The sequence below is a fragment of the Nocardia sp. NPDC058176 genome (assembly GCF_042883805.1).
Lineage (GTDB): Bacteria > Actinomycetota > Actinomycetes > Mycobacteriales > Mycobacteriaceae > Nocardia.
Genome location: NZ_JBHVVA010000001.1, coordinates 2649594 through 2694586, shown reverse-complemented (window position 1 = coordinate 2694586; position 44993 = coordinate 2649594). Strand labels below are relative to the sequence as shown.

Sequence of the window (44993 nt, the reverse complement as noted above, 5' to 3'; positions counted from 1 at the left end):
ATCGCTCCCGTGGCGGTTCGGATCGCGGCGGCTTCCGGCGTAGCGACAGCGATGATCGTTCGCGGGGTAGCTCGGATCGCGGTGGGTTCCGCCGTGACGAGGGTGGCGACCGTTCGCGTGGCGGGTCGGACCGTGGTGGTGATCGTGGCGGTTACCAGCGTCGCGATGACGCGGGCCGCGGTGGTTCCGGTGATCGTGGTGGATTCCGGCGCGATGACCGAGATGACCGCTCGCGCGGCAGCTCCGATCGCGGCGGTTTCCGGCGCAATGAGGGCGATGATCGCTCCCGTGGCGGTTCGGATCGCGGCGGCTTCCGGCGTAGCGACAGCGATGATCGTTCGCGGGGTAGCTCGGATCGCGGTGGGTTCCGCCGTAACGAGGGTGATGATCGTTCGCGGGGTAGCTCGGATCGCGGTGGGTTCCGCCGTAACGAGGGTGATGATCGCTCGCGTGGCGGTTCGGATCGTGGCGGGTTCGGCGGTGGGGAGACCTCCGATCGTGGCGGCTATCAGCGGCGTGACGACAAGGACCGCGGCGGGTTCCGGCGCGAGGATGATCGCGGGCGTGGTGGATTCAAGCGCGGTGGCGACTCCGGTGGCGGCCGCAAGTTCGTCGGCGAGGACGGTAAGCCGCTCGACGGCACCTACCGGGAGAAGCGCCGTGAACGGGACAGCGACGTGCTCGGCGTGGTCTCCGCGGCCGACGCTTCGACTGTCGAGCCTTCGGCCGACGAGTCCGCTGCCGTCGAGTCGGTGGAGAGCGGCTCCTCGGCATCGGCCGATGCCGCAGCGTCCACTGAGCAGTCCGACACCGCGTCCACAACAGAACGTGAGTCGGCGGACGACCTGGTAGCGGGTGCCTCGGCGCCGGCCGCCGAGGCAACGGACGACCGCACGACCTCTGACGAGGCATCGGAACGTGCCGAAGCGGACACGGATGACGACCGCCCACGTGGCTCGGACCGTGACGACCATTCTTCCGACGGCGCGGCCCGCCCACGTGGCGGCGCAGGCCGTGACGACAGTTCCGGCGATGCCGCTGATCGTGGTGACCGTTCCGGTGGCGCCGCCGATCGTGACGATCGCTCTGGCGATGCCGCTGATCGTGACGATCGCTCCGGTGGCGCCGGCGACGGCGACGACAGCTCCGGCGATGCCGCTGATCGTGGTGACCGTTCCGGTGGTGCCGCTGATCGTGCCTACGGTCGTTCCGATCGTGATGACCGCGCCGGCAGCGGTTCCGATCGTGGCTTCCGCTCGCGCGGTGGCTCGGATCGGGACGAGGACTCCAGCGGCGCGCGTTCGGGCAGCTACGACCGTGGTGACGATCGTCGTCGCGGCGGTGAAGGTGCCCGGGCGACCGGTGGGCGGACGAGTGATCGTCGTTCGGACCGGCCGGAGGAGCCGGATCTGCCCGAGGACGTGCAGGCCTCCGATCTGGATCCGGCCGTGCGCCGTGATCTGCTGAGCCTGGACAAGAACAATGCCGAGACCGTGGCACGGCACATGGTGATGGCCGTCGAGTTGCTCGACGACGATCCGCGCCTCGCCCTCGCCCACGCCAGGGCGGCCCGGCAGCGCGCCGGCCGTATCGCGGTGGTGCGTGAGACCGCCGGTGTGGTGGCTTACCACGCCGAGGAATGGGCCGAGGCGCTCTCGGAGCTGCGGACCGCGCGTCGCATGTCGGGTGGCTCCGGGCTGCTCGCCGTGATGGCGGACTGCGAGCGTGGCCTCGGCAGGCCGGAACGGGCCATCGAGCTCGGTCGCAGCGAGGAGGCCCAGCGGCTCTCCGGTGACGAGGCCACCGAACTGCGGATCGTGGTCGCCGGCGCCCGGATGGACCTGGGCCAGTTCGACCAGGCCGTGGTGACGTTGCAGACTTCGGATCTGGACCCGGCGCGCACCGGTTCGGCCGCCGCCCGCCTGTTCTACGCCTACGCCGACGCCCTGGTGGCCGCGGGCCGCACCGACGAGGGCCTGCAGTGGTTCCTCAATGCCGCGGCCGCCGACCTCGACGGCGAGACCGACGCCGAGGACCGCGCCACCGAGCTCACCGGCGACGCGCAGTAACGACCCTCGGACAGACAGCACAACGGCCGCCGGTCGGGACCCCGTACTGGGTTCCGGCCGGCGGCCGTTGTGGTTGTCGGGTCAGAAGGCGCCGAACAGCGGTCCGGTGAGGCCGAGCGCGACCTGCTGGGTGGTGTTCACCAGGTAGAACAGGATCAGCGCGCCGCCGATGATGGCGAGGTTCTTGTTGAAGCTGATCAGCTCGGTCTGCTTGACCTGCGGATCGGTCTCCTTCCAGAACGCGTGCATGAGCACGCTCACGGGTACCAGGAACACGACCAGCAGCAGCGCGCCGAGGTCGATCCAGACACCGAGGACGAGCGAGAGCGCGGCGAGCACCGCGATCACGCCGCTGGCGAGCACACCCGCCTTCGCGGCCGGGACTCCCTTGGCCGCCGCGTACTGGGCCATACCGTCGGCCTGGGTGAAGTGGCCGAGCGCGGAGAACGCGAAGATCGCCGCGAGCAGGATGCGGCCGAGAAGAAAGACGATGTCCACAGCAGGACCCTTCCGTTCGAGTGGGGACGACCGCATGGGTGCGGCGTTCACCCGAATAACCGGACTGTGGTCCGTTTGCTTCCCGACGGGGGTGTGCTGCGTGTCACACGGTGGTGCGACGCTGGAGCTCGTCGATCGTGTCGATGGCCTCGCGGCACCATTCGACCCAGCTGCGTTCCATGCCGATGCCGCTCTTGAGCACCAGGTGGCGCAGGACGTCGGCATCGGTGTCGACGGTGGCGAAGTCGCGCTCCTCGATGGCCTTGTATTCGGCGTAGGCGCGCTCGTGGATCTGCAGGTGGTGTCCGACGGCTTCACGCAGGCCGTCGAGATCGCCCACCGTGGCCGCCGCGCGCACGCGCACGATCAGCGGTTCGCGCAGTTTCGCGGGGTCGTCGATCTCGCGCACCCAGTTGCGCAGGGCCGTCGTGCCCGCCGTAGTGATGGCGAAGCGTTTGGGCTGACCGCGTTCGGCGCGGGGCGGTTGGGGGGCCTCGGCGATGAGCTCGGCCGTGCTGAGGCGGTCGAGTTCGCGGTAGATCTGCTGGTGGGACGCGGCCCAGAAGTAGCCGAACACGCGGTCGAAACGTTTGGCCAGTTCGAAGCCGCTCGCCTCCCGTTCGGCGAGCGAGGTCAGGATCGCGAACCGTAATGCCATGGACTGCATGGTATGGCAGGGGCCGCGTCGCGCCGGTTGGTCGCGAACCGCGGCCCCTGCGTGGTGCTACCTGACCGGCTGGGCGATCCGGTCGCCGAGCTTGCGGGCGAGTTCCTCGCGTGCCTGGTCGTACTCGGCGGTGAGGTTCGCGACGAGCTGGGCCACCGGCAGGCTCTGCTTGATCGCGCCGATGCCCTGCCCGGAACCCCAGATGTCCTTCCACGCCTTGGCATCCGCGCCGCTGCCGGACCCGAAGTTCATGGCCGAGGGATCGGATTCGGGCAGATTGTCGGGGTCGAGGCCCGCGGCGGTGATGCTGCCGCGCAGGTAGTTGCCGTGCACGCCGGTGAACAGGTTGCTGTAGACGATGTCCCTGGCGGCCGAGTCCACGATCATCTGCTTGTAGCCCTCGACCGTGTTGGCCTCGGCGGTGGACAGGAACGCCGACCCGATGTAGGCGAAGTCCGCGCCGGCGGCCTGGGCGGCCAGGATCGACCGGCCGTGCGCGATGGCGCCCGAGAGCAGCACCGGCCCGTCGAACCACTGCCGGATCTCCTGGACCAGGGCGAACGGCGACTGGGTGCCCGCGTGCCCGCCCGCGCCCGCCGCGACGGCGATGAGTCCGTCGGCACCCTTCTCGATCGCCTTGTGCGCGTACTCGTTGTTGATCACGTCGTGCAGGACGATGCCGCCGTAGGAGTGGACGGCGTCGTTGATCTCGGGGCGCGCGCCGAGGGAGGTGATCACGATCGGCGCGCGATGCTCGACGATGGTCGCCATGTCCTGTTCGAGGCGGTCGTTGGAGCGGTGCACGATCTGGTTCACCGCGAACGGCGCGACGACGGCGTCGGGGTTGGCGGCGGCGAAGGCGGCGTTCTCCTCGACGATGCGGTCGAGCCAGTCGGTGAGTAGCGCGGCGGGGCGGGCGTTGAGCGCGGGGAACGATCCGACCACGCCGGCCTGACACTGGGCGATGACCAGTTCGGGCCCGGACGCGATGAACAACGGCGAGCCGATCACCGGCAGCGAGAGGCGCTCGGACAGCCACGTGGTTACTGACATGTTGGATCCTTCGTCGAGGGGCAGAACAGCAGAGTAGATCGGCCCGTCGGGGTTCTGCAACTAGTTGCATAAAACGTGTGCGTGCTCACAGGGTGCGCCGTCGTGGCACGTCAGGGCCCGACTCGCCGGGCCGGGGACCGGGAAAACGGGCCGCCCGCTCCGAGCGGAACCCGGATGCCCGATCATGAACGGTGAGAGCGCCATCCGGCCGGTGACGAGGTGAACCTGTCGGTGGCCTCGCCTAGGGTCGCGGAAGTGACCGGCTCGGCAGTGACGACGGAGTGAGGGTGTGTGAACCGGCTACGCGATCGATACGAGGCATTGCTGCTCGATCTGGACGGGACGCTGTACCGCGGTCCCGCGGTGATCGACGGTGGACCGAAAGCACTGGCGCCCGAGGGTGATTCGGCACAGCGGCTGGTGTACGTGACCAACAACGCGGCGCGTGGGCCCGGTGCGGTCGCCGGGCATCTGGCGGAGCTGGGCTATCCGGCCACCGCGGCGGACGTGGTCACCAGCGCGCAGGCCGCCGCGAGGATGTTGGCGCTGCGGTTGGCGCCCGGTGACCGGGTGCTCGTCGTGGGGACCGAGGATCTCGTCGCCGAGGTCGCGGCCGTCGGTCTCGAGCCGATCCGGCGGTTCGGCGACACGCCGCCCGCGGCGGTCGTGCAGGGGCACTCGCCGACGACGGCATGGCCCGATCTCGCCGAGGCCGCCTATGCGTTGCGGACCGGCGCGTTGTGGATCGCCGCCAACACCGACCGCACCCTGCCGAACGAGCGGGGGCTGGCCCCGGGCAACGGGTCGATGGTCGCCGCGCTGCGCACGGCCTCGGATCGTGAGCCGCTGGTGGCGGGCAAGCCGTACGCGCCGCTGATGGAGGACGCGATCGAGCGGGCGCGCACACGCAACGCCCTGGTGGTCGGGGACCGGCTCGACACCGATATCGAGGGCGCCAACGGGCTCGGTCTCGACTCGCTGCTCGTGCTCACCGGAGTCAGCACGCTCGACGAGGTGATCACCGCGCCGGCCGCGCAGGTGCCGACCTACATCGCCACCTCGCTGGACGCGCTCAACGCCGACGTCGTACCAGGGCCCGCCACGCCCGCGGCGGTCGCGGAGCTGTTGCGGCAGTACCCCGGCCGGGCGGTACGGGTGCGCGCGGCCGATTCGGAAATCCGATAGCGTTGTCGGCACGATGAGTACTCCGAGTTCACCGCCGACCGGCGGGTCACAGCCACCCCGGCCCGCGATGCCCGTGCCCGGCAGTCACCTGCCCGGCGCCGCGGCGCGCCAGGAACCGGCCGACCCGAACCGGATCAGAGCCGAGGTGGCCGGACTGCTCGCCGAACTCGGTCCGCCGACGGCCGGGTCCTCTCCGGCGGAGAACACCGAGACCGGCGCCGACATCACCCGCCGCGCGCGCATCCTCGAACAGGCGCACGACGTACTCGTCGACGCACTGGCGACAGTGGACAAGATCTGAGGTGGCCAGGCGAGCGCGAGTGGACGCCGAACTGGTCCGGCGCGGATTGGCCCGATCGCGAGAACACGCGGTCGAGCTGATCGGCGCGGGCCGCGTCCTGATTGCCGGAACCGTCGCGGTGAAACCGGCGACGGCCGTGGAGACGGGCACCCCGCTGATCGTGCGGGAGGAACCCGATGAGGTGTCGTGGGCTTCGCGCGGTGCGCACAAGCTGCTCGGCGCGCTCGAGGCGTTCGAGCCGCAGGGGCTGACGGTCGAGGGGAAGCGGTGCCTCGACGCCGGTGCCTCGACCGGCGGGTTCACCGATGTGCTGCTCACCAGGGGCGCGCGCGAGGTGGTCGCGGTCGACGTCGGGTACGGCCAGCTGATCTGGCGGCTGCAGAACGACGACCGGGTGCGGGTGTTAGATCGCACCAACGTGCGCGGCATCACCCCCGAAATCATCGGCGGCACAGTGGAATTGGTCGTCGGTGACCTCTCGTTCATCTCACTGGGACTGGTGCTGCCCGCGCTGGCCGCCTGCACGAGTGCCGGTGCCGAGCTGCTGCCGATGGTGAAGCCGCAGTTCGAGGTCGGCAAGGAACGGGTCGGCGCCGGTGGCGTGGTGCGTGATCCGGCCCTGCGGGCCGAGGTGGTGCGCGAGGTCGCCGCCGCGGCGGGCGCGCTGGGTCTGCGCACCCTCGGTGTGGTCGCGAGTCCGCTGCCGGGGCCGTCGGGCAACGTGGAGTACTTCCTGTGGCTGCGCAAGGTCGGCCCGTTCGACTACGACGCCGAGCAGGTCGCGGAGCTGGTCGCCCGCGCGGTCGAGGAGGGTCCGCAGTGAGCACGCACGAGGGCAGGGAGATCCTGCTCGTCGCCCATCCCGGTCGCGCGGAGATCATCGAGACCGCGCACCGGGTGGCGAAGATCTTCGCCGAGGCGGGCATCTGCCTGCGGGTGCTGGCCGACGAGGCCGACAGCACCCGGTTCGACGGCGAACCGGCCGGTTTCCCGGTGCGGGTGGTGCCGCACAGCCCGTCCGCGGCGCAGGGCTGCGAGATGGTGCTCGCCCTCGGCGGTGACGGCACCTTCCTGCGGGCGGCCGAACTCGGGCGGCCCTCCGGTGTGCCGGTGCTCGGAATCAACCTGGGCCGCATCGGTTTTCTCACCGAGGCCGAGGCCGAGCATCTCGACGAAGCGCTGGCCCAGGTGGTCGACCGGGACTACCAGGTCGAGAACCGGATGACCATCGACGTCACCGTCCGCGTCGACGACGTGATCGTCGAACGCGGCTGGGCGCTGAACGAGGCCAGCCTCGAGAACGCCCAGCGGATGGGCGTGCTGGAAGTGGTGCTCGAGGTGGACGGGCGGCCGGTGTCGTCGTTCGGCTGCGACGGCATCCTCATCTCCACCCCCACCGGATCGACCGCGTACGCGTTCTCGGCGGGCGGACCCGTCGTCTGGCCCGAGCTCGAGGCGATGCTGGTGATCCCGAGCAACGCCCACGCGCTGTTCGCGCGGCCGCTGGTGACCAGCCCGGAATCGCGGATCGCGGTGGAGACGGTGGCGCTCGGCCACGACGCGATCGTGTTCCTCGACGGCAGGCGCACCCTGGCCCTGCCTCGTGGCGGGCGCGCCGAAGTGGTGCGCGGCGAGCGGCCGGTGCGCTGGGTGCGGCTGGATTCGGCGCCCTTCGCCGACCGGATGGTGCGCAAGTTCCAGCTGCCGGTTACCGGCTGGCGGGGCAGACGTCGAACGGATGACCCGGCATGAGTGGTCGGCGCCCGCTCGTGCCAAGACGACTCCGCACGGGCGGCTCGCCGCTTGTGCCGGAAGGACACCGATGCTGACAGAGATCAGGATTGACGGACTCGGCGTCATCTCGACGGCCACCGCCCAGTTCCATGCGGGACTGACCGTGCTCACCGGTGAGACCGGTGCGGGCAAGACCATGGTGGTCACCAGCCTGCACCTGCTCAGTGGCGCGCGCGCCGATGCGGGCCGGGTGCGGCTCGGTGCGGCGAAAGCCGTGGTCGAGGGGCGGTTCGTCGTCGACGATGTCAACGAGGCGGCGCGCGCGGCGGTCGGTGAGGTGCTCGAGTCCTCGGGCGCGGAGGCCGATGAGGACGGCAGTGTGATCGCGGTCCGCACCGTCAACAGTGATGGGCGTTCGCGGGCGCATCTGGGCGGACGCGGGGTGCCTGCGGCGGTGCTCGGTGAGTTCACCTCCCGGCTGCTGACCGTGCACGGCCAGAACGATCAGCTGCGGTTGCAACGTCCCGAACAGCAGCTCGCGGCCCTCGACCAGTTCGCCGGTGACAGTGTCGCCGCGCTGCTGCGCAAGTACCAGGTGCATCGCCGCACCTGGCTCGACGCGCGCTCCGAGTTGCTCGAACGCACCGCGCGCAGCAGGGAATTGGCGCTCGAGGCGGACCGGCTCAAGCATTCGCTCACCGAAATCGACGGCATCGCACCGGAACCGGGTGAGGACACTCGCCTCGTCGCCGAGATCCGCCGGCTCAGCGATCTCGATTCGCTGCGTGAGGCCGCCGTCGGCGCGCACGACGCGCTGTCGGGACCGGGTGACGCGGCCGTCGATGGTGGCGGTGTCCTCGATCTGCTCGGTGGGGCACGGGCCCGGCTCGATTCGGCCGACGACCCGGCGCTGGCCGCGCTCGCGCCGCGCCTCGGCGAGGCGATCGCGGTGGTGGTCGATGTGACCACCGAACTCAGCGGCTATCTGTCCGAACTGCCGTCGGACCCCAGTGCGCTGGACACGATGCTGAACCGGCAGGCCGAACTGAAATCGCTCACCCGCAAGTACGCGCCCGATATCGACGGTGTCATCGCTTGGGCCGACGAGTCGCGGGCGCGGCTCGACTCCCTCGACGTGTCCGAGGACGCGCTGGCCAAACTGGCGGGCGAGGTCGAGATCGCCGCGGGCAAGGTGCGCGAGGCCGCGCGCAAGCTCAGCGCCGCCCGCACCAAGGTGGCGGGCAAGCTGGCCACGGCGGTGAGCACCGAGCTCGGCGGCCTGGCCATGGGCAAGGCCCGGCTCGAGGTGCAGGTGCGCTCGATCCCGGCGAGCGCGCAGGACTCCGCCCCGCTCGAGGTCGACGGGGTGCAGCTGCACGCGGGATCCACCGGCGTCGACGAGGTCGAATTCCGCCTCTCGGCGCATTCGGGCGCGCAGTCGCTGCCGCTGAGCAAGAGCGCCTCCGGTGGTGAACTCTCCCGGGTGATGCTGGCGCTGGAAGTGGTGCTGGCCGGCTCCGATCACGGCGCGACCATGGTGTTCGACGAGGTCGACGCGGGCGTCGGCGGTCGCGCGGCGGTCGAGATCGGCAAACGCCTTGCCCGCCTTGCCCGCACCCATCAGGTCATCGTCGTGACCCACCTGCCCCAGGTCGCGGCCTTCGCCGACACCCACCTGGTGGTGAACAAGTCCGACGATGGAAAAGGCAAGGTGGACAGCGGAGTTCGCACGCTGACCGACGAGGAACGCGTGGTGGAACTGGCCCGCATGCTCGCCGGCCTCGACGACACCGAGACCGGTCGCGCCCACGCGGAAGAACTCCTGGAAACCGCTCGCGCCGAGCGGTTGCCTGCCTGAACGCAGCGAAGTCGCCCACCAGAGTTGGTGGGCGACTTCGTATCGTGGGGCGCCTACTGCGCTTCCGACTCCGCGCTCCGGGAACTACTTGAGCGCTTTGCGGACCCCGCTGATGAGCTGGTTGGTCAGCTGGCGCAGGCCGAATTCGAGGACCGGCGCGGGCAGGGGCAGCGAAGGCTCGGAATCCATCGTGTAGACCACGCGGGTGCCGCCCTCGCTGGTGTCGGCGAAGGTGATGGTGCCGACGTGGCGCTTGACCGGGGCGCCCTTGACGATCTTGTATTCCATCCGCTCGCCGGGGACCAGGGCGATGATCTCCTCGGTGACGCCGACCTTCCCGAGGCCGAGCAGATGCTGGGCGCCGACGCCGGTGGCCGGATCGCCCTGCTTGATCAGCTTGACGTTGATCGGCAGGTGGGGGCTGACGCTCTCACGCTCGGTGAAGAGGCGGTAGACGATGTCGCGAGGGGCGTCGAAAACCGTCTCGACGGTGCTGCTGGGCATGGATGACTCCTGTCCGAGATGTCTGTGACCCGCAGCATACGGGTAAACCTCAGTGGCGTTCCGATCTGGCCGCCATGGTGTCGAAGAACCAGAGGGCTAGCCGCCCAGTGTGAAGAACATGGTCAGTGGGGCGTTGATCAGTCCGTGTACGGCGATGACCAGCCAGGGATTGCGGTGGCGGGCCCACAGGTAGCCGAGGAAGAGTCCGGTGACGCCCTGATTGGCGATGACGGCGGCGAAGTCGAGCGGGAAGCCGAGGCCGCCCTGGATGGCGGTGTGCCAGCTCGCCCACAGCAGTGAGCTCAGCGCGATGGCGGGCCACATGCCGTAGCGGGCCTCGAGCCGGGTCTGCAGCCAGAAGCGGTAGAAGACCTCCTCGATCACGGCATTGAGTACGAAGACGATCGCGATGGTGATCGGATCGAGCGCGGTACCGGACGAGGAGGGCTGCAGCCAGGTGGCCACCGCGACGAACGCGAGGACGGCGGGTAGCGGGCGCAGCCAGCGGCCCCTGGTATCGATGCGCGCCCACTCTCGCAGGGTGGCCCATCCGGCGATCAGCGGAATCGTCAGCAGCGCCAGCTTCAGCAGCACGAACCAGCCGTCGCCCGGCAGCAGGTGTACCGCGACGGCGAAGGCGACGGCCAGGGCCGCCAGTAGCCAGGCCTGCCGGGTGACGCGGGACCGGGGGACGGCGGCGAACGGATCGGCGGGCGGCCTGCCCGGGCGAATCGCCCACGCGAGCGCGATGCCTGCCGCCGCGGGCAGCCACACGGTCAGCAGTGACCGGGTGTCGTGGTGGTCGGCGCTGTAGCGCAGTGCGGTGTTCCCGGTGAGGACCAGCGCGACGATCGCGGCGGCGTATATCGCAGCGCAGCCCAGGCCGAGCAGTAGTCCACGATCCCGCGAAATCTCCATCACCCCAACATAATCGAGCCAGGCGACGGGCCGGCTCACCCGGCAGTTGCCACCTGAGTGTCCGATCGCGAGCCAGCACTGAACAGTTCTCATCGGTGATAGATCACTGTGACGAATGTGATCGGCGATTCGGCGCGCCTCCACCAAAGGTTGAGGGTTTGGCGAGATCATCGGCCCCATGAGGATGCCGGGGTTGTTGTCGAGGAACACGGAAACGCTGCCCGGTGTCGCCGGGATCGCCCGGGTGGATCGCAACACCCGGCGCCTGCTGGGACGGGTCGGGCCGGGGGACATCGTCGTCCTCGACGAGACCGATCTGGACCGCCACACCGCCGACCGGTTGGTCGAGGCCGGTGTCGTCGCGGTGATCAACACCTCGCCATCGATCTCGGGACGCTACCCCAATCTGGGCCCGGAAGTGCTGGTGGCCAATGGGATCGTGCTGATGGACACGGTGTCCTCCGACGCGTTCGGCAAGATCAAGGACGGCAGCAAGATCCGTATCGACGAGGGCATCGTCTACGCGGACAAGCTGACCAAGAAGGAACCCGAGGTCCTGGTCGAGGGCATCGAGTTCGACGAGTCCGCCATCGCCGACCGGATGATCGAGGCGCGCAACGGCCTCGCCGATCACCTGGACGCGTTCGCGGGCAACACCACCGAGTTCGTGCGCACCGAGAGCGCGCTGCTGATCGACGGCATCGGCGTGCCCGAGATCGAGCTGGAACTGCGCAACCGGCACGTGGTCGTCGTCGCCGACGGGTCGGGCCATCTCGAGGAACTGCAGCGGCTCAAGCCGTTCATCAAGGAGTACGCGCCGATCCTGATCGGGGTGGGTCGCGGCGCCGATACCCTGCGCAAGCTCAAGTACACGCCCGACCTGATCGTCGGCGATCCGGACGAGATCAGCACCGAGGCACTGCGATCCGGCGCGGAGATGATCCTGCCCGCCGACACCGACGGCCACGCCAAGGGCCTGGAACGCATCCAGGACCTCGGCATCGGCGCCACCACCTTCCCGTCCTCGGGCTCGCCCGCCGATCTGGCACTCATGCTGGCCGATCATCACGGGGCCTCGCTGATCGTGCTCGCCGGCGCGCCCGCCTCACTGGAGGACTTCTTCGATCGCGGCCGCCGCGACAGCAATCCGGCCACCTTCCTGACCCGGCTCAAGGTCGGGGCCAAGCTGGTCGACGCGAACGCGGTGTCGACGCTGTACCGGCACCGGTCCTCGGGTGCGGCGCTGGCGCTGGTCGTGCTGGCGGCGCTGATCGCGGTCGTCGTGGTGATCCTGGCCTCGCACAACGGCCCCGAGGTGCTGGACTGGGCCATCGACTACTGGAACCGCTTCGTGCTGTGGGTGCGTGGTCTGCTGTGATCTCACTGCGTCAACACGGACATAGCCTGTGACCTGCGCATTGGTGATCATCCCAGCTCAATAGCATGAATATGGCACAGATTCAGCCGTGTAGTGCGTCGGTGAAGTCGGCTATGACGATGTCCTTGCCGGTGTAGTGGTCCCTGGTCACACGAGAGCCCTTACGGTGCCCTCCTGCGGCTTGTGCAGCCTCTTCGCCATGCTTCTCGGTAATCCGCTTGAACGCTGTCTTGCGGAGCGCCTTCGGCGTAGACCAGTCGAGTTCTGAGCCTTCAACGATCTTGTTCCATGTCTTGTTGAAGTCCTCCGGCGTGACCGGCGTCCCGTTGCGGGTGGTGAAGAGCAACGCCTGTTCGGCAGGCAGGGCGTTGATACGACGGGTGAGCATCTCCAAGGTTGCGGCACTCACCTTGACGAACCGGATCGACTCGTCTGTTTTCGGCATCTCTTGCCGGTACGCCTTGCAGCGTCCCCCGGTGGCGTCGTAGACCACGATCGTGCCCGTGACGGACACAACTCCCGTCTTTCGGTCTACGTCCTCTCTGCGGACAGCCAGGGCCTCCCCCGGCCTGCCGACGATGTCCAACATCAGGGCCCTGATATCGCAGTACCGTTCCCGGCTAGCGTTCCGACGCTTGCCGAAGTAGGCGGTTTCCAGCTCTAGATACCGCGTGTACTGCTCTGGGGTGAACGGACGCGGCTCCGGCCGGACAATCTTCACCACGTCGGACTCGTTCACCGGGTTGTACTCGCGGAGCCCGCTCTTCACCAGCAACCGGAACGTCTCGCGGAGCGCGATCCGGTGCTGTCTCGCCGTGGCGGGAGTGTGCCGCACAAGGTCTAGGTGTGCCTCAATGTGCCCGGTCAGCACATTAACGGCCTTCATCTTGCCGAGCACCGATCCTTCGATCTTCACAACGCCCGGTTTCGGCCGCTGTGTGGCCTTGTAGATGACGCGTTTGTAGTACCCGATGGATTGACCACGGTTGCCGGAGTGCTTCTCGTGACGCTGAATCCAGAGGTCTGCCAGCTCGAAAACGGTGATGTTCGGATCAAGCGTGCCGTTGGTCGGCTTCCAGTTCTTAAGGTTGTCGTCTGCCTTGTCGGCAGCGTCCCGCTTCGCCTTGGGTGCCGACTCCCGATACACCTGCGCGTTCTTCGGGTCCGGCATACCGGCACCGCGCCACGGGCACACGCCACGGAAGTAGTCCTTTTTGCCCTCCGCCTTGCGCGCCTTGTCCTCGTAGGCTTTGGGCTCTCCGCGCTTGCCTTCGGCGAGTTTGATCCTGCTCATGTCCGGGCTCCCTGGTCAGTGGTTGGTGCTAAGCGGCGTCGTCCGCGCGCTGGAAAGTGTTGGCGTCCTCGTAGGCGTAGATGTCCGCCCAGCGGTAGCGGACTGTGCGCCCGTACTTGATGAACCGGGGCCCGATGCCCTGGTATCGCTCTTTGGCTAGCCGCTGCGTAGTGGTCTGCCTGTACTCGGCGTACTGCTCACAGGTGACGAGTTTCTCTATGGTCTTGCTGCTCAGGGTGTTTCTCCGTTCGTAGTGCTGCCTTGAACCCCGCTTGAGGGAGGGCAGCGAGGGAAGTGCGGGGTACCCCCAGTACCGCTAGGTCTGGATGCACCCCTAGCGCGACAATGACGTTCCGCCGTCAGTCGGTTGCTTCGGTCGTTTGGTGATGCACGCCCCGCCGGGAATTGATCGGCAAGGGGCCAGGGCCGGGATGTTGCACGAAGCTAGGAACCCGCGAGGGAACCTCGCTATCCATGCCAGCAACCACGCTGGGACCGTCCGGGCCTGCCTTGATCGGTCAGCTTCGTGTCATCGGAATAGGTTGCAATTGGCCCTCTGACGGCCGACATCGCCGCCTGGTGGATGCGGCACACCCGTGGGTCACTACGGGCGCAGAGCGGCAAGCGGGGGAAGGTGGCTGAATAGCCGAATGCGGTAGGCTCACGGCCTACGGCGTCGGACTGCTGACTCAGTTCCTCGCCCAGGGCCCCGAAGCTGCGTCAACAGCTGCGGGGCCTGACTTGTAGAAGCGACCGTACAGGCAGGACGGCACCTAAGCAACAACACCCGCCGATCCTGTTGGATCGGACGACCCCGGCCCGGTCCGGAAACCGGGCCAGAGACACCCCCTAGCGGCGCATGTAAGTACGAGACATGTTCCGTTGGTGGTCGCCATACTTGCGTAGGCCCTGGTTGATGTTCTCGGACTGGATAGTCACGTTCGGTTGGCGTGCGGCATGTTCCAGCCGCTCGATGGTGTCGTTCATCTTGTCGAACGCATCCGACGAGTACATCCCCGTAGGTGCCTGCAAACCGAACCCACCCGCGAACTGGGCCAACTGAGCCGGTGAGTTGAAGATGGGTTCAGGCTTGCTGGACAAGTTGATACCCATCTCCCCCGGCTCAAGCCATCCGCCGGAGTCGAACACCTTCACCTCCGGCTTCGGCTTGGGCTTCGCCCAATCCGGCACGTCGCCGTTGTACCCGAGTTGTTTCATGATGTCGGCGTTCTCGAACGAAGGCACCGACGCCACCAGGGCGTCTACATCGGTTTCACTCGCGGCCGACACGGCTTCGTCGGCCACGTCCCACCAGTGCGAATCAGCAACAGTGTCCGGAAGGAAGATTTCCTTCGCGGAGTCGAACAAGATTCCGGCAGCGCTCGAAGCGAAGTTCTCGAAGACACCCTTCACGGTGGTAGCCGTCGACTTCGCGGAGTTCGAAACCGAGTTGGCTTCCTCCTGAGCCTTCGCCAGCGCTTGATCCGCTTTCGCCTTCTCAAGCTCAGTAGCGGACGGGTCGTCGTAGACCTCGTTCCGCCGGGCGTTGGCGTCTTCCACAGCTTGCAGCGCGTCGATACGCGCGGCCTTCTCGGCGTTGTACGCCTCGGTGAGCGCGGGTGCCTGCGGGGCCACACGGTCGCCGCCCTCTAGCGTTCCCTGCTTGTCTTTCTGGCCTTGCTGCTTGATCACCTTGGCTTCCGCGTCGGCAACGTCAAGGTCAGCTAGGCGGCGTTCGGAGTCCGAAGAATCCGCGGTGCCGTAGACCTCATCCCGGCGTTCCTTGGCTTGTGCGACCGCGATCCGGGCGCGCTCTAGGTCACGCTCGTCTTCGTCGGTCCACTCGACAAGCTTCCCACCGCGAGTCAGTGACCCGTAGTTCTTGATCAGTTCGTTCGGAAGGTGGAACTTGTACGGGAACTGTCCGTCAGTCGCTTTGGCTCGATTCCCACCGATGCCAGAGGTACCGAACGCACCGCCGGACTCAACCGGCATACCCGCCAAGGTGCCTGCCATGTGATCTTGGCTGACACCGACTTGGAACCACGTTCCTGCGGGCCCTAGGCCGCTTTCGAGACCAGCGGTAGCACCACCTAGCAGAGAGTGAGTCGTGTAAAGCCGCTTCGCGGAACCTTCCAGCCCCATCAGAATCTGTTGGAGCCAACCAACGAACCCGGAGCAGTCGAACCGGGTCGGCCCGGTTCCACCCCACGCATAGGCGTTTCCTTCGACCCCACGGGCCGCAGAAACAGCCTTCGAGACGAAGTCCGGCGTACCACCCTCCGCGAACGCCAGACCACCAGCGCGCGCCATAGCGCGGAGGTTGTAGACGCCTTGGTGGCCGCCCATGTTGGCGACTTCTTGGGCGGTGAGCACGTGTTCACCAGCGGACAAGAACGCCGGGATACTGTCCGACGTAGGTCCGCCAGCACCGAAGATCGGACCACCTGCGGCCCTCTGCTGTGGCAGGCGCATAGGCGCACGCCACGTACCGTCTGCGGTTGCCTCCTGATACGTGACCTTGACCGTCTTGTTCGACGGTAGATCATTGATCTTCTTTAGAAGGTCTTCGATCACCTTCATTACGCCGGGGACACTCGGAGCGTCCACCTTGAATTCGTAATCAGAGCCGGTTACCTGAGTAACCACGCCTCCGGCATCCTGAATCTGTTTGATCACGTCGGCTGAACCGGTGAGACGAGTATCGATCGTCACGCCGTCAGAGTTCTTGGCTAGCAACGTTTGCAGGACCGTTAGATCCTGCTTCGCTTTGTCCGCGCCCTTGGCCGCGATCAGTAGCTCAATTTCCTTGGGCAGGTACGAAACCGAAGTCGCAAGCGATTTGATCTGCTCCACAGTCAACCCGGTAGCCCGAGCAAGGTCGGCAAGGACTTGTTCGTTCCTCTCCCACACAGGTGCCATGTCGCCACCGGCGGCGGCAACACGCGCCGACTCGTCGCGTAGGTCGATCAGGACCGTACGGAGTTTGTCTCCGTTCGCGGTGGTCGTGTCGATACCACCAGCGGAGTTGATCAACGCCTCACCGAAGCCGTCAGACGCATTCCAAGCCTGCTCAGTGGACTTCACCACGTCACGGATGCTCTTGTTATACGAAGCCATCGCGTCGTCTAGTTGAACCGGCTTGTCCGCCAACCCATCTAGCGCGCGCTTCAACGCGTTAAAGCGGTCGTCAGCGGTAGCGGTTTCATCCGCCAGCGTCTTGATCGCCTGCGTCAACGAACCGAAACCCTGGGTCGAGTTCTGGGCCGCTTGTTGCGTTTCAAGATACGTACCGCGAAGGAAATTAAGGTGTTTGAGGGCGAACTCACTACCGTCACCAGTAGCGCGAAGCTTCTTTTCCAGCTCCGCGAAACCTTGGTTAGTAGACAACGCTTTCGTCAGGGCCGAATGCGACATGTTCAGTTCGTTTAGCGCATCTTGCGCTGCCTGATACTGGTCCGCAATGTTGTTCTCGCGCTTGATCGAGTCGTTCCAAGGCGCTTGCGTGAGTGCACGCCACTCGCTCCAGGCAGTCCTGTTAGCCGCGCCCGCTGCAAGTGCTGCGTCTAGCTCTCGCACCTGCTGACTCAGATTCGCCAGAGCATCGCCGGTCAACTCGCCATCGGTGGCGAGTAGCGCGGCGGCCATATCGCCCTGCGTCTTCGCTAGCTGTTGCCACGAATTCGTGACACCTTCAAGGCGCGCTTTGTGCGCGTCAAGGTCGCTGTTGATCTTCCACACCGCAATACCGGCGGCCAAGACTGCCGCCATCCACGGACCACCGAGCATGGAAACCATGCCGCTAGCGGCGTTGCGGACACCCGCAATCGCAGTTGCACCAACGGCCTGCACACGGGCACCGAACGCAGTCGCGGCAGCGGTCCCACGGAGTAGTGCTCCGGTGAGCCCTGTAGTACTCGCTGCCGCAGTAGCGGTAAGCGCCGAATACCGGCCTAGGGCCGATGTCGCCAGATTCGTAGAGTAGGTCTGAGCCGTCCAAGCTCGGACCGACTGATACCGCGAAGCGATGGCACCTTGGGTTGCTGCCACTTCGTGGCCGACAGAGGCGAGATACGTCCGCATGACTGCCGAGTGAGCAGTGATCGCCCGGACCATCGCCCACTGCGAAGCGATCTGAGCCGGGAGCATGATCGACTGCGCGACACGCGATGCTTCGTATGCGACATGAATGACCTTCGCGGCCAACAACGATGCCGCGTACGCGGTCAGAGCCGCTGTCACAAGCCAAGTGTTCTCAGCAAGAAGCGCCATGCCACGCGCGAAGTGTTCGATGATGACGGAGCCGACAACGCCGGTATCGCCAATGATCGAACCTAGGGACTTACCAACGGTTTTCGCTGCGTCGCCTAGTTTGGTGAACGTCTCAGCAAGCGTCTTACCGATACCGTTGACCTTGGTGTACGCGCCGCCGTCGACTTGTCCGCCGCGTAGCGAGTTGAAAAAGTCTTTGACCCCGTCAAGATCCTTGGACTTGACCGAATCCACAAGCTTCGAGATGGCTTCGCGGAAACGAAGCACCCAGTCAACAATCTTGGAATCTTCTTCGATTCCGAACGTCATAGACGCGCCTAGGTACTGCCCGTCTTTCAACAGGGCATAAATACCCTTGAGCCCGTCAGCGGCGAAACGCGCCTTAGAGCCGAATTTCTCCCAGTTGGAGGCCGGACCCTCGATAGAGTCTCCGTGCGTCCTGAATGCGGCGGTCATCTCAGTAATGCCCGTCGCAAGATACTGCGCCGCTCGCTGAACGTGAGGCTTTACCCGGTCTGCCCACTCGGTAATTCCACCGAGTGAACTTTTCATCATTGGCAGGAATGGTGACAGCGCAGCTTCGCCGATGCGGCCTAGAGCCGCCTGCATATTCTTCCAGCCGCCGCGCAAAGTCTCGCCCGACTTGAGGGCAGCACCACCGATGTTCTTCTCAATGACACCCCGGAAGGTCTCAGCATCAACCTTGCCCTTCTTGACCATGTCGGAAAGAGCTTCGGAGCTAACTCCGTATTCGTCCTGCAACCACTGGAAAATCGGGATACCACGGTCGGCAAGTTGGTTCAGGGTGTCTGTGTAGGCTTTGCCGCTGGTTTGTACCTTGCCGAAAATAGAGCCCATCGAAGCAAGATCAGTGCCCGCGATAGTCGCGGTATCGCCGACAAGCTTTAGGTACTTGGTGAGGTCTTCACCTTGTTTGATTCCTGCCGCTACGGCCGAAGCGGCAGCCGTCGCAGCCTCACCCATTCCGAAAGCGGTACCTTTGACCGACTCATTGGCAGACGCCATGATGGCGGCAATGCCTTCGGTCTGGTGACCAAGGCCCGCGAGTTTTCCTTTCGCGTCATCGATGGTGACCATGCGATTGAAGCCTTTGGTAAAGGCTGTGCCGATGGCGGCACCCGCGACCAAGCCGAGACCGGCACCGGCAACCTTGAAGGTTGACCCGATGCCGCTAGCGAGCTTCGAGCCAATGCCCTTACCGGCCTTGTCGGCTTGCGCCTCAACACCATTCAGCGATGCTGATACTTGCTTTGCTACTTGAGAAGACTCGACTACCAGCGAGACATACGCGGTTGCGAGTTCGGTTCCAGGGCTAGTCACTCAGTGCTCCGTGTTGCCTTAGTCGCTCTTCGTCCGAAACAACCCGCAGCGGTCGGGAGAACCGCTTAGAAGCGGCGAGTTCGCCCAGCTCGCGAGCTGTGGCAGGCGCGGAGGTATTCTCCGGCGCGGTGTACAGCAGGCCGAAGCGCTTCGCCGCATCGCGTTCGCCTTTCTGGCGCGCGGTGAGGGGAACCACGTTTTCGTCAGTCATTTGTTTCTCTTTCTGGGCAGGCCGCACCGGTGGCACCGTGAGATGTCCACCGGAGCGGAAGGTTTCTTATTCGGCCGTGGTTGATCAAAAAAGCTGATCATGATGAAGTTCCGGTCAGGCCGGATAATGTCACTGTGACGCCTAGCCGGGGGTCCGCTGTCCTCAGGTAAGGACGGACCCGCCGGATACACAGGACAAAGACACCGGCCGGGAGCGTTAGATTCCGGCTCGGATTTCATAGCTCAGCCGTAGCGAAACCTCTGGGTGGAATTCGCCCGCGTCCGAGCGCTCTCGGTATTCGCGAATGTTGCGCTTGTAGAGGTCCCGAGCCGCCTTGTGCTCAGCATCGAAGAACTCGCGCCGTTCGACCAGCATCGCGGATAGTTCGCGCTCAGTCGGCAACCAGAGGTCGCCGCCACGCTTGAGGATTTCAACCAGGAAGTAGGTCACGTCATGCGACCACGGGGAGAAATCGTCCGGGTGCACGTAACCGAACTTCGGGAACACTTCGTCAAGATTCTTGACGATGGCGTACGACGAGAACGGAATATCCCGGCCACCGGCCTTGCCCTTCTTCGCCCGCTGCCAAGACTCTGCCCACCGGCCACCAACAGAGTTGTGCACGGTCGCCTGTGCAAGGCGCAGGCGCTGATACTCCGGCACAAGATCAATGATCTTCTTCCACGCGTCTGCGGTGCCTAGCTCGATAGCCTCCGCCGGGGTATTGGCCGCGCCCAGTTCGGTCACCGCCTCACGCAGCTTGCCGACAACGGCGGCCATACGTTCGCCCAGAACGCTTAGAATCTCGTCGCCGGATTCAGTGACGATGTTCTGCACCGCCCCATGTGCGGCACCTCGTAGGGACGTGACAGCCGCGAGCTGTAGCCGCACGGCTTCCCGGTCGACCGCCCTGGCGGCGATTGAATCAAGCCACGACGGCGGAATCTGTCCGACTTCAAGGATCGTTTCTACGGTAAAGCCGTCCGCTAGTTCAGCCTGCTTCTGCTCTAGAGCCTCAAGCATCGCGGTAGCTTCATCCGCGATTGCTACCGCATTGGTGAACCCAGGAACAGTTTCGAGCGTTGCCCAAATCTCAGCATTACGCGCGTACGAACGCAGCTGACCACTAGCCCGGGCGGGAATATTGTTCGTTACCATTTTGTTATACTTCCTTTTTGCAGGCGAAGGTAAACGCCTGAATAGTTGATTAGGTTTCAGCTCTCGCTCAGAGCTGCATAGAATTCAGAGGGCTATTAATGCCCTCTAGCTGGCCCTGTAGGCCGCTTTTAGCCGGTCTGTGGGGTATTCCTACCCCCCATCCCCCTACCGTGTGCGTGATAGACCTCTATGACAGAGAACCAGACGTGCAAGGCATGGGGGAGGGGTAACCCCCAGGGGCAAGGGCACCGCGGATTCAATACCCGCCGGTGCATTCCGGCTCAGTAGCCGGACATTGTTTCTGACTCCGCGTCAGTGACGAAGAACCCCGTGTGTAGCAGTCGAGCGATGCTCGCTGCGTCGTGTGCCGACTCCGCATAGTCGGCCGTGTCTTCTAGGTCCACTCGGCCCCCTCGTGTTCGTGCCGGGACCGGCACCAACCGGCCCGGAATGCGTTGGTGGTAGGTCCGGGCCTCGAAGCCCGAACTAAGCGAAAAACGTGGCCTGTAGACGGACTAGATTCCCCAGCCCTACCCCGATACCCCGAATGCCGGGTTCCGCCCGGCTACGGGCCACACAGGCGGCTCTACACCTTCTGTTAGAGAAGGTGGGTTACAGCGCCGACGTTGCGCCAGCGTCGGCAGTACAAGGCGTAAGCCTCTTCCCTGCTAGGCACATGCCCGCCGTCCTCGGCTCGGACACGGCGGTAATTCACCTTTGAGGGGTGGTCGTACCACGCATCGAACCGGGAGCGCTTCTCCGCCTCGGTCGGTTGCTCCCGCATCACACGTCCAGGAACGCGATGTGCCGCAACGCCGTACGTGCGGCAGCGTCAAGGCCATTGTTCGCTGGCAGCTCCGCAGGATGGATGAACCCCGCAAGCAACAGCGTTGCTGTTGCGGTCGGTGCAGGCTGCCCGCTGTGGGCAGGGTGCGGACCAAAGTAGGCACCGCTCAACAGGAACCCTTTAGCCACCTCGCGGCCGTCCTCGGCCTCGGGATCGTAGGGACCGTATCGCCCCGTGGCGGTGACCCTCCCGAGCACTACGCCCCCCGGCACGTTGTCACCCGGGTAGTGCAGTGGCTTTGAGAACGTCGACCGCTCAAGGGTGATTTCCCGGGCTTGCTGGGTGTACAGGTAGCTCAGTGCTCCGTTTGCAATCCAACTCATTGTTTCTCTTTCAATTCTGCGCTAGCACATCGTCTAGCTGTTGCGCTTGTTTCACCAGCCGGTACGAAGCCCGGCAGTTGGCTTGATATCGAGTCACGTTGCCGATTGCGCACCGGCGGCAATGGCCCGACTTGTACCTGTCTTGCGGTCCCCGGATAGGGTGACCGGCACGGCAATAGCTCATCGCCTCTCCCTTGATAAATTCGTCAGTGTCAGTGAAATAAAAAGAACGCCCGCAGGCGTTCTGGAAGTTGTAAGGCACCGAGCCCTACTCGGTGCCCGTTCGGTTGTCGCTGTGCAGGCAGGAACAACACCGCCCATCGCAGACAAACCGAAGACTCAGCCGACCGGGGTAGCGAAGCCGGTCGGCCGGGGAGCCGCGCAACCCACCAACAAGAAGGTGGCTGCGGTCTCTTACCCCTACATATACTTAGTAATAAAGTGGAACAGAAGTAGTTTCAGCGTTTCCCCAGGTCGCCCAATTTACTATGGCGCATTTCACACAAAAAAATCCCCCTACCGTATTCGGAGGGGGTTTCTTCGTTGTTTTTCTAGCGCTTCCCAGCTTTCACGCCTTGCCGCACCGGTGACAATCCTGCTGCCGCATACTGTGCGTCTCGGAATGCGTAGCGCTGTGCGCGTACCCGTCGCATCCGCTCCGCCGCTCCGGCATCGTGGGCGGCTTTGACCTTCGCCGCACACTCCCGGCAGCGCTCCGGCCACCGGCCTAGGTTGGTCTGTCCGTCGCGGTACCTGCGGTTGCGCCCCTGGATGCTTCGACGGGTGGTGACCAGCCCAGTGCAGTCACGGCACCGACCGTAGAACACCCGCATTCCCCAGAACTGGACTACGCACCCCGTCTTGGTCTCCCAGGTATGGAACGCGTCCAGGTGCTTCCGCCGCCACGCGTCTAAGCGTGTCGGCACGTCCTCGATAGAGCGGTACAGCGACGGTTTCGCGCTCTGTTGCTCTAGCCTTCGCCGCTGCTCATCGGTGAGCAGTGGTAGTGCAAATCCCATACGTTGATTCCTCTCCGGCACGGAGCCTCCGAGCCGATCACGATTGTATAACAGTGAGTATCTGTGCAGGTCCCTAACACAAAAGAAACCCCCGCTTGTGACGGGGGTCTCTCTTGGGTATTCGGTTGTCGGCAAGCCAGACTGTTTGACTGGTTACGCCAGCAAGCTTATGGCACTGAACTAACCGGACCGTGGCACCGGCCGCGGTGCTCGCCGGCCTCGACTGCGTACCAGGTCAGAGCGTTTCAGGACGATTTCGTAAACGGACCGCGCTACTCGGCAGGCCAAGCAATCGCCCACACCAGGGCGACGGCGGGTACCGCGAACGCCAGCAACAGACCCGTAGTCATCAGTAATCCGCGCTGTTGCCGACTGCCGGAGGCGCAACCGCCTTGAGGTCGCTTGCCTCCGCCGCCGTGAGCCAGTTGTCTATCTGCTTGAGCGAGCCGGTAACCACCACTCGCCAGGCGGTTTCGAGCGCGAACCCCTCCACAGATGGCCGTATCGTCATCGAACGCTTCGCCGCCCGTGCCGACAACTTGTCGAGCTGCCGGTTCATGACGCGCGCTGGTTCTGCTCGAACTGGGCCAGCGCGACCAGTAGCCGCCTGATGATCTCCGGTGGCGCGAACGCGACTGTCTTGGTCGGCGGCTCGACCGCCTCCGGAATCCGGTGTGGAAGCACGGTCCCCTCCTGCTCGGTCGGAGAGCGGCAGCTCTCACGCGTGGCAACGTCTCCGTTGCCCGTGGTGAGCCCGCCCGGATGACCGATCCGATTCAGATCACCCGGGCGGCTCTGTGGCTACGGGACCTCTCCCCGCTCCGATGTCCAGGGTTCCGCTCAGAGATATTGCCGACTAGTGCCATTCCTGGTACCACCCTGCCGCAGTGCCGTTCACGCAGGCATGATGGGCGGATGGACCGTAAACGCGGTGTCGGCAAGGTGATACGCGAGCTGCGCGAAGCGCGCGGGTGGTCGCAAGGTCGCCTAGCCGACGCGCTCACCGAGCACTCCGGCCAGAGCATCGGTCGGGAGAAAATCTCCCGGTGGGAAGCGTGTCGGCACCGGCCGTCGCCTTACTGGCTCCGCCACCTTGCAGCAGTCCTAGACGTACCTTTTGCCATCCTGGAAGACGACGATGTGAACCGCAGAAGATTCCTATCCTCCATGGCCGCAACAACAGTCGCGCCCGTAGTGGCTTCCGATTTGCTCGCAGAGGGGTTCTCAGCCCGACTGCGGGGTATGGGCCCCTCCGTCGACCAATGGGCCGACACCTTAGTCGGCTACGGGTCGGACTACATGACGCTTGGTGCCGGAGAGATTCAGAAGCGGCTAGCGGTTGATCTCGCAGTCATTCAGCAGCAATGCGACAACCCCCGGATGTGGGCTCACGCCGCAAGGTTGATGACGCTGTGGGCGAAGACTCACCCCGGCAGCGATGGCAGCAAAGCCGTTTCCTGGTACCGGATGGCCGCCGAAGCGGCAGATCGGTCCGGGGACGTTGATACCCGGGTGTGGGTACGCGGCAGGGCCGCTATCGCCCTCGGCTACGAAGGTGCCTCACTGCCGGTCGCGAACATGTTTGCCGACCAAGCTCTAGCCATCTCCGAGAAGCCGTCTCTAGGACGGCTGAACGCGTTGTACGGCAAGGCTCATGCCGCCGCGATCACCGGTGACGCGGACACCGCTCGCGCGCTCGACCTTGAGGGCCGACGCGTGTTCGACCAAGCCGGGTCCGAAGACGGAGACGCCACAGACTACGGCGTGCCGCATTGGCGTTTGGGAGTATTCAGGTCCCTGCTCCGGGCTCGTCTCGGTGACGAGTCCGAAGCGGTAGACGCCCAGGACGGAGCCCGGCGGGAGTTGCCCGCCACGCTCCCCAGATTTGCCACCCACCTAGAGATGCACCGGGGGTTGATGCTCGTACGCGCTGGCGACCGCGAAGCCGGGGTGGCGTACGCGCAGACCGCGCTAGACGCCCTGCCACCTGAAAAGCACAGCTTGACGCTGCGGATGCTCATGGAAGAGATCAGCAGCTAGGCCACATCGGCAGGTTGTTCCCGCTGGCTAAGCAGGGTTTCATACCCCTTGCGCTCACGTTCGAAGCGTTCGCGGGTTCGTTCCTCGTAGTCCGCTTGGCCGTACTCAGCGGCCACGCGGTCAAGGTCTGCACTCGGTGAAGCCGAGTAGGTTGCGTTCCGCTGGCCTCGCTTGTCGGCAAGGCCGTTGGCAACCATGTTCTTGAGGTGGGTCCGGACTGAGTTTGCGCTCAGTCCGGTACCGGCACGGATGTCCTCGACAGTCGGGCCAACCTCGGAGTTGACCCGAGACAACAAGAACTCCCAGACGCGCCCGGCTGACTTGCCGAGCGCACCGGCGCTGAACGCCGGATGTTCTGTTATTACCAATACCGGGACACACAAAGTGATCTCTTGGGGCCCATACGACTTTGTGTGTCCGCCTTTTGGTAACAACGGAGCCCAGTCTAGGAACAAGTGGAAAGTGTCCGCTTGGCCCCGGACCTCTGAACGGGTCCGGGTGAACATCCCCTGAGCGGCAAGGCGACCAATCGCGTTGCCGACTGCGGTACGCCCGATCATTGCCCGGGTAGCCAGCTCCCGAACGCTGGCGTCCACTGTGTACCGGTTCGTCTCGTGACCCAAGGTCACCAGCGCCACGGCTGTAGCCCGCTCTGAGTTGCCGCCACGGCCCGGCCATGGGGCGGCCTGCACTCGCGTCAGAAGGTCCCCTAGGCGTTCCCTCACGGTCTCCTCGTAGGAGGCCGCTCCGTGCTCGTAGCCGTGGTCAAAGTGCTCTTCGGTGTAGTCCCATGCGCGCCGCGTCTGCTTGTCGAACTGAGCGCGCGTCTTGAGCCCTTGCTCACCGACGAAGGTCCGGCCAAGCTCCGAACTCCACACGAGTTCGGAGAACTCTTCGAACTCCATCTTGCGGCCGTAGCAGGAGAACGCTACGGAGCCAATAGCTTTGAATGTTGTATCCCGCGTGATGCTGCCGTTCAGCAGTTCGCGCGTACGTTCAGGTAGTCGGTGTAGCACTGTGGTTGTCGCCCTCCAAGGCGTTATGGATCATGTCGGCAAGGTGTTCTAGTTCGGTCCTGTTCAGCAACAGGAACCGGCTCGTGTTGGGACCGGTCAGGCGGTAGTTCACACGCCCGTGTTCCCGGTCCCATTTCTTCTCTAATTTCATTGCTTCCTATCGTGGAAAAGCCGATGGTCCGACCCGAAGGTCGGACCGATCGTTTCAGGCTGTCTGCGGGCCACACAGGGCCCTTTATGGGGCCTCTAGGCCCCGATCTTGTAGTGGGTCAACACCGCTGTGCCGCCCTCAATGGCGGCGTCCTCACGGGTCGACTCCAACACCTTCGTGTGCTTGTGGTCGGCAAGCCACTTGGCCACCGGGGCGAACAGCGGTGAGCCGTCCTCAAGCCACGCGCTCCGGTAAACGACAAGGCCGGTGCCGTCGTCGGTGACCGTGGCCGACAGCCACCCCGCGTGTGCCGCAATCATGTTGTTCTTCAAGTTCTCTACCTCCGCCATGCTCAACAGCTATCAAGTACCCTTGTGCCGCCACCGGGGGTATTAGAGGTACCCCCGGCGGCTCTCATCTTCTACGGCTGCGCGTGTCCGCGCTTGATTTCCCAGGTGGTCAAGATCATCTGCTCACCGGCAGATGATTCGTAGCCTGTGTGCATCACACGCACTACCGGCCGACCCAGGGCCTTACGGGCTATGGACATGTGAGCACTGGCCCAACCATGTGTGCCACGCGTGAGCACGCTCAACTCTCCGGTGCCTTCGAGTTCAACCACTCCCAGGAACCTCTCACCCGTACGGCTCACGGCATCCGCCGCGAACACCTTGGCCTTCGTCATGGTGTCGCTCATTCGGATTCGCTCTCGTGAACCGTGTACGTGTACTTGCCCGCGAGGCTCTCGCGGATCAGCGTTTCCGCCTCCCGCTTCGTCAGTCCGAACACCTCCACGGTGTACGTCGTCTTGCTTGCCATGGTTGCTACCTCCGATCGTTGCCAGCGATGCGCTGACCAAGATCAGAGTAGGTCTACGAAACATGTTTGGCACAACATGTTGGACGTGACTTGTATCACATTCATTCTGGCCGTTCGAGGGCGGCTCGATAAGCTCACCTAATGAACGAAGAAACCACGGTGACGGACGTAATCGATGGTTACCAAGTGACCTTGGTGTGGTCGGCAGGACTCAGCCAGGGCGGCCCGCAGAGGCTTCTGATCGAGCCTCTGGACGCCGACAACCCTCCTCCCGGCATCACGAGCACGGTCCTTCGGAAGGTGAGCTTTCGCGAGTGGGCCGACAAGATTCGGGACAAGCGCCAAACCGCTGACGCGGTTGACGCGGAGAGCCTTCGAGCGGCTCTAGCCGATGGCGTGGCCGACAACGATCGATACCTTGCCATGTTGAGTGCGGCCTACGTCGCCGCGATCGATGCCGGGCACAAACCGCCGACTAAGTACCTTGCTGATCTTCTCGGGAAATCCACCGAGACGATCCGTGGACACCTCTGGAAAGCGCGTCAGCGTGGCTACCTCGAAGGTCACCAAGGCAAGGCCGGTGGCACGTTGACGGCGGCTGGCCGCGCGCTTCTCGAGGGCTAAGCCTCTGGGTACCACGGCACCGGTCCGCCGGTGACCCGCACCGAAGGCAGCGCGTACACGCGCCGCTCCGTGTAGCCGATCGAGTCGGCCGACACGAGCACCAACCCGTGTCGGTGGATGAACTCCCGGACCGCGCGGTCCGCGTCGGTACCGTCAGCGTCCGGCCACCGGAGTACGTCGGCCCGCTCCGGGCCGCCTACAGCAATCACTACTCCGTCTACAGCGACGTTTAGACGCTCAGTGCCCATGCATGATGATTCGATGCAGTGCTGAGCTTGGCTCGGCGCGGGCTGCGCGATCCGCACCTCATGTTGTGGTTTGCTGGCTACGAGCCGTGGCACGGCATAGCACGAAATGAAGCACGAATTGGGATGCAAACAGCGGAATCCTACGGAATCCACGGTCACCTAACACAGTGTGAGGTAAGACGGCATATGCCCTGTTCAAGGAACCAAAACCCCGTCTCATCTGCGGCTACGTTTCAACCCTGGGCGGTGCCCGGGTGATCTCACTGCGTCAACACGCCATCTCGATCGCGGCGATCTTCCTGGCGCTGGCCGTCGGGGTGGTGCTCGGTTCGCAGACGCTGGCCGCGGACATGCTGTCCGGACTGCGCTCGGACAAGAGTGATCTGCGTGAACAGGTCGACACGCTCACCGCGCAGAACGAGCGCATGGCGGGTCAGCTCGACGCCGCCGACCAGTTCATCGCCGGATCGGCGGGCCGGATCCTCGGCGGCACCCTGGCCGACCGCAGCGTCGTCGTGTTCACCACCCCCGACGCGGACCCCGCCGATATCGATGGGGTGAGCCGGGCTCTCGAGACCGCGGGTGCCGCGGTGACCGGCCGGATCAGCCTGGCCGACGCCTTCGTCGACGCGGGGGAGGGCGACCGGATGCGCTCGGCGCTGACCAATATCGTCCCCGCGGGCGCGCAGCTGCGCACCGGCGCGGTCGACCAGGGCAGCATGGCGGGCGACCTGCTCGGCCTGACCCTGCTGCTCGACCCGGCGACCGGTCAGCCCCGCAGCAATCCGCAGGAGCTGGCCCTGGTGCTCGAGACACTGCGTGGCGGCGGTTTCCTCGCCTACGGCGACACCCCGGTGCGACCCGCGCAACTCGCCGTCGTCGTCACGGGCAACGGTGTCGCATCCGACACCGGCCAGGGCGCGACCATCGCCCGCTTCGCCGGTGCCGTGCGCGAGCGTGCCGCGGGCACCGTGCTGGCAGGCCGCGCGGGCGCCGCCGAGGGCACCGCCGCCATCGCCCAGGTCCGCGCCCAGGCCCCCCTCGCGACGACGGTCACCACCGTCGACAACATCGACCGCGAAATCGGCCGGGTGACAACGGCTCTCGCCCTCACCGAACAACTCGCCGGCCGCACCGGCAGCTACGGCACCGGCTCGTCGGCCACCTCGCTGACACTCGTAGCAATGCCCAGATGATTGAGAACCTCACCACCTGTCGAAGGTGAGATCCCGCGACTCGCGTTGCCAACGAAACCCCTGATCTCGCGAGCACATGGGTAACTCACCGGGGACCGGCCAACCCGCCTCCAGACCGACCGCCAGCGGCCGACGCGACCGTTTACGCACCTCAGTGGGGCTTGAAGTTCCGGGGAGGCGGTAAGGTGGTGGTCCGTGGGTCAACAACGGAATCAGGCTCGAAATGCCACCAAGCACATCTTCGTGAGCGGTGGCGTCGCCTCCTCTTTGGGTAAGGGTCTCACCGCCTCCAGCCTCGGTCAGTTGCTGACCGCGCGCGGCATGCGGGTGACGATGCAGAAGCTCGACCCGTATCTGAACGTCGATCCGGGCACCATGAACCCGTTCCAGCACGGCGAGGTGTTCGTCACCGAGGACGGCGCGGAGACCGACCTCGACGTCGGCCACTACGAGCGCTTCCTCGATCGCGATCTGTCCAAGGACGCGAACGTGACGACCGGCCAGATCTACTCGACGGTGATCGCCAAGGAGCGTCGCGGTGAGTACCTGGGCGACACGGTTCAGGTGATCCCGCACATCACCGACGAGATCAAGAACCGCATCCTGGCGATGCAGGGTCCCGATCTCGAAGGACATGTGCCGGACGTGGTGATCACCGAGATCGGTGGCACCGTGGGTGACATCGAGTCGCAGCCGTTCCTCGAGGCGGCGCGCCAGATCCGCCACGACGTGGGTCGCGACAACGTGTTCTTCCTGCACGTGTCGCTGGTGCCGTACCTGGCGCCCTCGGGTGAGCTCAAGACCAAGCCGACGCAGCACTCGGTGGCCGCGCTGCGCAACATCGGTATCCAGCCCGACGCGCTGATCCTGCGCTGCGACCGCGAGGTGCCGCAGGGGCTCAAGAACAAGATCGCGCTGATGTGCGACGTCGACGTGGAGGCCTGCATCTCCACCCCCGACGCGCCCTCGATCTACGACATCCCGAAGGTGCTGCACAGCGAGGGCCTCGATGCCTACGTGGTGCGCAAGCTCGGCCTGCCGTTCCGTGACGTGGACTGGACCGTGTGGGGCGATCTGCTCGATCGCGTGCACGCCCCGCGCGAGACCGTCGAGGTGGCGCTGGTCGGCAAGTACGTCGACCTGCCCGACGCCTACCTCTCGGTCACCGAGGCGCTGCGCGCGGGCGGTTTCGCCCACCGCGCCAAGGTGAACATCCGCTGGGTGCCCTCCGACGAGTGCGAGACCGAGGCGGGCGCGCAGGCGGCGTTGCGCGACGTCGACGCCGTGCTGATCCCCGGTGGTTTCGGCATCCGTGGCATCGAGGGCAAGCTGGGCGCGATCGGCTACGCGCGCCATCGCGGCATCCCGCTGCTCGGCCTGTGCCTGGGCCTGCAGTGCGTGGTCATCGAGGCTGCGCGTTCGGTGGGCATCGCCGACGCCAACTCCGCGGAGTTCGAGCCGGAGACGAAGAACCCGGTCATCTCGACCATGGCCGACCAGGAAGACGTCGTCGCCGGCGAAGCCGATCTGGGCGGCACCATGCGCCTGGGCGCCTACCCGGCCACGCTGGAGAAGGGGTCGGTCGTCGCGCAGGCCTACGGTTCCGAGCACGTCTCCGAGCGGCACCGGCACCGCTTCGAGGTGAACAACGCCTACCGCGACGTCATCGCCAAGAGCGGCCTGCGGTTCTCCGGCACCTCGCCGGACGGGCACCTGGTGGAGTTCGTGGAGTACCCCGCCTCGGTGCATCCGTTCTTCGTCGCCACCCAGGCGCACCCGGAGCTCAAGAGCCGTCCGACCAGGCCGCATCCGCTGTTCGCTGCCCTGATCGCCGCGGCGCTGAAGTACAAACTGGCCGAACGCCTTCCCGTAGACTTCCCCGAGGAAGAGCTCGCGGAACAGGCCGCGGAGCGCTGAGGAACAAGAGGAACCGTGAGCGAGCCCGGTAGTCACGACTTCGAGACGGTCTCCAGCCGGGTGCTCTACAGCGGCGCGATCCTGGCCCTGCGCCAGGATCAGGTCGCGATGCCGGGCGGGCGGGTCGCCGAGCGCGAGGTCATCGAGCACCACGGGGCCGTCGCGGTGCTCGCGCTCGACGACGACGGCAACGTCGTGCTGATCCGTCAGTACCGGCACCCGATCGGCACCCGGCTGCTCGAACTGCCCGCCGGGCTGCTCGACATCGACGGCGAGGACCCGCTCACCGCGGCCAAGCGCGAGCTGGCCGAGGAGACGGGCCTCGCGGCCGCCGAGTGGTCGGTGCTGGTGGATGTGGCGCTCTCGCCGGGCTTCACCGACGAGGCGCTGCGGGTGTTCTTCGCGACCGGTCTCAGCGCGACCGACCGGCCCGATCCCGAGCACGAGGAAGCCGATCTGGAACTGGTCAGGATGCCGGTCGGCGAGGCCGTGCGCGCCGCGCTGGCCGGGCAGATCGTGAACGCGACCGCGGTCGCCGGTGTGCTCGCTTACGCGGCGGCGACAGCCGGTCAGGTGCCGATGCGGCCCGCCGACGCCCCGTGGCCGGGTCAGCCCACCGCATTCCTGCGCCGCAAGGCCGCGGAGGCGCGGTCCTCGGCCGAGGGCGACCCGGCGTGACCGTCGTTGCCGTCGCGGGCCAGGACTGACGGGTTCCGCCGTGCTCGCGCGCGAGATCGACGCCTACCTCGACCATCTCGCGGTCGAGCGCGGAGCCGCGCGCAACACCCTCGGCGCCTATCGCCGAGATCTGGCCCGCTACCTGAGCTTTCTCACCGGCCGCGGTATCACGGGTCTGGCCGAGGTCGCCCAGGGTGATGTCGCCGAATTCACCATGGCACTGCGCTCCGGCGGCGCCGATCATCCGCCCCTGGCGGCGGGTTCGGTGGCCAGGGCGCTGATCGCGGTGCGTGGCCTGCACAGATTCGCCGCCGCCGAGGGGATCACCGACACCGATGTCGCGCACGCGGTGAAACCACCGGCGCCGGGACGCAGATTGCCCAAGGCCCTGCCCTACGACCAGGTGTCGCGTCTGCTCGAAGCGGCGGGCGGTGCGGCGGACGGTGATCCGGCGGGCACCGATGGCGGACCGCGCGGGCTGCGCGACCGCGCCCTGCTCGAACTGCTCTACTCGACCGGGGCGCGGATCTCGGAGATGGTCGGGCTCGATGTCGACGACATCGATGCCGAGCAACGATGCGTGGTGCTGCACGGCAAGGGCGGCAAGCAGCGGCTGGTCCCGATCGGACGGCCCGCGCTGGCGGCCGTCGACGCCTACCTGGTGCGCGGGCGTCCCACCCTGGCCGCGAGCGGAAAGGGTTCCGGCGGAGCGCTTTTCCTCAACCACCGCGGCGGCAGGCTGTCGCGGCAGAGCGCGTGGCAGGTGTTGCAGACCGCGGCCGAACGCGCGGGGATCGGGGCGGCGGTGTCACCGCACACGCTGCGGCACTCCTTCGCCACCCACCTGCTCGACGGTGGTGCCGATGTGCGGGTGGTGCAGGAACTGCTGGGGCACGCCTCGGTGACCACGACCCAGATCTACACCCTCGTCACGGTGAGCACGCTGCGCGAGGTGTGGGCCACCGCGCATCCACGCGCCCGCTGAACCGGCACCGCCGGGCCGGACCCAGCAGGTATCGTGCGAACACGCCCGGCGTTGCCATGCCGTACCTCACCGGTCGGAGCGGTAGCGTCTACCCAGAGCTGGACCGTACGAAAGCGAACCGGTCACAGAATCGGCCTCGCTACCCTCGACAGGGGATACCGGCAGGAAAACGTATAAGGAGCAGCGGATCGTGACGACAGCGGAAACACCGTGGGACGGTGGACCGGACCAGGTCGCCGAGGCCGTCGAGATGGGCCCGACCGGGCGCCCGCTGCGACTGGTACCCGAGCCACCACAGGTCCAGCGGCACGGCGACGCACTCGTCGTGGCGATGTGCAACCAGAAGGGCGGGGTCGGCAAGACCACCTCGACCATCAATCTCGGTGCCGCCCTGGCCGAATACGGTCGCAAGGTGCTGCTCGTCGACCTCGACCCGCAGGGCGCGCTCTCGGCCGGGCTCGGGCTGGCCCACCACGACCTCGATCTGACCGTGCACAACCTGCTGATCGGCGGGAAGGCCACGGTCGACGACGTGCTGCAGACCACCAAGGTCGAGGGCATGGACCTGTTACCCAGCAACATCGACCTCTCCGCGGCCGAGATCCAGCTGGTCAACGAGGTGGGCCGCGAGCAGTCGCTGGGCCGGGCCCTGTCCGGTGTGCGCGACCGCTACGACTACATCCTCATCGACTGCCAGCCCTCGCTCGGCCTGCTCACGGTCAACGCGCTGGCCTGCTCCGACGGGGTGATCATCCCGATGGAGTGCGAGTACTTCTCGCTGCGCGGCCTCGCGCTGCTCAACGACACCGTCGAGAAGGTGCGCGACCGCCTCAACCCGCGGCTGAGCCTCTACGGCATCGTGGTCACCATGTTCGACGCCCGGCTGCTGCACTCGCGCCAGGTGATGTCGCGCGTGGTCGAGGTCTTCGGTGACCTGGTCTACGACACGGCCATCTCGCGCACCGTGCGTTTTCCCGACGCCAGTGTCGCCGGGGAACCCATCACCACCTGGGCGCCGAAATCCGGGGGCGCGGAATCGTATCGGGCGATGGCGCGGGAAGTCATCCACCGGTCGGGCCGGTGATCGGAGCTACACCTGCGGTGCAAGCGGTACCCGAAGGCGCGGCCCCGGCCGCAGAGAACACCGGTTTTCATCTGCGGCTCACGAATTTCGAGGGGCCGTTCGATCTGCTGCTGACGTTGATCAGCTCGCGCAAACTCGATGTCACCGAAGTGGCGTTGCACAGGGTCACCGACGAATTCATCGCCTACACCAAGGCATTGACCGCCGAGCTGGCCGAGAACACCAAGCTGCGCGCGGACAAGATCCTCGACCAGACCACCGAATTCCTGGTCGTCGCGGCGACGCTGCTCGACCTCAAGGCCGCCCGGCTGCTCCCGGCGGGCGAGATGACCGACATCGAGGACCTGGAACTGCTCGACGCGCGCGACCTGCTGTTCGCGCGCCTGCTGCAATATCGCGCGTTCAAGCAGGTGGCCGAGCTGCTCGCCGAGCTCGAAGCGGCCGCGCTGCGCCGGTACCCGCGCTCGGTGGCACTCGAGGAACAGTTCGAAGGACTGCTGCCCGAGGTGACCCTCGGCGTCGACATCGGGGCCTTCGCCGAGATCGCCGCGGCCGCGTTCCGGCCGCGCCCGATCGCCCAGGTGGGGCTGGGTCATCTGCACATGCACACCATCTCGGTGGCCGAACAGGCCGAGCTGGTGCTGGCCCGGCTCAAGGAACGCGGGCCCGGCGGCTGGACGACCTTCGCCGAACTGGTGTCCGATTGCACAGTCCCGGTGGAAATCGTGGCCAGGTTCCTGGCGTTGCTGGAGCTGTACCGCGGCAAGACCATCGTCTTCGAGCAACCCGATCCGCTCGGCCCGCTGGCCGTGAGCTGGCTGGGCGAACTCGATCCCGATGCCGAGGCGGCGGCACTGACTTTCGAAGAAGACTATGGATGAGGGTGGAGGACCCGGCATGACCGAGGCAGTGTCGGAGTTCACTCCGGAGCCGCTCGACGATCCGGAACTGCGCTCCGCGCTCGAGGCCATGTTGCTCGTCGTCGACGCTCCCGCGCCGGTAGAACAGCTGGCGGCGGCCCTGGACGACAGCAGTGAGCGGGTGGAGGACACCCTGCGCGCGATGTCGGCCGAACTGTCCGCGCGCGGCAGTGGCATCGACCTGCGTTTCGTCGGTGACGGGTGGCGCTTCTATACTCGACAGGAGTACGCGCCCTATGTCGAGCGTGTGCTGCTCGACGGGGCCCGGACGAAACTGACCCGGGCCGCCTTGGAAACCTTGGCGGTGGTGGCCTACCGCCAGCCGGTGACCCGCACCAGGGTCAGCGCGGTCCGCGGGGTGAACGTCGACGGAGTGATGCGCACGCTGTTGGCCAGGGGCTTGATCGCGGAAGCGGGTCAGGACCCGGAAAGCAACGGCACGTTGTACCGCACCACCGAGTTGTTCCTCGAACGGATCGGGCTCGCCTCACTGGGCGACCTGCCTCCGCTGGCGCCGCTGCTTCCCGGCGTCGACCTGATCGACGAGATCAGCGAGAGCCTGGACACCGATCCCCGGTTCACCAGGCTGAAAAAACCCGCCGAGTCCGACATGGACCTCGGCACCGACGATTGACAGGACAGATGAATAATTCCGCTCGCCGAGATGGCACACCGGACCGAAGAAATCGCAGCGACCAGCCCCGTAGTGGCGCGAACCGAACCGCGGCCCCCCGCGGCGGCAGTGCGCGCACCGGCCAGGCGGGTTCCCGTGGCGAGGCCCCCGGCCGCCGCGGCACCAGCGCGGGTGGCTTCCAGCGCGGTAATGACACCGGCCGTCGCGGTACCTCCACCGGCGGATATCAGCGAGATGGCGAGTCGGCGGGGCGCCGCGGCTCTGCCGGCGGCTACCAGCGCGACAGCGAGTCCGGCGGTCGCCGCGGTGGTTCGACCGGCGGCTACCAGCGTGACGCCCGTGGCGGTTCCGCCGGTGGCAGTCAGCGTGACGGTGCGCCCGCGCGCCGTGGCTCCGCGGGTGGCTTCCAGCGTGACGATGCCCAGCGCGGTGGTTACCCGCGTGGTGGTGCCGGTGCGGGTGGGCAGCGCAGTGGCGCGCCCCGCGCGGGCGGCACGGCTCGTCCGGCCACCTCGCAGGCGCCCGCCGCTCGCAAGAAGACCGCCAAGCCGCAGCGCAAGGTGGTCGCGCCGACCATCCTGAACAACGCCAAGCCCGCGCGGCACCAGCACTCCGATGCCACCGAGGGTCCGAAGAAGCTGCCGTGGGGCGAGGGTGAGCGTTTGCAGAAGGTGCTCGCCAAGGCCGGTGTGGCCTCGCGCCGCGCGGCCGAGGACATGATCGCGGCCGGTCGCGTCGAGGTCGACGGCAAGATCGTGCGTGAGCAGGGTCTGCGCGTGGATCCGGAGAACGCGGTCGTGCGCGTCGACGGCACCCGCGTGGTCGTCCGTGACGAACTGGTGCACCTGGTGCTGAACAAGCCCAAGGGCTGGCAGTCCACCATGTCCGACGATCTGGGTCGGCCGTGTGTCGGCGATATCGTCGCCGAGCGCATCGCCGCCGGTCAGCGCCTGTTCCATGTCGGCCGTCTCGACGCCGACACCGAGGGCCTGCTGCTGCTCACCAATGACGGCGAGATGGCGCATCGGCTGATGCACCCCTCCTTCGAGGTGCCCAAGACCTACCTGGCCACCGTGCACGGCGAGGTGAACTACCGGCTCGTCGCCAAGCGGTTCCGCGAGGGTGTCGAGCTCGAGGACGGTCCCGCCAAGGTCGACAAGTTCACCATGCTCGAGGCCTACGAGGGACGTTCGCTGGTCAAGCTCGTGTTGCACGAGGGCCGCAAGCACATCGTGCGTAGGCTCCTCGACGAGGTCGGCCACCCGGTGATCCGGTTGGTGCGCACCCACCTCGGCCCGGTGGCGCTGGGTGATCAGCGTCCCGGCACGCTGCGCGTGCTCGGCCGTGACGAGATCGGCAAACTCTACGAGGCGGTGCAGCTGTGAACGGAGTGGATTTCTCGGTGGCGTTGTCCGGCGGCAGGCTGACCGGGGACGGCGCGCTCGTCGTCGCCATGGACGGCCCGTCCGGCACCGGCAAGTCCAGCGTGTCGCGTCGGCTGGCGGCGCGCCTGGGCGCCCGCTACCTCGACACCGGCGCGATGTACCGGGTGGCGACGCTGCGGGTGCTGCGCGCGGGCGTCGACCTGACCGATCCGGCGGCGATCGCCGAAACGGTTGCGGCACTGCCGCTCTCGATCGGCACCGATCCCAGCCACGAGGTCGTCGAGCTCGACGGTGACGACGTGTCCGCGGAGATCCGCGGCGATGCCGTCACCAAGGCGGTCTCGGCCGTCTCGGCGGTGGCGCAGGTGCGCGAGCAGCTCGTCGCGCTGCAGCGCGAGATCACCGCGGTGGCCGGGCGGATCGTGGTCGAGGGCCGCGACATCGGCACCGTCGTGCTCACCGACGCCGACGCCAAGATCTATCTCACCGCTTCGGCGGAGGCGCGCGCCCAGCGGCGCAACGCCCAGAACATCCGCGAGGGCCGCGGCGACGACTACCAGGCCGTGCTGGCCGACGTGCAGCGCCGCGACACCCTCGATTCCACCCGCACGGTGTCGCCGCTGCGTCCCGCCGAGGACGCGGTACTGGTCGACACCAGCGAGCTGACGCTGGATCAGACCATCGACGAGCTGTATCGCGTCGTGGCCCAGCAGCTCTCGGCCACGACAGGAGGGTCGCGATGACCGAAGAGGTACTCGCAGGCGACGGCATCTGGACCGACGAGTCCGAGTGGGAGCTCACCGATCTCGACGGTGAACTCGACGGCGAGGAACACCTCGCCATGCCGACGCTGGCCGTGGTCGGGCGCCCGAACGTGGGCAAGTCCACCCTGGTCAACCGGATTCTCGGGCGGCGCGAAGCCGTCGTCGAGGACATCCCCGGCGTCACCCGTGACCGCATCTCGTATGAGGCCAACTGGTCCGGACGCCGCTTCCTGGTGCAGGACACCGGCGGCTGGGAGCCCGACGCCAAGGGCCTGCAGCAGCATGTGGCCCGGCAGGCCGAGGTGGCGATGGAGACCGCCGACGCGATCCTGCTCGTGGTCGACGCCACCGTCGGCGCGACGGCGACCGACGAGGCCGCGGTGCGCAAGCTGCGCCGCTCCAAGATCCCGGTGATCCTGGTGGCCAACAAGGTCGACGATCAGAAGGTCGAACACGAGGCGTCGAGCCTGTGGTCGCTGGGTCTCGGTGAGCCGCGGATGGTCTCGGCCGCCCACGGCCGCGGCACCGGCGACCTGCTCGACGATGTGCTCTCCTCGCTGCCCGAGACGCCGCGCGAGGGCACCGGTGTCGCCGGTCCGCGTCGGGTGGCGCTGGTCGGCAAGCCGAATGTCGGCAAGTCCAGCCTGCTCAACAAGCTCGCCGGTGACGAGCGCTCGGTGGTCCACGATGTCGCGGGCACCACCGTCGACCCGGTCGACTCGCTGGTCGAACTGGGCGGCAAGACCTGGAAGTTCGTCGACACCGCCGGCCTGCGGCGCAAGGTGTCCAATGCGACCGGCACCGAGTTCTACGCCTCGCTGCGGACGAAGTCGGCGCTCGAGGCCTCCGAGGTCGCGATCATGCTGATCGACGCCTCGGTGCCGATCACCGAACAGGACCTGCGCGTGATCAGCCTGGTCGCCGACTCCGGTCGCGCGCTGGTGCTGGCATTCAACAAGTGGGACCTGGTCGACGAGGACCGCCGCTACATGCTCGAGCGCGAGATCGACCGCGATCTGGTGCGGGTGCCGTGGGCGCAGCGGGTCAACATCTCCGCCCACACCGGTCGCGCCGTGGCGAAGCTGGTGCCGCAGATGGAGACCGCGCTCGAATCCTGGGACAAGCGCATCTCGACCGGTCGTCTGAACACCTGGCTGAAGGAAGTCATCGCGGCCACCCCGCCGCCGATGCGTGGCGGGCGCCAGCCGCGCGTCATGTTCGCCACCCAGGCGGGCACCCGTCCGCCGACGTTCGTGCTGTTCACCACCGGCTTCCTCGAGGCGGGCTACCGCCGGTTCATCGAACGCCGCCTGCGTGAGGAGTTCGGCTTCGACGGCTCGCCGGTGCGCATCTCGGTGCGCGTGCGCGAGAAGAAGGACCGCAAGAAGTAGTTCGAATGCTGTGCGTTGGGCCCTGGTGAATTTCGCCGGGGCCCTTCGTCTTTCAGGCGTCGAGGACGCGGTCGAGCAGGTGGTCGACGAGTTCTGGTGCGCGGGCGGCGTAGTCGTCGTTGGTCAGCATGCCCTGGGCGAGGCCGCCGAGGGCGAGCAGGATGATCTCGGCGTCGGCGACGAGGGTCTTCTCGTCGGCCTCGGCGCCACGCAGGGCGCGCAGCTGGGCGGCCACCACGCCGACGATGTAGTTCGGTGCGCCGGTGGTGTCGCCGGACTCGACATCGGGCCCGGTGAGCGCCGCGGCGTGAAAGATGCCGAGGATGACGGCATCTCGGCGGCTCTGCGCGTCGAGGGGGAGCAGCGCGAGCAGGATCGCGCGTACGACATCGCGCGGTGCCGGCGCGGTCCCGAGCGTGCCGACGACCGCGGCGAGCCGCGCTCCCGAGTCCGCGACGACGGCGCGGTGGGTGGCGAGCAGGAACTCCCGCTTGGTGCCGAAGTAGTACTGCACCGACCGCACCGACACCCCGGCTTCCGCGGCGACCGATTGAAAGGTCGCCGCCTCCAGCCCGCCCCGGGCGATGACCCGGCGGGCGGCTCCGGTGATGGCACTGCGCCGTTCCTCGTGATCGGCCAAACGCGGCACGGTGTCCTCCTCGCTGTCCCGGCCTGCCCGGAAGAATTTTCATGGTACGCCCATATCACTGTTGTGGTACGTTGATATCACCAACGTGGAACAGGGGTGGTCATGGCCAAGATCGGGCGATTCAAGAATGACAAGGCGCGGGTGGAGTACCTGCGGACCTATCGGGAGCTGGAGAAGGGCCTGCCGATTCCGTCGACCACGGTCGATGTCCCCACCTCGTTCGGCAGCACGCACGTTCGCCGATTCGGTGCAGGGGAGGGCCTGCCGATCGTGCTGATGCACTCCCTCGGCGGCAACAGCCTGGCCTGGAATCACGTCATCGAGGACCTGGCCCGTGATCGCGTCGTCTACGCGACGGAGATGATCGGCACTCCGGGGCTGAGCGTGCAGTCCGCGCCGCTCGACGAGTCCGGCTTCGGCGCCTGGTTCGGGGAGGTCCTCGATGGTCTCGGCGTCGACCGAGTGCACCTGGTGGGGTACTCGCAGGGCGGGTGGCAGGCGCTGGCGATCGCCACCACCGAGCAGCGGCGGTTGGCGAGCCTGACGGTGGTCGAGCCGACCGGGACGCTGACGAAGATCAAATGGTCCGTGTTGTGGACGATGCTCAAGGTCGGCGCCCGCCCGACCGACAAGAACCTCCGCAAGATGAACGCTCGGCTCAACCCCGGCGTCACCCTCTCCGACGCGGAATTCGCCGGGGTGAAAGCGGCTCTCGGGTACGTCCCGACGATCGGCTACCCGCGGATGTTCACCGACGAACGCCTCGCCACGATCACCACCCCGACGCTCGGCCTGTTCGGCTCGGAGTCACTGGCGATCGACCCGAAGGTCGCCACCCAGCGCCTGCGTGACAACCTGGCCACCTGCGACACCGAGATCTTCGTCGGAGCCGGGCACGGCATCTTCCATCAGATCCCGAAGGAGGTCACGGCCCGCATCCTCGACTTCACCCGCCGCTACGAACCCACCGACGCCCGCCACTGACCTGGACCGCTGATCACGAGGGTCCGGTGATCAGCTGTCCAGGGGGAGGGCGCGGAAGTCGGCGAAATCGAAGCCGGGGGCGACGACACAGCTGACGAGGACTTCCTCGTCGGTGCCGGGGCGGGCGGCCTGCCAGGATCCGGCGGGGACCAGGTACTGGACGTGGTGGCCGTTGTCGAGGTCGGGGCCGAGGACCGTGGTTTCGGCGGAGCCGGGGGTGTCGCCGTCGCCGCCGAGGGTGAGCTCCAGTGGTCCGCCGCGGTGCCAGAGCCAGAGTTCGTCGGAGCGCACCGCGTGCCAGATCGAGTGTTCCTGTGGCGGGAGCAGGAACAGGATGCCGGTTGCGGCGGCTCGCTCGCCGGGATAGCCCTCGGGGGTGAACGTGATTGGGCTGCGCCAGGTTTCGCGGAACCAGCCGCCCTCGGGATGCGGGCGCAGGCCCAGGGTTGCCGCGGTCGCGGGGCGGTGCAGCAGCTCGGTGTGGCGACCGGCGGGTCCGCGGCGCGCCCAGCGGATCCCGGCGACGTCGGTCCGGCGTACGGCATCGGCGCCCTCGGTCGTCGGGGTGAGCACGAGAACGGTTGCGGTGGTGGGTAATCCGTCGGCAGCCCGGAGCGCTTCCTGATCACTGTCGACGAGAACGGCGTGCTCGCCGTCGACCAGGAGCTGTTCGCCCGCGGACTGCCAGACCTCGAACGTCGTGACGATCATCGGTCCATGCTAGATACTGTGTCGATGAGCCTCATCGGTACCGTGGTCGGTTACGTGTTGACGGTCTTCCTGGTGTTGCTGATCGCCCGGTTGGTGCTGGATTGGGCCGATCTCCTCGGCAAGACGCCGCAGTGGGCGGGTAAGGCCCGGTCGGTGGTCCACGCCGCGACCGAACCGGTGATCGCGCCGGTGCGCCGATTCCTGCCGCCGGTCCGGCTCGGCGGCTCGGCCCTCGACCTGGCGTTCACCGTGGTCTTCATCGCGGTACTGATCCTGCGCTCGGTGGCGTTCAGCCTGTAGGACCTGGTCGGCCGGGCGGCGCTATTCGTCGGTGCCCTCGACCCGCCAGCGGGTCGTCATCGCACGCACGCACGCCGCCTCGGCGAGGGCGTCGACCGTGTCGGTGAGCGCCGATTCGCGGGCGCGGTGGGTGAGCACGATCAGGTGGGCGTCTGAGCCGTGGTGTTCCTGGCGCACCCGGGCGATGCTCACGCCGTGGTCGGCGAACACCGTCGCGACCTGGGCGAGGGCGCCCGCATGGTCGGTGACCCGCAGGTTCAGGTAGTAGCGGGTGGGGGTGTCGCCGAGCGGAGCGACGGGGAGTTCGGCGTAATAGGAGGCGCGGGGCGCGCGGCCGCCGTGGACGCGGTTGCGGGCCGCGGTCACCAGGTCGCCGAGCAGGGCGGACGCGGTGGCGGTGGTGGCATCGCGACCGGAGAACATCAGTTGCCCCGCGCCCTCGGCCTCGACGGTCACCGCACTGGTCGGCTCGTCGACCTGGGCGAGCGGATGCGCGATGGGAAGCAGTGCGGGATGCACGCGCACCGAGATCCGTTCCTTACCACCCTCTTCGGGCGTGAGCTGGCCGCTGACCCTGGTGCAGACGGTGAGCGGGCGCAGCCGCAGCGACAGCGCGTCGGCGGCCGCCAGGTCGTGCGCCGTCGCCGCGGCGAACTCCTCGAAGTGCACGTCACCGACGTCCACTCTGGTGTGGAAGGCCAGTGTCGCCAGAATCGCTGCCTGGGCGATCGCGTCGTGCGGCTCGGTGGCCGGAACCACGCCGAGTACCTGGCGCACCCGATCGCCGGACAGCGACTGGGTCAGCGGGCGCACCACCGGAACCCCGCCCGCCACCGCCGCTTCGAAGAACAGATCGCCGCCGAATTCCGCGGCGGCCGCCGCCAGCCGATGCCCGTGCTCGGCGACGAGCACCGTGTTCGCGGTGATCACCGACCGGCCCGCCCGCAGCGCGGCGAGCAGGGCGGGCGCCGACTCGGCGGTCCCGGTCGTATCGACCAGCAGGTCGGCCGAGGGCAGCTCGCCGGGCAGCAACGCCGTACCCGCCCGTTCGTGCAGGTCAGCCCCATTGTCACGGATGATTCGCGCGACCGTGGCAGCGAGTGGGCCCGTGCCAAACACCGCCACACCGAGACCTGAACGAACGAGATTGCTGGTCATGGGAATTCGCCTAACCGCCGAGAGCCACCGAAACCGGGAACCACGCGATCCGCGCCCCCACTCCGGCCAGTATCGCGGCCGGATCGGCTCGGCGGCAGTCGTTTTCACCACGAAACAGAACAGTCGTGCCAGAAATGCCGGGATACTCGGAGGGGTCACGCGCGGATCACGCGTGGGCGAGCAGGGGAGAGGACGACGGAATGGCCCTGGTTGTACAGAAATTCGGCGGTTCGTCGGTGGCCACCGCGGAGCGGATCCGCCGGGTCGCCGAGCGGATCGTGGAGACGAAGAAGCAGGGACACGACGTGGTGGTGGTGTGCTCGGCCATGGGCGACACCACCGACGAACTGCTGGAGCTGGCGGGTCAGGTGGCACCCGCCCCGCCGCCACGCGAGATGGACATGCTGCTCACCGCGGGCGAACGCATCTCGAACGCGCTGGTGGCCATGGCGATTCACGCACTGGGCGCCGAGGCACGGTCGCTGACCGGTTCCCAGGCCGGGGTGATCACCACCGGCGCGCACGGCAACGCCAAGATCATCGAGGTCGATCCCGGCCGGGTGCGCCGCGCACTCGACGACGGGGAGATCGTGCTGGTCGCCGGGTTCCAGGGCGTCAGCCAGGACAGCCGCGATGTCACCACCCTCGGTCGCGGCGGCTCCGACACCACCGCCGTCGCGCTCGCCGCGGCCCTCGGCGCCGATGTCTGCGAGATCTACACCGATGTCGACGGCGTGTTCACCGCCGACCCGCGCATCGTGGCCGACGCGCAGAAGCTCGACGAGATCTCCTACGAGGAGATGCTGGAGATGGCGGCCTGCGGCTCCAAGGTGCTGATGCTGCGCTGTGTGGAATACGCGCGCCGCTATCACGTGCCGGTGCATGTGCGCTCGTCCTACACCGACACCGTCGGCACCACCGTGTTCGGTTCGATGGCCGACATCCCCGCCGACCAGGCCGTGCTGACCGGCGTCGCGCACGATCGTAACGAGGCCAAGGTGACCGTGGTCGGCCTGCCCGACGAGCCCGGGTACGCGGCACAGGTGTTCCGTGCGGTGGCCGATGCCGAGATCGGCATCGACATGGTCGTGCAGAACACCGGTACCGGGCGCACCGACATCACCTTCACCCTGCCCGCCGCCGACGGCGCCCGCGCGGTCGCGCTGCTGCGCTCGCGGCGCGCCGACATCGGATTCGCCGATGTCCGCTACGACGACCGGGTGGGCAAGGTGTCGCTGATCGGCGCGGGCATGCGCAACCAGCCCGGCGTCACCGCGACCTTCTGCGAGGCGCTGGCCGCGGCGGGGATCAATCTCGACCTGATCGCCACCTCCGAGATCAGGATCTCGGTGCTGGTCAGCGATACCGAACTGGACGAAGCCGTCCGGATCCTGCACCGTGCCTTCGACCTCGGTGGTGCCGAGGTGGCGGTCGTGCACGGCGGTACGGGCCGGTGATTCGTTGACGGCAGACCTGAATCGAGAGTAATTTACCGATCAGTCAATTGATCGCGAGCGACCGGAGGATTCCTTGAGCACACGGCTGACCTCGTTCTCCCGGGACGGACTCGACTTCGACGTGGTCGACACCGGTCCGATCGACGGCCCGGTGGTCGTCGCGCTGCACGGCTTCCCACAGACCGCGACCTCGCTGCGCGAGCTCACCGCCCTGCTCAACGCCCGCGGGTACCGGACCCTCGCGCCGAACCAGCGCGGGTACTCGCCGGGTGCGCGCCCGCGCGGCAGGCTGGCCTACCGGACGAGCGAGCTCGTCGCCGACATCGCCGCGCTGATCGGCGAGATCGGGCGCGGGCCGGTGCATCTGGTCGGTCACGACTGGGGTGCCGCGGTGGCCTGGTCGCTGGCCGCGGCCCGGCCCGAGCTGGTCCGCACGCTGGTGAGCGTGTCGGTGCCACACCCCGGCGCGTTCCTCCGGTCGATGGTCAGCAGCAATCAGCTTCTTCGGTCCTGGTACATGCTGCTGTTCCAGCTCCCGGTCCTGCCCGAACGCCTGATCGCCCGGCCCGCGGTGCGGAAGCGGGCATTGAGCGGGACCGGCATGCACGAGGACGCGATCGCCCGGGTCGGCGCCGAGATCGTCGACACCGGTGCGCTCACCGGCGCGCTGAACTGGTACCGCGCCATGGCGCTGGGCTCACCGCGCGCGGTGACGGCGCGGGTCACGGCGCCGGTGACCCACGTGTGGAGCACCGGCGACGGCGCGCTGTCGCGGCGCGGCGCCGAGCTCGCCGAGAAGTACGCCGCAGGCGACTACCGCCTCGTCGTGCTCGACGGCGCCTCGCACTGGCTGCCGGAGGAGCGTCCGGATGAACTCGCCGAGCTGATCGCCGACCGGATCGAGTCCGTCCGGGTGTGAGCTCAACCGAGCTGGCAGGCCAGCGCCCGCAACGACGCGGGGGTCGCCGGGATCAACGGCGCCCGCCGCAGCGCGCGGGCGGCCAGCTGCTCGAGGATCCGCAGCCGCACCCCCGGCCACTCGTCGTGCAGGATGGAATAGAACGCGGTGTCGCGCACCGCGCCGTCGAGTCCGCGCGAATGTGCCCGGCGCACACCGTCACTCACCGCGCCGAGCCGTTCGATCGCCGCGCGGGAGCGCTGGTTGCGGGCATCGGCGCGCAGGGTCACCCGGCGCACGCCCCAACTGTCGAAGGCGTGGCTGAGCAGCAGCAGCTTGGCTTCGAGGTTCACC

The 44993-nt window shown here is 66.8% G+C and carries 43 protein-coding genes (1 of these 43 only partly in view); 23 read left to right on the top strand and 20 right to left on the bottom strand.

The genetic code is table 11. The features are described 5' to 3' along the window. Positions 1 to 845 precede the first annotated feature (845 nt). Positions 846 to 2069: a hypothetical protein gene (locus tag ACFVVM_RS12525; protein WP_387616850.1), complete on the top strand. Its 1224-nt coding sequence runs from the start codon at positions 846 to 848 to the stop codon at positions 2067 to 2069. 81 nt (positions 2070 to 2150) lie between these two features. Here the strand turns inward: ACFVVM_RS12525 and ACFVVM_RS12520 are convergent, their stop codons facing one another. From ACFVVM_RS12520 to ACFVVM_RS12510, 3 genes are all read right to left on the bottom strand, one after another. Beyond that, a complete protein-coding gene (locus ACFVVM_RS12520) occupies positions 2151 to 2567 on the bottom strand; it encodes a DoxX family protein (RefSeq protein ID WP_387616663.1) in 417 nt (138 codons plus the stop codon). A 103-nt stretch (positions 2568 to 2670) separates the two neighbouring features. Next, positions 2671 to 3225 carry a PadR family transcriptional regulator gene (locus ACFVVM_RS12515; protein ID WP_387616661.1) on the bottom strand — a complete coding sequence of 185 codons (555 nt, stop codon included), beginning with the start codon at positions 3223 to 3225 and terminating at the stop codon, positions 2671 to 2673. Positions 3226 to 3291: 66 nt separating this feature from the next. Further along, positions 3292 to 4287: an NAD(P)H-dependent flavin oxidoreductase gene (locus ACFVVM_RS12510; RefSeq protein WP_387616659.1), complete on the bottom strand. Its 996-nt coding sequence runs from the start codon at positions 4285 to 4287 to the stop codon at positions 3292 to 3294. A 291-nt stretch (positions 4288 to 4578) separates the two neighbouring features. Between ACFVVM_RS12510 and ACFVVM_RS12505 the strand changes: the two genes are divergently transcribed. The 5 genes from ACFVVM_RS12505 to recN all read left to right on the top strand — a co-directional run bounded on the left by ACFVVM_RS12505 (position 4579) and on the right by recN (position 9365). Next, positions 4579 to 5472 carry an HAD-IIA family hydrolase gene (locus ACFVVM_RS12505; RefSeq protein WP_387616657.1) on the top strand — a complete coding sequence of 298 codons (894 nt, stop codon included), beginning with the start codon at positions 4579 to 4581 and terminating at the stop codon, positions 5470 to 5472. A 13-nt stretch (positions 5473 to 5485) separates the two neighbouring features. After that, positions 5486 to 5773, top strand: coding sequence for a hypothetical protein (locus tag ACFVVM_RS12500; RefSeq protein ID WP_240505295.1), 288 nt, complete (start codon positions 5486 to 5488; stop codon positions 5771 to 5773). Position 5774: 1 nt separating this feature from the next. Beyond that, entirely contained in the window at positions 5775 to 6596 is an 822-nt protein-coding gene (locus ACFVVM_RS12495; protein WP_387616654.1) for a TlyA family RNA methyltransferase, read from the top strand. Next, on the top strand, positions 6593 to 7525 hold the full coding sequence (locus ACFVVM_RS12490; protein ID WP_387616652.1) for an NAD kinase: 933 nt from the start codon (positions 6593 to 6595) through the stop codon (positions 7523 to 7525). Before ACFVVM_RS12495 ends, ACFVVM_RS12490 begins: the two co-directional genes overlap by 4 nt. Before the next feature lie 70 nt (positions 7526 to 7595). After that, complete coding sequence (gene recN / locus ACFVVM_RS12485) at positions 7596 to 9365, top strand: DNA repair protein RecN (RefSeq protein WP_387616650.1); 1770 nt, start codon at positions 7596 to 7598, stop codon at positions 9363 to 9365. Between the two features lie 84 nt (positions 9366 to 9449). On the opposite strand, the gene ACFVVM_RS12480 is transcribed toward recN, so the two are convergent. Then, entirely contained in the window at positions 9450 to 9869 is a 420-nt protein-coding gene (locus tag ACFVVM_RS12480; protein ID WP_387616648.1) for an SRPBCC family protein, read from the bottom strand. Between the two features lie 96 nt (positions 9870 to 9965). Then, the gene (locus tag ACFVVM_RS12475) at positions 9966 to 10787 is read right to left on the bottom strand and encodes a CPBP family intramembrane glutamic endopeptidase (protein WP_387616646.1); all 822 of its coding nucleotides are present in this window, start codon (positions 10785 to 10787) and stop codon (positions 9966 to 9968) included. A 178-nt stretch (positions 10788 to 10965) separates the two neighbouring features. Between ACFVVM_RS12475 and steA the strand changes: the two genes are divergently transcribed. Next, entirely contained in the window at positions 10966 to 12165 is a 1200-nt protein-coding gene (gene steA, locus ACFVVM_RS12470; protein ID WP_387616644.1) for a putative cytokinetic ring protein SteA, read from the top strand. Between the two features lie 82 nt (positions 12166 to 12247). Here the strand turns inward: steA and ACFVVM_RS12465 are convergent, their stop codons facing one another. From ACFVVM_RS12465 to ACFVVM_RS12435, 7 genes are all read right to left on the bottom strand, one after another. Further along, positions 12248 to 13459, bottom strand: coding sequence for a tyrosine-type recombinase/integrase (locus tag ACFVVM_RS12465; RefSeq protein WP_387616642.1), 1212 nt, complete (start codon positions 13457 to 13459; stop codon positions 12248 to 12250). Between the two features lie 849 nt (positions 13460 to 14308). Further along, entirely contained in the window at positions 14309 to 19072 is a 4764-nt protein-coding gene (locus tag ACFVVM_RS12460; RefSeq protein ID WP_387616640.1) for a tape measure protein, read from the bottom strand. Then, positions 19065 to 19283, bottom strand: coding sequence for a hypothetical protein (locus ACFVVM_RS12455; RefSeq protein ID WP_387616638.1), 219 nt, complete (start codon positions 19281 to 19283; stop codon positions 19065 to 19067). The genes ACFVVM_RS12460 and ACFVVM_RS12455 overlap by 8 nt, the downstream gene beginning before the upstream one ends. A 216-nt stretch (positions 19284 to 19499) precedes the next feature. After that, on the bottom strand, positions 19500 to 20441 hold the full coding sequence (locus ACFVVM_RS12450) for a hypothetical protein (protein WP_387616636.1): 942 nt from the start codon (positions 20439 to 20441) through the stop codon (positions 19500 to 19502). A 783-nt stretch (positions 20442 to 21224) separates the two neighbouring features. Next, a complete protein-coding gene (locus ACFVVM_RS12445) occupies positions 21225 to 21611 on the bottom strand; it encodes a head decoration protein (RefSeq protein WP_387616634.1) in 387 nt (128 codons plus the stop codon). Between the two features lie 1368 nt (positions 21612 to 22979). Beyond that, the gene (locus tag ACFVVM_RS12440; protein WP_387616632.1) at positions 22980 to 23189 is read right to left on the bottom strand and encodes a hypothetical protein; all 210 of its coding nucleotides are present in this window, start codon (positions 23187 to 23189) and stop codon (positions 22980 to 22982) included. Next, positions 23186 to 23314 carry a hypothetical protein gene (locus ACFVVM_RS12435; protein ID WP_387616630.1) on the bottom strand — a complete coding sequence of 43 codons (129 nt, stop codon included), beginning with the start codon at positions 23312 to 23314 and terminating at the stop codon, positions 23186 to 23188. Before ACFVVM_RS12435 ends, ACFVVM_RS12440 begins: the two co-directional genes overlap by 4 nt. Positions 23315 to 23545: 231 nt before the next feature. On the opposite strand from ACFVVM_RS12435, the gene ACFVVM_RS12430 reads away from it, so the two are divergent. Then, complete coding sequence (locus tag ACFVVM_RS12430; RefSeq protein WP_387616628.1) at positions 23546 to 24670, top strand: helix-turn-helix transcriptional regulator; 1125 nt, start codon at positions 23546 to 23548, stop codon at positions 24668 to 24670. On the opposite strand, the gene ACFVVM_RS12425 is transcribed toward ACFVVM_RS12430, so the two are convergent. From ACFVVM_RS12425 to ACFVVM_RS12410, 4 genes are all read right to left on the bottom strand, one after another. Continuing rightward, a complete protein-coding gene (locus ACFVVM_RS12425) occupies positions 24667 to 25575 on the bottom strand; it encodes a hypothetical protein (RefSeq protein ID WP_387616626.1) in 909 nt (302 codons plus the stop codon). The genes ACFVVM_RS12430 and ACFVVM_RS12425 overlap by 4 nt on opposite strands. Before the next feature lie 357 nt (positions 25576 to 25932). Beyond that, positions 25933 to 26187: a hypothetical protein gene (locus ACFVVM_RS12420; RefSeq protein WP_387616624.1), complete on the bottom strand. Its 255-nt coding sequence runs from the start codon at positions 26185 to 26187 to the stop codon at positions 25933 to 25935. Between the two features lie 71 nt (positions 26188 to 26258). Continuing rightward, positions 26259 to 26522: a hypothetical protein gene (locus tag ACFVVM_RS12415; protein ID WP_387616622.1), complete on the bottom strand. Its 264-nt coding sequence runs from the start codon at positions 26520 to 26522 to the stop codon at positions 26259 to 26261. Between the two features lie 8 nt (positions 26523 to 26530). Beyond that, a complete protein-coding gene (locus ACFVVM_RS12410; RefSeq protein WP_387616620.1) occupies positions 26531 to 26656 on the bottom strand; it encodes a hypothetical protein in 126 nt (41 codons plus the stop codon). Positions 26657 to 26797: 141 nt separating this feature from the next. On the opposite strand from ACFVVM_RS12410, the gene ACFVVM_RS12405 reads away from it, so the two are divergent. From ACFVVM_RS12405 to der, 11 genes are all read left to right on the top strand, one after another. Next, positions 26798 to 27280 (top strand): hypothetical protein, encoded by a 483-nt coding sequence (locus tag ACFVVM_RS12405; RefSeq protein WP_387616618.1) that lies wholly within the window; start codon positions 26798 to 26800, stop codon positions 27278 to 27280. A 502-nt stretch (positions 27281 to 27782) separates the two neighbouring features. Beyond that, on the top strand, positions 27783 to 28724 hold the full coding sequence (locus tag ACFVVM_RS12400) for a copper transporter (protein ID WP_387616616.1): 942 nt from the start codon (positions 27783 to 27785) through the stop codon (positions 28722 to 28724). Between the two features lie 195 nt (positions 28725 to 28919). Further along, positions 28920 to 30641, top strand: coding sequence for a CTP synthase (locus ACFVVM_RS12395; RefSeq protein ID WP_387616614.1), 1722 nt, complete (start codon positions 28920 to 28922; stop codon positions 30639 to 30641). Between the two features lie 15 nt (positions 30642 to 30656). Next, complete coding sequence (locus ACFVVM_RS12390; protein ID WP_387616612.1) at positions 30657 to 31319, top strand: NUDIX domain-containing protein; 663 nt, start codon at positions 30657 to 30659, stop codon at positions 31317 to 31319. Positions 31320 to 31359: 40 nt separating this feature from the next. Beyond that, entirely contained in the window at positions 31360 to 32304 is a 945-nt protein-coding gene (gene xerD, locus ACFVVM_RS12385; protein ID WP_387616610.1) for a site-specific tyrosine recombinase XerD, read from the top strand. A gap of 250 nt (positions 32305 to 32554) precedes the next feature. Next, a complete protein-coding gene (locus ACFVVM_RS12380) occupies positions 32555 to 33388 on the top strand; it encodes a ParA family protein (RefSeq protein ID WP_156910723.1) in 834 nt (277 codons plus the stop codon). Beyond that, the gene (locus ACFVVM_RS12375; protein ID WP_387616608.1) at positions 33385 to 34269 is read left to right on the top strand and encodes a segregation and condensation protein A; all 885 of its coding nucleotides are present in this window, start codon (positions 33385 to 33387) and stop codon (positions 34267 to 34269) included. Before ACFVVM_RS12380 ends, ACFVVM_RS12375 begins: the two co-directional genes overlap by 4 nt. 16 nt (positions 34270 to 34285) lie before the next feature. Continuing rightward, positions 34286 to 34942 (top strand): SMC-Scp complex subunit ScpB, encoded by a 657-nt coding sequence (gene scpB, locus ACFVVM_RS12370; protein ID WP_387616606.1) that lies wholly within the window; start codon positions 34286 to 34288, stop codon positions 34940 to 34942. An 8-nt stretch (positions 34943 to 34950) separates the two neighbouring features. Further along, the gene (locus ACFVVM_RS12365) at positions 34951 to 36327 is read left to right on the top strand and encodes a pseudouridine synthase (protein WP_387616604.1); all 1377 of its coding nucleotides are present in this window, start codon (positions 34951 to 34953) and stop codon (positions 36325 to 36327) included. A gap of 68 nt (positions 36328 to 36395) precedes the next feature. After that, positions 36396 to 37070 carry a (d)CMP kinase gene (gene cmk, locus ACFVVM_RS12360; RefSeq protein ID WP_387616847.1) on the top strand — a complete coding sequence of 225 codons (675 nt, stop codon included), beginning with the start codon at positions 36396 to 36398 and terminating at the stop codon, positions 37068 to 37070. After that, complete coding sequence (gene der / locus ACFVVM_RS12355; protein ID WP_387616602.1) at positions 37067 to 38482, top strand: ribosome biogenesis GTPase Der; 1416 nt, start codon at positions 37067 to 37069, stop codon at positions 38480 to 38482. Before cmk ends, der begins: the two co-directional genes overlap by 4 nt. A gap of 52 nt (positions 38483 to 38534) precedes the next feature. On the opposite strand, the gene ACFVVM_RS12350 is transcribed toward der, so the two are convergent. Continuing rightward, the gene (locus ACFVVM_RS12350) at positions 38535 to 39131 is read right to left on the bottom strand and encodes a TetR/AcrR family transcriptional regulator (RefSeq protein ID WP_387616600.1); all 597 of its coding nucleotides are present in this window, start codon (positions 39129 to 39131) and stop codon (positions 38535 to 38537) included. 102 nt (positions 39132 to 39233) lie between these two features. Between ACFVVM_RS12350 and ACFVVM_RS12345 the strand changes: the two genes are divergently transcribed. After that, complete coding sequence (locus tag ACFVVM_RS12345; protein WP_387616598.1) at positions 39234 to 40115, top strand: alpha/beta fold hydrolase; 882 nt, start codon at positions 39234 to 39236, stop codon at positions 40113 to 40115. Between the two features lie 30 nt (positions 40116 to 40145). Here the strand turns inward: ACFVVM_RS12345 and ACFVVM_RS12340 are convergent, their stop codons facing one another. Continuing rightward, complete coding sequence (locus ACFVVM_RS12340; protein ID WP_387616596.1) at positions 40146 to 40826, bottom strand: cupin domain-containing protein; 681 nt, start codon at positions 40824 to 40826, stop codon at positions 40146 to 40148. A 24-nt stretch (positions 40827 to 40850) separates the two neighbouring features. On the opposite strand from ACFVVM_RS12340, the gene ACFVVM_RS12335 reads away from it, so the two are divergent. Then, entirely contained in the window at positions 40851 to 41126 is a 276-nt protein-coding gene (locus ACFVVM_RS12335) for a YggT family protein (protein WP_387616594.1), read from the top strand. 21 nt (positions 41127 to 41147) lie between these two features. On the opposite strand, the gene ACFVVM_RS12330 is transcribed toward ACFVVM_RS12335, so the two are convergent. Further along, positions 41148 to 42284: an ACT domain-containing protein gene (locus tag ACFVVM_RS12330; RefSeq protein ID WP_387616592.1), complete on the bottom strand. Its 1137-nt coding sequence runs from the start codon at positions 42282 to 42284 to the stop codon at positions 41148 to 41150. A 200-nt stretch (positions 42285 to 42484) separates the two neighbouring features. Between ACFVVM_RS12330 and ACFVVM_RS12325 the strand changes: the two genes are divergently transcribed. Continuing rightward, entirely contained in the window at positions 42485 to 43741 is a 1257-nt protein-coding gene (locus tag ACFVVM_RS12325; protein WP_387616590.1) for an aspartate kinase, read from the top strand. Positions 43742 to 43814: 73 nt separating this feature from the next. Then, a complete protein-coding gene (locus tag ACFVVM_RS12320; protein ID WP_387616588.1) occupies positions 43815 to 44660 on the top strand; it encodes an alpha/beta fold hydrolase in 846 nt (281 codons plus the stop codon). Between the two features lie 2 nt (positions 44661 to 44662). On the opposite strand, the gene ACFVVM_RS12315 is transcribed toward ACFVVM_RS12320, so the two are convergent. Continuing rightward, positions 44663 to 44993, bottom strand: partial view of a GNAT family N-acetyltransferase gene (locus ACFVVM_RS12315; RefSeq protein ID WP_387616586.1) — the 3' end only. The gene runs 386 nt beyond the window's last position; 331 of the gene's 717 nt are visible here — the last part of the coding sequence; its start codon lies beyond the right edge, outside the window — the gene reads right to left on this strand; it ends in the stop codon at positions 44663 to 44665.

Coding starts and splice junctions, on each gene's coding strand:
- ACFVVM_RS12455 (WP_387616638.1), bottom strand. CDS start 19,283: ATGACTGACGAAAACGTGGTTCCCCTCACCGCGCGCCAGAAAGGCGAA.
- ACFVVM_RS12500 (WP_240505295.1), top strand. CDS start 5,486: ATGAGTACTCCGAGTTCACCGCCGACCGGCGGGTCACAGCCACCCCGG.
- ACFVVM_RS12430 (WP_387616628.1), top strand. CDS start 23,546: ATGGACCGTAAACGCGGTGTCGGCAAGGTGATACGCGAGCTGCGCGAA.
- ACFVVM_RS12440 (WP_387616632.1), bottom strand. CDS start 23,189: ATGAACCGGCAGCTCGACAAGTTGTCGGCACGGGCGGCGAAGCGTTCG.
- ACFVVM_RS12325 (WP_387616590.1), top strand. CDS start 42,485: ATGGCCCTGGTTGTACAGAAATTCGGCGGTTCGTCGGTGGCCACCGCG.
- ACFVVM_RS12465 (WP_387616642.1), bottom strand. CDS start 13,459: ATGAGCAGGATCAAACTCGCCGAAGGCAAGCGCGGAGAGCCCAAAGCC.
- ACFVVM_RS12450 (WP_387616636.1), bottom strand. CDS start 20,441: ATGGTAACGAACAATATTCCCGCCCGGGCTAGTGGTCAGCTGCGTTCG.
- ACFVVM_RS12330 (WP_387616592.1), bottom strand. CDS start 42,284: ATGACCAGCAATCTCGTTCGTTCAGGTCTCGGTGTGGCGGTGTTTGGC.
- ACFVVM_RS12425 (WP_387616626.1), bottom strand. CDS start 25,575: ATGGAGTTCGAAGAGTTCTCCGAACTCGTGTGGAGTTCGGAGCTTGGC.
- ACFVVM_RS12420 (WP_387616624.1), bottom strand. CDS start 26,187: ATGGCGGAGGTAGAGAACTTGAAGAACAACATGATTGCGGCACACGCG.
- ACFVVM_RS12515 (WP_387616661.1), bottom strand. CDS start 3,225: ATGGCATTACGGTTCGCGATCCTGACCTCGCTCGCCGAACGGGAGGCG.
- ACFVVM_RS12410 (WP_387616620.1), bottom strand. CDS start 26,656: ATGGCAAGCAAGACGACGTACACCGTGGAGGTGTTCGGACTGACGAAG.
- ACFVVM_RS12365 (WP_387616604.1), top strand. CDS start 34,951: ATGAATAATTCCGCTCGCCGAGATGGCACACCGGACCGAAGAAATCGC.
- steA (WP_387616644.1), top strand. CDS start 10,966: ATGAGGATGCCGGGGTTGTTGTCGAGGAACACGGAAACGCTGCCCGGT.
- ACFVVM_RS12480 (WP_387616648.1), bottom strand. CDS start 9,869: ATGCCCAGCAGCACCGTCGAGACGGTTTTCGACGCCCCTCGCGACATC.
- recN (WP_387616650.1), top strand. CDS start 7,596: ATGCTGACAGAGATCAGGATTGACGGACTCGGCGTCATCTCGACGGCC.
- ACFVVM_RS12335 (WP_387616594.1), top strand. CDS start 40,851: ATGAGCCTCATCGGTACCGTGGTCGGTTACGTGTTGACGGTCTTCCTG.
- scpB (WP_387616606.1), top strand. CDS start 34,286: ATGACCGAGGCAGTGTCGGAGTTCACTCCGGAGCCGCTCGACGATCCG.
- ACFVVM_RS12340 (WP_387616596.1), bottom strand. CDS start 40,826: ATGATCGTCACGACGTTCGAGGTCTGGCAGTCCGCGGGCGAACAGCTC.
- ACFVVM_RS12475 (WP_387616646.1), bottom strand. CDS start 10,787: ATGGAGATTTCGCGGGATCGTGGACTACTGCTCGGCCTGGGCTGCGCT.
- der (WP_387616602.1), top strand. CDS start 37,067: ATGACCGAAGAGGTACTCGCAGGCGACGGCATCTGGACCGACGAGTCC.
- ACFVVM_RS12405 (WP_387616618.1), top strand. CDS start 26,798: ATGAACGAAGAAACCACGGTGACGGACGTAATCGATGGTTACCAAGTG.
- ACFVVM_RS12445 (WP_387616634.1), bottom strand. CDS start 21,611: ATGAGTTGGATTGCAAACGGAGCACTGAGCTACCTGTACACCCAGCAA.
- ACFVVM_RS12345 (WP_387616598.1), top strand. CDS start 39,234: ATGGCCAAGATCGGGCGATTCAAGAATGACAAGGCGCGGGTGGAGTAC.
- cmk (WP_387616847.1), top strand. CDS start 36,396: ATGGACGGCCCGTCCGGCACCGGCAAGTCCAGCGTGTCGCGTCGGCTG.
- ACFVVM_RS12380 (WP_156910723.1), top strand. CDS start 32,555: ATGGGCCCGACCGGGCGCCCGCTGCGACTGGTACCCGAGCCACCACAG.
- ACFVVM_RS12510 (WP_387616659.1), bottom strand. CDS start 4,287: ATGTCAGTAACCACGTGGCTGTCCGAGCGCCTCTCGCTGCCGGTGATC.
- ACFVVM_RS12415 (WP_387616622.1), bottom strand. CDS start 26,522: ATGACGAAGGCCAAGGTGTTCGCGGCGGATGCCGTGAGCCGTACGGGT.